This window comes from Ralstonia sp. AU12-08 (assembly GCF_000442475.1).
Taxonomy (GTDB): domain Bacteria; phylum Pseudomonadota; class Gammaproteobacteria; order Burkholderiales; family Burkholderiaceae; genus Ralstonia; species Ralstonia insidiosa.
The window spans coordinates 1-56,878 of the sequence record NZ_ASZV01000017.1; the positions used below are offsets into that span (position 1 = coordinate 1).

At 63.5% G+C, this 56,878-nt stretch carries 54 protein-coding genes; 19 read left to right on the forward strand and 35 right to left on the reverse strand.

All coding sequences use genetic code 11. The features are described 5' to 3' along the window. The 5 genes from C404_RS40540 to C404_RS40560 form a co-directional block, all read right to left on the reverse strand. On the reverse strand, positions 1–752 hold a 752-nt coding region (locus C404_RS40540), incomplete at its 3' end, for an ABC transporter ATP-binding protein (protein WP_021194498.1). Beyond that, positions 749–1,555, reverse strand: coding sequence for an ABC transporter permease (locus tag C404_RS40545; protein WP_021194499.1), 807 nt, complete (start codon positions 1,553–1,555; stop codon positions 749–751). The genes C404_RS40545 and C404_RS40540, both read right to left, overlap by 4 nt. Continuing rightward, positions 1,552–2,403: an ABC transporter permease gene (locus C404_RS40550; protein WP_049285512.1), complete on the reverse strand. Its 852-nt coding sequence runs from the start codon at positions 2,401–2,403 to the stop codon at positions 1,552–1,554. The genes C404_RS40545 and C404_RS40550 overlap by 4 nt, the downstream gene beginning before the upstream one ends. Before the next feature lie 2 nt (positions 2,404–2,405). Continuing rightward, a complete protein-coding gene (locus C404_RS40555) occupies positions 2,406–3,449 on the reverse strand; it encodes an ABC transporter substrate-binding protein (RefSeq protein WP_021194501.1) in 1,044 nt (347 codons plus the stop codon). Further along, a complete protein-coding gene (locus C404_RS40560) occupies positions 3,446–4,522 on the reverse strand; it encodes a LacI family DNA-binding transcriptional regulator (protein ID WP_021194502.1) in 1,077 nt (358 codons plus the stop codon). Before C404_RS40560 ends, C404_RS40555 begins: the two co-directional genes overlap by 4 nt. Positions 4,523–4,792: 270 nt before the next feature. Between C404_RS40560 and egtB the strand changes: the two genes are divergently transcribed. Further along, on the forward strand, positions 4,793–6,112 hold the full coding sequence (gene egtB, locus C404_RS40565) for an ergothioneine biosynthesis protein EgtB (RefSeq protein ID WP_021194503.1): 1,320 nt from the start codon (positions 4,793–4,795) through the stop codon (positions 6,110–6,112). A gap of 34 nt (positions 6,113–6,146) precedes the next feature. Here egtB and C404_RS40570 read toward each other — a convergent pair whose 3' ends face one another. The 6 genes from C404_RS40570 to mltG form a co-directional block, all read right to left on the reverse strand. Then, on the reverse strand, positions 6,147–6,962 hold the full coding sequence (locus C404_RS40570; RefSeq protein WP_021194504.1) for an ankyrin repeat domain-containing protein: 816 nt from the start codon (positions 6,960–6,962) through the stop codon (positions 6,147–6,149). Between the two features lie 25 nt (positions 6,963–6,987). Then, complete coding sequence (locus C404_RS40575) at positions 6,988–7,791, reverse strand: TatD family hydrolase (protein ID WP_021194505.1); 804 nt, start codon at positions 7,789–7,791, stop codon at positions 6,988–6,990. A gap of 52 nt (positions 7,792–7,843) precedes the next feature. Next, complete coding sequence (locus tag C404_RS40580; protein ID WP_021194506.1) at positions 7,844–8,197, reverse strand: PilZ domain-containing protein; 354 nt, start codon at positions 8,195–8,197, stop codon at positions 7,844–7,846. 87 nt (positions 8,198–8,284) lie between these two features. Beyond that, the gene (locus C404_RS40585; protein WP_021194507.1) at positions 8,285–9,295 is read right to left on the reverse strand and encodes a DNA polymerase III subunit delta'; all 1,011 of its coding nucleotides are present in this window, start codon (positions 9,293–9,295) and stop codon (positions 8,285–8,287) included. 81 nt (positions 9,296–9,376) lie between these two features. Next, complete coding sequence (gene tmk, locus C404_RS40590) at positions 9,377–9,994, reverse strand: dTMP kinase (RefSeq protein ID WP_021194508.1); 618 nt, start codon at positions 9,992–9,994, stop codon at positions 9,377–9,379. After that, positions 9,991–10,989, reverse strand: coding sequence for an endolytic transglycosylase MltG (gene mltG / locus C404_RS40595; protein ID WP_021194509.1), 999 nt, complete (start codon positions 10,987–10,989; stop codon positions 9,991–9,993). Before mltG ends, tmk begins: the two co-directional genes overlap by 4 nt. A 133-nt stretch (positions 10,990–11,122) precedes the next feature. Here mltG and ygfZ point away from each other — a divergent pair, with 133 nt between their 5' ends. From ygfZ to C404_RS40610, 3 genes are all read left to right on the forward strand, one after another. Continuing rightward, complete coding sequence (gene ygfZ / locus C404_RS40600) at positions 11,123–12,163, forward strand: CAF17-like 4Fe-4S cluster assembly/insertion protein YgfZ (RefSeq protein WP_021194510.1); 1,041 nt, start codon at positions 11,123–11,125, stop codon at positions 12,161–12,163. A 15-nt stretch (positions 12,164–12,178) separates the two neighbouring features. After that, positions 12,179–12,469 (forward strand): DUF4936 family protein, encoded by a 291-nt coding sequence (locus C404_RS40605; protein ID WP_021194511.1) that lies wholly within the window; start codon positions 12,179–12,181, stop codon positions 12,467–12,469. 118 nt (positions 12,470–12,587) lie between these two features. Further along, positions 12,588–13,403 carry an NRDE family protein gene (locus tag C404_RS40610; protein WP_021194512.1) on the forward strand — a complete coding sequence of 272 codons (816 nt, stop codon included), beginning with the start codon at positions 12,588–12,590 and terminating at the stop codon, positions 13,401–13,403. A 14-nt stretch (positions 13,404–13,417) separates the two neighbouring features. Here the strand turns inward: C404_RS40610 and C404_RS40615 are convergent, their stop codons facing one another. Continuing rightward, the gene (locus tag C404_RS40615; protein ID WP_021194513.1) at positions 13,418–14,302 is read right to left on the reverse strand and encodes a sterol desaturase family protein; all 885 of its coding nucleotides are present in this window, start codon (positions 14,300–14,302) and stop codon (positions 13,418–13,420) included. Positions 14,303–14,414: 112 nt separating this feature from the next. Here C404_RS40615 and C404_RS40620 point away from each other — a divergent pair, with 112 nt between their 5' ends. Next, on the forward strand, positions 14,415–15,320 hold the full coding sequence (locus C404_RS40620) for a LysR family transcriptional regulator (RefSeq protein WP_021194514.1): 906 nt from the start codon (positions 14,415–14,417) through the stop codon (positions 15,318–15,320). 7 nt (positions 15,321–15,327) lie between these two features. Here the strand turns inward: C404_RS40620 and C404_RS40625 are convergent, their stop codons facing one another. From C404_RS40625 to C404_RS40635, 3 genes are read right to left on the reverse strand one after another with little or no spacing between them, the layout of a single operon-like run. After that, positions 15,328–15,774, reverse strand: coding sequence for a GNAT family N-acetyltransferase (locus C404_RS40625; protein WP_021194515.1), 447 nt, complete (start codon positions 15,772–15,774; stop codon positions 15,328–15,330). Positions 15,775–15,783: 9 nt separating this feature from the next. Further along, positions 15,784–16,245, reverse strand: a complete 462-nt coding sequence (locus C404_RS40630) for an acyl-CoA thioesterase (RefSeq protein ID WP_021194516.1) — start codon at positions 16,243–16,245, stop codon at positions 15,784–15,786. Positions 16,246–16,268: 23 nt separating this feature from the next. Beyond that, positions 16,269–17,243 (reverse strand): alpha/beta hydrolase, encoded by a 975-nt coding sequence (locus C404_RS40635; RefSeq protein WP_021194517.1) that lies wholly within the window; start codon positions 17,241–17,243, stop codon positions 16,269–16,271. Positions 17,244–17,352: 109 nt separating this feature from the next. Between C404_RS40635 and C404_RS40640 the strand changes: the two genes are divergently transcribed. Continuing rightward, positions 17,353–18,501 (forward strand): iron-containing alcohol dehydrogenase, encoded by a 1,149-nt coding sequence (locus tag C404_RS40640; protein ID WP_021194518.1) that lies wholly within the window; start codon positions 17,353–17,355, stop codon positions 18,499–18,501. A gap of 13 nt (positions 18,502–18,514) precedes the next feature. On the opposite strand, the gene C404_RS40645 is transcribed toward C404_RS40640, so the two are convergent. The 12 genes from C404_RS40645 to C404_RS40700 all read right to left on the reverse strand — a co-directional run bounded on the left by C404_RS40645 (position 18,515) and on the right by C404_RS40700 (position 32,369). After that, positions 18,515–19,441, reverse strand: coding sequence for an alpha/beta fold hydrolase (locus tag C404_RS40645; RefSeq protein ID WP_021194519.1), 927 nt, complete (start codon positions 19,439–19,441; stop codon positions 18,515–18,517). Positions 19,442–19,468: 27 nt separating this feature from the next. Beyond that, on the reverse strand, positions 19,469–20,371 hold the full coding sequence (locus C404_RS40650) for an SDR family oxidoreductase (RefSeq protein WP_021194520.1): 903 nt from the start codon (positions 20,369–20,371) through the stop codon (positions 19,469–19,471). A gap of 52 nt (positions 20,372–20,423) precedes the next feature. Next, positions 20,424–21,380 carry a glutathione S-transferase family protein gene (locus C404_RS40655; RefSeq protein WP_021194521.1) on the reverse strand — a complete coding sequence of 319 codons (957 nt, stop codon included), beginning with the start codon at positions 21,378–21,380 and terminating at the stop codon, positions 20,424–20,426. 25 nt (positions 21,381–21,405) lie between these two features. Then, positions 21,406–22,254, reverse strand: a complete 849-nt coding sequence (locus C404_RS40660; protein ID WP_021194522.1) for a class II aldolase/adducin family protein — start codon at positions 22,252–22,254, stop codon at positions 21,406–21,408. Between the two features lie 102 nt (positions 22,255–22,356). After that, positions 22,357–23,367, reverse strand: coding sequence for an NADP-dependent oxidoreductase (locus tag C404_RS40665; protein ID WP_021194523.1), 1,011 nt, complete (start codon positions 23,365–23,367; stop codon positions 22,357–22,359). Between the two features lie 28 nt (positions 23,368–23,395). Further along, the gene (locus C404_RS40670) at positions 23,396–24,799 is read right to left on the reverse strand and encodes a serine hydrolase domain-containing protein (RefSeq protein WP_031329255.1); all 1,404 of its coding nucleotides are present in this window, start codon (positions 24,797–24,799) and stop codon (positions 23,396–23,398) included. Between the two features lie 85 nt (positions 24,800–24,884). Next, positions 24,885–25,331: a PaaI family thioesterase gene (locus C404_RS40675; protein ID WP_021194525.1), complete on the reverse strand. Its 447-nt coding sequence runs from the start codon at positions 25,329–25,331 to the stop codon at positions 24,885–24,887. A 32-nt stretch (positions 25,332–25,363) separates the two neighbouring features. After that, positions 25,364–26,146, reverse strand: coding sequence for an SDR family oxidoreductase (locus C404_RS40680; RefSeq protein ID WP_021194526.1), 783 nt, complete (start codon positions 26,144–26,146; stop codon positions 25,364–25,366). Positions 26,147–26,181: 35 nt separating this feature from the next. Beyond that, positions 26,182–28,050: an acyl-CoA dehydrogenase gene (locus tag C404_RS40685; RefSeq protein WP_021194527.1), complete on the reverse strand. Its 1,869-nt coding sequence runs from the start codon at positions 28,048–28,050 to the stop codon at positions 26,182–26,184. Between the two features lie 324 nt (positions 28,051–28,374). Beyond that, positions 28,375–29,553 carry an acetyl-CoA C-acyltransferase gene (locus tag C404_RS40690; RefSeq protein WP_021194528.1) on the reverse strand — a complete coding sequence of 393 codons (1,179 nt, stop codon included), beginning with the start codon at positions 29,551–29,553 and terminating at the stop codon, positions 28,375–28,377. A 59-nt stretch (positions 29,554–29,612) separates the two neighbouring features. Then, on the reverse strand, positions 29,613–30,254 hold the full coding sequence (gene pncA, locus C404_RS40695; RefSeq protein ID WP_021194529.1) for a bifunctional nicotinamidase/pyrazinamidase: 642 nt from the start codon (positions 30,252–30,254) through the stop codon (positions 29,613–29,615). Between the two features lie 33 nt (positions 30,255–30,287). Continuing rightward, positions 30,288–32,369 carry a 3-hydroxyacyl-CoA dehydrogenase NAD-binding domain-containing protein gene (locus C404_RS40700; RefSeq protein ID WP_021194530.1) on the reverse strand — a complete coding sequence of 694 codons (2,082 nt, stop codon included), beginning with the start codon at positions 32,367–32,369 and terminating at the stop codon, positions 30,288–30,290. Between the two features lie 370 nt (positions 32,370–32,739). On the opposite strand from C404_RS40700, the gene C404_RS40705 reads away from it, so the two are divergent. Next, complete coding sequence (locus tag C404_RS40705; protein ID WP_031329256.1) at positions 32,740–34,287, forward strand: amino acid permease; 1,548 nt, start codon at positions 32,740–32,742, stop codon at positions 34,285–34,287. A gap of 75 nt (positions 34,288–34,362) precedes the next feature. Then, positions 34,363–35,895 carry an amino acid permease gene (locus tag C404_RS40710; protein WP_021194532.1) on the forward strand — a complete coding sequence of 511 codons (1,533 nt, stop codon included), beginning with the start codon at positions 34,363–34,365 and terminating at the stop codon, positions 35,893–35,895. 15 nt (positions 35,896–35,910) lie between these two features. Here the strand turns inward: C404_RS40710 and C404_RS40715 are convergent, their stop codons facing one another. From C404_RS40715 to C404_RS40745, 7 genes are all read right to left on the reverse strand, one after another. After that, positions 35,911–37,188: an SGNH/GDSL hydrolase family protein gene (locus C404_RS40715; RefSeq protein ID WP_037011521.1), complete on the reverse strand. Its 1,278-nt coding sequence runs from the start codon at positions 37,186–37,188 to the stop codon at positions 35,911–35,913. A gap of 189 nt (positions 37,189–37,377) precedes the next feature. Next, positions 37,378–38,097, reverse strand: coding sequence for an ABC transporter ATP-binding protein (locus tag C404_RS40720; RefSeq protein ID WP_031329258.1), 720 nt, complete (start codon positions 38,095–38,097; stop codon positions 37,378–37,380). Beyond that, the gene (locus C404_RS40725) at positions 38,097–38,885 is read right to left on the reverse strand and encodes an ABC transporter ATP-binding protein (protein ID WP_021194535.1); all 789 of its coding nucleotides are present in this window, start codon (positions 38,883–38,885) and stop codon (positions 38,097–38,099) included. Before C404_RS40725 ends, C404_RS40720 begins: the two co-directional genes overlap by 1 nt. Continuing rightward, positions 38,882–40,216 carry a branched-chain amino acid ABC transporter permease gene (locus tag C404_RS40730; protein WP_031329259.1) on the reverse strand — a complete coding sequence of 445 codons (1,335 nt, stop codon included), beginning with the start codon at positions 40,214–40,216 and terminating at the stop codon, positions 38,882–38,884. Before C404_RS40730 ends, C404_RS40725 begins: the two co-directional genes overlap by 4 nt. Then, positions 40,217–41,164 carry a branched-chain amino acid ABC transporter permease gene (locus C404_RS40735; RefSeq protein WP_031329260.1) on the reverse strand — a complete coding sequence of 316 codons (948 nt, stop codon included), beginning with the start codon at positions 41,162–41,164 and terminating at the stop codon, positions 40,217–40,219. It lies immediately after the preceding gene. Positions 41,165–41,289: 125 nt separating this feature from the next. Beyond that, positions 41,290–42,546: a branched-chain amino acid ABC transporter substrate-binding protein gene (locus tag C404_RS40740; RefSeq protein WP_021194538.1), complete on the reverse strand. Its 1,257-nt coding sequence runs from the start codon at positions 42,544–42,546 to the stop codon at positions 41,290–41,292. Between the two features lie 229 nt (positions 42,547–42,775). Then, positions 42,776–44,404 (reverse strand): 3-(methylthio)propionyl-CoA ligase, encoded by a 1,629-nt coding sequence (locus tag C404_RS40745; RefSeq protein ID WP_021194539.1) that lies wholly within the window; start codon positions 44,402–44,404, stop codon positions 42,776–42,778. Between the two features lie 344 nt (positions 44,405–44,748). Between C404_RS40745 and C404_RS40750 the strand changes: the two genes are divergently transcribed. The 9 genes from C404_RS40750 to C404_RS40790 all read left to right on the forward strand — a co-directional run bounded on the left by C404_RS40750 (position 44,749) and on the right by C404_RS40790 (position 53,024). Then, positions 44,749–46,332, forward strand: a complete 1,584-nt coding sequence (locus C404_RS40750) for a protein adenylyltransferase SelO (RefSeq protein WP_031329261.1) — start codon at positions 44,749–44,751, stop codon at positions 46,330–46,332. Positions 46,333–46,472: 140 nt separating this feature from the next. Further along, complete coding sequence (msrB, locus tag C404_RS40755) at positions 46,473–46,859, forward strand: peptide-methionine (R)-S-oxide reductase MsrB (protein ID WP_021194541.1); 387 nt, start codon at positions 46,473–46,475, stop codon at positions 46,857–46,859. A gap of 45 nt (positions 46,860–46,904) precedes the next feature. Beyond that, the gene (locus tag C404_RS40760) at positions 46,905–47,489 is read left to right on the forward strand and encodes a septation protein A (protein WP_021194542.1); all 585 of its coding nucleotides are present in this window, start codon (positions 46,905–46,907) and stop codon (positions 47,487–47,489) included. Continuing rightward, positions 47,489–47,761, forward strand: coding sequence for a BolA family protein (locus C404_RS40765; RefSeq protein ID WP_021194543.1), 273 nt, complete (start codon positions 47,489–47,491; stop codon positions 47,759–47,761). The genes C404_RS40760 and C404_RS40765 overlap by 1 nt, the downstream gene beginning before the upstream one ends. A gap of 42 nt (positions 47,762–47,803) precedes the next feature. Continuing rightward, a complete protein-coding gene (locus tag C404_RS40770; RefSeq protein ID WP_021194544.1) occupies positions 47,804–48,601 on the forward strand; it encodes a peptidylprolyl isomerase in 798 nt (265 codons plus the stop codon). Positions 48,602–48,895: 294 nt separating this feature from the next. Then, on the forward strand, positions 48,896–49,876 hold the full coding sequence (locus tag C404_RS40775) for an ABC transporter substrate-binding protein (protein ID WP_021194545.1): 981 nt from the start codon (positions 48,896–48,898) through the stop codon (positions 49,874–49,876). Between the two features lie 174 nt (positions 49,877–50,050). Continuing rightward, positions 50,051–50,959, forward strand: coding sequence for an ABC transporter permease (locus tag C404_RS40780; protein ID WP_021194547.1), 909 nt, complete (start codon positions 50,051–50,053; stop codon positions 50,957–50,959). Position 50,960: 1 nt separating this feature from the next. Continuing rightward, complete coding sequence (locus C404_RS40785) at positions 50,961–51,755, forward strand: ABC transporter ATP-binding protein (RefSeq protein ID WP_021194548.1); 795 nt, start codon at positions 50,961–50,963, stop codon at positions 51,753–51,755. A 366-nt stretch (positions 51,756–52,121) separates the two neighbouring features. Next, positions 52,122–53,024, forward strand: a complete 903-nt coding sequence (locus C404_RS40790; protein WP_374754740.1) for a J domain-containing protein — start codon at positions 52,122–52,124, stop codon at positions 53,022–53,024. 100 nt (positions 53,025–53,124) lie between these two features. Here C404_RS40790 and C404_RS40795 read toward each other — a convergent pair whose 3' ends face one another. After that, positions 53,125–54,192 (reverse strand): porin, encoded by a 1,068-nt coding sequence (locus C404_RS40795; RefSeq protein ID WP_021194550.1) that lies wholly within the window; start codon positions 54,190–54,192, stop codon positions 53,125–53,127. Positions 54,193–54,400: 208 nt separating this feature from the next. Here C404_RS40795 and C404_RS40800 point away from each other — a divergent pair, with 208 nt between their 5' ends. Together C404_RS40800 and C404_RS40805 are read left to right on the forward strand one after the other, a co-directional pair. Next, positions 54,401–55,093, forward strand: a complete 693-nt coding sequence (locus C404_RS40800; RefSeq protein WP_021194551.1) for a response regulator — start codon at positions 54,401–54,403, stop codon at positions 55,091–55,093. Next, on the forward strand, positions 55,090–56,523 hold the full coding sequence (locus tag C404_RS40805; RefSeq protein ID WP_021194552.1) for a sensor histidine kinase: 1,434 nt from the start codon (positions 55,090–55,092) through the stop codon (positions 56,521–56,523). Before C404_RS40800 ends, C404_RS40805 begins: the two co-directional genes overlap by 4 nt. Positions 56,524–56,878: the final 355 nt, after the last annotated feature.

Genomic DNA, 56,878 nt, shown 5'->3' on the forward strand with positions numbered 1-56,878 from the left:
ATGATGCCGATGAAATCCGCCACATGCCGGTTGGCCGGCTGGAAGTAGATCTCGCGCGGCGTGCCGATCTGCGCAATGCGCCCGGCTTCCATCACGACGATGCGATCGGCCAGTGCCATCGCCTCTTCCTGGTCGTGCGTCACGTAGATGGTGGTGATGCCGAGGCTGCGCAGCAGGCGGTCCATTTCGGCGCGCACGGATTCGCGCAGCTTGGCGTCGAGCGCCGTGAGCGGTTCGTCGAGCAGCAGCACGCGCGGTTCGGGCGCCAGGGCACGCGCCAGGGCCACGCGCTGGCGCTGGCCGCCGGAGAGCTGATCGACAGCGCGATCGGCATACGGCGTGAGATGCATCATCTCCAGCAGCGTGTCTGCACGGGCGCCGATCTGTGCGTCGGACAGACCATTCTGGCGACGCTGGATGCGCAGGCCGTATTCCACGTTGCCGCGCACGCTCAGGTTGGGAAACAGCGCGTAGTTCTGGAACACCATGCCGACACGGCGGCGCTCGATGGGGCGTGCGGTGACATCCTCGTCACCAAAGCGCACGGTGCCGCCGGCATCTGGCGCCTCCAGCCCGGCGACGATGCGCAGCGTGGTGGTCTTGCCGCAGCCCGAGGGGCCGAGCAGCACGACGGTCTCGCCTGCGCCGATATCGAGGTCGAGCGGGTCCAGCACGCGCTGGCCGCCGAAGTGCTTGCCGCAGCCGCGCAACTGGATTGGCACGGGCGCGAGATTGAGGGAATCGTTGCTCATCGGGAAGTCTTTCCGTTGCGGGTGTCGCTCGTGCGCAGGCCGCCAAAGCGCTGCATCAGCACCAGCAGCGGCACGATCATGACGAAGAAGATCAGCGTGTAGGCGCTGGCAATCTCCAGTCGCATCGACGCATAGGTGTCGGCCAGGCCGACCGGCAGGGTCTTGGTTTGCGGTGTGTGCAGCATCCAGGTCAGGTTGAATTCACCCACCGACAGTGTCACCACCGTCAACGCACCGGCCAGGATGCCGGGCTGCACGTTCGGCAGCACGATGGTGCGGAAGCGCTGAGCAAACGTTGCACCCAGGCTGGCCGCGCCCTCCTCCAGCGTCTTCAGGTTCTGCCCCGCAGCCACGGCCGCCACCGAGCGCACCATGAACGGCAGCGTGAACACCACGTGCCCGACCACGATGAACCACAGGCTCTCGCGAAAGCCGCCGAAACCGCCATACGCAACAATCAGCCCCAGCGCCGTGGCCAGCCCCGGCAGCGCCACAGGCAGCGTCAGGAATTCTTCGATCAGGCGGCTCGTGCGGCTCTGGCGGCGCGCCAGCACATAGCCGGCCGGCACGCCCGCTGCCAGCACGATCACCAGCGTGCACAGCGCCACGAGCAGCGACATCCAGATCGACGCCTGGTACATGTCCCACACCTGGGCGACCCAATCGAGCGTCCAACCGCTCTTGAAACCGCGGATGTAGTTGCGTGTCAGGCCCACGGCCATCGACAGCACAACCGGCACGATCAGGAACAGGCAAAGCAGCAGCGTGATGAACCACTGCGAGAGGGAAAGCAGACGTTTCATGCTGCCGCCCCTGTCTGCCCACCACTGGCCGTGCGCGCAATCGCCAGCACCAGCCATGTCACCACGCCCAGCACGACCGACAGCGCAGCCGCCATCGCAATCCCCGCATTGAGCGTGAACTCGGTATAGATCGTCATCGGCAGCACGTCGATTTCGGTGGCGAGCGTGAAGGCGGTGCCAAACGCGCCCATCGACGTGGCAAAGCAGATCGCCCCGGAGGCGATGAGCGCTGGCGCCAGCCCCGGCACCAGCACATCGCGCGTCACCTGCCACGACGATGCGCCCAGCGAGCGCGCCGCCTCTTCCAGCGATCGGTCCAGTTTTTCCGCTGCCGCCATCACCGTCAGCACCACGCGCGGGATCGAGAAATACAGGTAACCGAGAAACAACCCGCCGATCGAATAGGCGAAGACCCATTTCTCACCGGTCAACTGGCGTGTCAGGTCGCCCAGCAGGCCCTGGCGCCCGGCCAGCAGGATCACCATGAAGCCAACCACCACACCCGGAAACGCCAGCGGAAACGTCAGCATGGCCGTGATGAGCCGTTTGCCCGGCACGTTATGGCGCACCAGGAACAGCCCTGCGATGGTCGACAGAACCAGCGTTGCCAGCGTGACTGCCGCTGACAACACCACGGTCGACACCAGGCTGCTCAGGTAGCGCGGCGTGGTCAGCGCCGCCGTGTAAGTGGCGATCAGCCCTTCGCTACCGCTCACGCGCAGCAGCGCTGCCATCGGCAGCAGCCAGAACGCGCAGAACAGCGCAACGGCTGGCGCCAGCAACGCCACCCGCCACCGTGCGGGCAGTACCGCGTCCTCGGGCAAGGTGGTTCGGGTGACGGTGCTCATGCTCAGCGGACCTCGTCCAGATAGCGCGTGCCGAACGCTTGCTGGCCGGCTGCCATCTTGTTGAAGTCGACCGTCTTCACACGGGCGTACTCGCTGGCCGGCAGAAAGCGCGATGCGGCTTCCTTGCTCATGGCGTTGGCGCGTACCGGGCGCAGGTAGGCGTTGGCCCACAGCGTCTGGCCCTCGTCCGACAGCACGAAGTCGAGCACCTTCTTGGCGTTGTCGGCATGCGGCGCGTTGGCGGTCAGGCTCATCACGTACGGCACGGCAATCGTGCCCTCCTGCGGAATCACGAACTCCACATTGGCGTGATCCTTGTACTTGGCGCGGTAGGCGTTGAAGTCGTAGTCGAGCAGGATGGGGATCTCACCGGCCACGACGCGAGCGTAGGCCGTTTGCTTCGGCACGATCGGCGCGTTCTTCTTCAGTTGCTTGAACCACTCGATGCCGGGGGTGAAGTTGTCCAGCGTGCCGCCCAGTGCCTGGTTGACTGCCACGGCGCCCACATAGCCAACGAATGCGCTGCTCGGGTCCAGGTAGCCGACCATGCCCTTGTACTCAGGCTTGAGCAGGTCTTTCCATGAGCGCGGTACGGGCTTGCCTTCCAGCGCGTCCTTGTTGACGAAGAAGCCCAGCGTGCCGGAGTGGATCGAGAAGAACGCGCCATCCGGGTCCTTCATGCTGGCCGGAATGTCTTCCCAGTGCTTGGGCTTGTAGTTGGCGACCAGGCCTTTCTCCTTGGCCTGATACGCGGACGTGATACCGAGATAGGCCACGTCCGCCACCGGGTGCGACTTCTCGGCCAGCATCTGTGCGATGGCCTGGCCGGAGTTCTTGTTGTCGAACGGCACGGTGATGCCGGTCTTGTCCTTGATGGCCTTGATCTGGCTGGCCCAGTCGGCCCATTCCGGCGGGCAGTTGTAGCAGATGGCGACCTGCTGGCCGGCCGGCTGGGCCTGCACCGGCGCCGCGAGGGCGAAGGCGCCAGCAGCGATGGTGGCACCAGCAAGGCCGCACGCGCGCAGCCATTGAACGAGACGTTTCATCGAGACGCTCCTTGCGTATCAGACGTGAGGGAAGAAGGCACAACGGAAAGCGATGCGGGCACGGCCGGCGCTCTGGCCAGCGTGCCGCCATGTAGCAGGCGATGCGGCAGCGTGATCGAGGGCACGACCTCGCCCGCGATGCGGCGGCCCAGCGCCTGGGCGGCATCCGCGCCAATCTGGCGATGCGGTTGCGCCACCGTGGCGAGCGTGGGCATGAGCCACTGCCCCATCGCTAGGCCGTCAAAGCCGATCACGCTCACGTCTTCCGGCACGCGCAGGCCCATCTCGCGCAGCGAGCGGATCGTGAGTAATGCCAGTCGGTCGTTGCTGCAGAAAACGGCGGTCGGGCGCGGTGGCGCCAGCAGACGGGCCAGTTCGGTGGGCAGCATGGCATCGGCGTTGAAGTCGATTTCCACCGGCGGTTGCGGGGCAATGCCAGCGGCTTCCAATGCCTCGCGGTAGCCGTCGTGGCGTAGCGCGGCACGGTCTGATGCCGATAGCGTGCCGGTCAGCATACGGATCTGCTTGTGGCCCTGCGCCAGCAACGCACGGATGGCATCGCGCGCGGCGGCCCGGTTGTCGACGGTGACACAGCAACGTGCGGGAATGCGCGGCTGGCCGACGGTGTCGTTGTAGACCAGCACGTACGGCACGTGCTCGGCGTCCAGCCGATCGAGATGGGGGTTGGCGGCGGCATCGGCCACCGTCAGGACCAGGCCGTCGACGCGCTGCTCCAGCAGGGTCTCGATGGCGCGGGCTTCGCGCTCGAGGTCGTAGGCGGTGGTCATCAACATGACGCGCTGGCCCGTGACGGACGCCGCGTCTTCAATGCCCTGCATGCACTCGGCAAACACCGGGTTGGCCAGCGAGGGCAGCACCACGCCCAGCAGACCGGTATGCATCGCGCGCAGCTGGCGGCCCAATGCGTTGGGGCGGTACTGCAGCGCATCCATGGCGGCCTGCACGCGGGCGAGCGTCTCAGCGCTCACACGCTCCGGCGTATTGACCGCACGCGACACAGTGGCGATGGAGATGCCAGCCCGTGTTGCCACGTCCTTGATGCTGCTTGCCACGGCGCCCTCGTTTGAATTTGTAAACGTTTACATCCTAGGCAATCGGAGTGACTGTTTCATGACAAGCGATGCTGCACTGCGGACATTCGTGCAACGCAGCATGCCGACTGTTGCACATAGCAAAGTTACAAAGCTCGCATATGCTTCTATGAAACCAAGACGTGCGCGGGTGAACGTGGCGCGCCAGCGTGCGCTCTGCAGCATGGCCCGCTTGCTGCTCTGCCGTTCTGACCGCCTGCTCTTGCCGCCAGCCTGGAGACTGAAGACGCCATGCGTGTATCACCCGCCTTCGATGTGCCCGCCAACACCCCGCCTGCCCTGCCCGACCTCATGCAGCACTACAGCGCCGTGCGGACACAGTCCCTGGCCCTGGCTGCGCCGCTGTCGGACGCCGATGCCACCGTCCAGTCGATGGACGATGCCAGCCCCGCCAAATGGCACTTGGCCCACACCACGTGGTTCTTCGAAGAGTTCATCCTCGGCCCGAATGTTGGTCACAGCGTGCCCGGCTACCGCTCGCCGGATGCGCGCTACCGCTACCTGTTCAACTCGTATTACGAGACCGTCGGCGCACGGCACCCACGCCCACGCCGAGGCATGCTTACGCGCCCCACACTCGATGAGGTACGCACCTATCGCGCGCATGTGGATGCGGCCATGCAGCGGGTGCTGGCCGAAGGCGTGTCTGCGGAGCTTGCCCGGCTGATTACGCTCGGGCTGCATCACGAGCAGCAGCATCAGGAGTTGCTGTTGACCGACCTGCTGCACCTGTTCGCGCAGAATCCTCTGTGTCCGGCCTACGCGCAGACGCGCCCCGCGCCAGTACGCGCAACCGGAGCACAGCCAGGCTGGGTCGAGTTCCAGGGCGGCGCCGCGCAGATCGGCAAGACCGATTCCAGCGCCGATTTCATGTTCGACTGCGAGGGCCCGCGCCACACCGTCTGGCTGGAGCCCTACGCACTGGCGACGCACCCCGTCACCAACCGTGAGTGGATCACCTTCATGGAGGACGGCGGCTATCGCCAGCCCACGCTGTGGCTATCCGATGGCTGGGCCTGGGTGCAGCGCGATGGCATCGACGCCCCGCTCTACTGGCGAGCCGGCGCGGATGAAGGTGAGGGTTGGCAGCAGATGTCGCTGCACGGTCTGCAGCCGGTAGATCTGGACGCGCCCGTCACGCACGTCAGCTTTTACGAGGCCGATGCCTATGCCCGCTGGGCCGGCGCCCGCCTGCCCATGGAGGCTGAATGGGAGCACGCCGCCGAGGGTACGCCAGTGCAAGGCAACTTTGTCGAGCGTGGTGCGCTCAGGCCATTGCCTGACCACGGCATCGCGCAGGCCGGTGGCTTGCGTCAACTGTTCGGGGATGTGTGGGAATGGACCGCCAGCCCGTATGGCCCCTATCCAGGCTTTCAACCGGCCGAGGGCGCCGTGGGCGAGTACAACGGCAAGTTCATGTGCAGCCAGATGGTGCTGCGCGGCGGGTCATGCGTGTCGCCCGAGGGGCATCTGCGGGCGACATATCGCAACTTCTTCTATCCGCACCAGCGGTGGCAGTTCACCGGGGTGCGGCTGGCGCGGCGGGCGTGATGCGCATCGTGCCCCGCCGTAATGCAGCCGGTGCCTAGCGGTTGCTGTCGAATAGCATGTTGGTGGGGGTGCCGATCGCGTCTTGGCTACGCGGTGCCGCCTCGGCCGGTTTGGCAGCCGGCATCGGCGTTGGTGCGTCGGGCACCACAGGCTTTGCAGGCTGCGCTGCCGCTGCGGGTGCCAGCGCAGGCGCGGGCTTGCCCGCCTGCTCTGCCAGCTTGCGTCGGCGCGACTCCAGCCCGGCCGCAATCTCGTCCTGGTGATATCGCTTGGCAAAGTCGATCACGTCCATCTTCTGCTGGTTGCGCAGGTTCATGTCCGCGCCCTCGTCCAGCAGCAGCTTGACCGTGGTGATGTGGCCGCTCATGGCCGCCATCATCAGCGGTGTCGTGGCGTTGGGGCTTTCCGCATCAATGTAGGCCGCATGGTCGAGCAGGTATTTGACGACGTCGTCGTGCCCGTTGGTGGCGGCGTAGTGCAGCGCGGTCCAGCCGGTCTTGTTGACCTCCACGTCATACGTTTCCACCATCAGCTTCACCATCGGCAGCAGGCCTTGGTAGGCCGCCATCATCAGGGCGTTCTCGCCGGCGGCATTGGTGCGCTCGAAGTCGATGTTCTTGGCGCGGATCAGCGCCTCGGCCACCTCGATGTTCCTGTCCTTGAGCGCATCCACCAGCAGCGGATTGCCTTCCCGCGTGTTCAGGTTCGGGTCCACGCCCTGCGCAACGTACTTCTGCACCAGCACCGGCCGGTTGTATTCCACCGCAGCGCGCAGGTCGTCCTGCGGCGCGGCGAATGCGGCGCTCGACAGCGCCATCGCCAAGCTGGCGGCCAGTGTGATTTTTCGCATGGTTTGCTTCAAGTGATACCGCAACTTATCGCGGTATTTTGTTGAATAGATGGAAGAAATTCTCGGTGGTCGCACTGGCGATGCGCTCCAGCGGCTCGCCACGCAGCGTGGCGAGGAATTCGCCCACGTGCCGCACGTAAGCCGGCTCATTGGTCTTGCCGCGGAACGGCACCGGCGCCAGGTAAGGCGAATCGGTCTCGATCAGCATGCGGTCCAGCGGCACCTTTTTGGCGGTTTCCTGCAGATCCACCGCGTTCTTGAACGTGACGATGCCCGAAAACGAGATATAGAACCCCAGGTCCAGCGCGGCCTTGGCCACATCCCAGCTTTCGGTAAAGCAGTGCATGACGCCGCGTGCGGCCTCGGCGCCCTCTTCACGCATGATGGCCAGCGTGTCGTCCGCCGACGAGCGCGTGTGGATCACCAGCGGCTTGCCGGTCTGCTTGGCGGCGCGGATATGCGTGCGGAAGCGATCGCGCTGCCACTCCATGTCGGCCACGGTGCGGTCGCCCAGGCGGTAGTAATCGAGCCCGGTCTCGCCGATGCCGACCACACGCGGGTGATCGGCCAGCGCCAGCAGGCGCTCCAGCGTCGGCTCTTCAATGCGTGTGCCTTCTTCAATGTCCGCTTCGGCATCCGGGTGCACACCCACGGTGGCGTACACGTTCGGCTCCTGCTCGGCGATCTCCAGCACGCTCGGGAAGTCTTCCAGCGTGACGGAAATGCACAGCGCGTGCGTGACGCGGTTTTCGCGCATGCGGGTCAGCAGCTCCGGCAGGCGCGCCCGGAGATCCGGAAAATTGATATGGCAGTGGGAATCGACAAACATCAAATAATCAGAAGGTTACGGCACCAACTTCGCGTGTTGCATCAGAAAAGTATCAGAGCGTTTGCGTGGGGCGCTGCGAGTTGATCTGCTTGCCCAGCAACTCTTCAACCACGCGGCGCAGCACGCGGCACGGCTCGTCTTCACCCAGGTGCACACCAATCCCCGGTGTCTTGTTGGGCGTGCCGACGGGCGTGATCCAGGCCACCTTGCCGGCCACTTGGTACTTCTGCGGACGGTCCAGCAGCGACAGCACGAGGAAGACTTCTTCACCGATGCGGTAAGGGCGCTGGGTCGGCACAAAGATGCCGCCGTTCTTCAGGAACGGCATGTAGGCGGCGTGCAGGCCGGCTTCATCCTTGATGGCCAGGGAGACGATGCCCGGGCGTGTCGGGGCGCCAGCAGCCATGCCGGGAGCGGCAGGAGCGCCAGGGGTGACCGGTGTGCCAGGCGTACGAAGAGGTGCAGTGCTCACAGAGGTTCCAGGGGTTCAGTGTCAGGCAGCTGGAAAGAGCTGCCGGTAATCCAGCAAAAGGCTTTCGATGACAAGGCGCGCAGCCAGCGGGTGCTGCTCGGTGCGGCGCCGCTCTGGCAAGGCGCGCGCGAAACGTTCCAGGCGGTCCAGCGGGATGGTGCTTGCGCAACGTTGCAACGCGTCGCGCTGCCCTGGGAAATACCGTGGGCGCCCCGCCAACCTCGCCGCCATCAGATCAAAGACCCATCGGTGCATGGTACTGAGAACGGCCGGAACCGACAATTTCTGTAAATGATCGGCGGTCGCCAGTGCATCGAGTTTCGCGCCCTGGCCCAGTTGTTCGAGCAGAAACTGCAACAGCGGTCGGTCTTCAGACTCGGCGGCCGCCAGCGCGGCCAGCGGTGCGTTGCCGTACTCAGCCAGCAGGTTCTGCGCGTGCGGCACACCCTGCCGCTCCAGCCACTGGCGTGCGGCCTCAGGCTGCGGGGGCTGCAGCGGAAACTGCCGACAGCGCGACAGGATGGTCGGCAGGATGCGGTCGATGCGGTCCGTCACCAGCAAGAAGACGGTGTCCTGCGGCGGCTCCTCCAGCGTCTTGAGCAGCGCGTTGGCGCCTTCGGTCTGCAGCGCATCCAGCGGATATAGCACCACTACGCGCAGCCCAGCCCGGTGCGTGCCCACGCCAATGCCTTCGATCAGGTTGCGCACCTGCTCCATGCGGATGATCTTGCTGGGCGCCTTCTTCTTTCCCTCGGCGTCCTTCTCCGTCTCGGGGGCGTCTTCCATCGCCTCGGGGCGCACGAGGTGGAAGTCCGGATGGTTGCCCTGTGCGAACCAGTTGCAGGCCGCGCAGGTACCGCATGGCTGACCGTCGGCTGCGGGCGTGTCGCACAGCAGACCCTGCGCAAAGTGCATGGCGAAATCGCGCTTGCCGGTGCCGGCCTGGCCGTTCAGCAGGATGGCGTGCGGCAGCTTGGCCCGCATGGCCTGCAGGCGCGCCCAGTCAGCGGATTGCCAGGGATAAAGCATCATGAATCAATGGGTTGCGCTAGCTTGTTGATGCGAAAACTCGCCGTGAAACCATTATTTCGGTATCGGAAATTGCGCGCAAAATCAAAGCGTTGCAAGCAATTGCTCTAAGTCTTTCTGGAGTTCACCGCGCTCGCGGTTGGCATCCAGCACGACAAAACGCTGCGGTTCTTCGGCGGCGCGGCGCAGGTATTCTGCACGCGTGCGCAGGAAGAACAGGGCGGACTCGGCTTCGAACTTGTCGGGCGTGCGGGCGTCGGCCAGACGTGCGGCGGCAATTTCAGGGGCCAGGTCGAAGAGGATGGTCTTGGTCGGCTGCAGGCCCTGCTGCACCCACTGCTCCAGGGCTTCGAGCCGGTCGATGGCCAAGCCCCTGCCCCCGCCCTGGTAAGCGAAGGTAGCGTCGGTGAAACGGTCGGAGATGACCCAGTCACCAGCGTCGAGCGCGGGCTGAATCACCTCAGCGATGTGCTCACGGCGGCTGGCGAACATCAGCAGCGCTTCGGTTTCCAGATGCATGCGCTCGTGCAGCAGCACTTCACGCAGGCGTTCGCCCAGCGGTGTGCCACCCGGCTCACGGGTGACGACCACCTTCTTGCCTTGCGGTGCGAGCTTGGCCTGCAATTGCTGAGCGAACCACGCCAGGTGCGTGCTCTTGCCTGCCCCGTCGATACCTTCGAATGTGATGAACTTGCCAGTCATGGTTGGCCGCGCACGTATTTATTGACGGCCCGGTTGTGGTCCGTCAGGTTGGTCGAAAACTGGCTGCTGCCGTCGCCGCGCGCCACGAAGTACAGCGCATCGGATGATGCCGGGTTCAACGCCGCCTGCAGCGAGGCCATGCCCGGCAGCGAGATCGGCGTGGGCGGCAGGCCGGCACGCGTGTAGGTGTTGTACGGCGTGTCGGCCTGCAGGTCGCGCTTGCGCAAATTGCCGTCAAAGCCGGCGCCGATGCCATAGATTACGGTGGGGTCTGTCTGCAGCAGCATGTTCTTGCGCAAGCGGTTGACGAACACCGCCGCAATCATCGGCCGGTCGATCTTCTGGCCGGTCTCTTTCTCGATGATGGAAGCCATGGTCAGCGCTTCGTACGGGGTCTTGTACGGCAGGTCGAGCGGCCGCTTGGCCCAGGCGTCGGCCAGGCGTTTCTGCATGGCCTGGTAGGCGTGGCGGTAGAGCTCCACGTCGCTGCTGCCCCGTGCAAAGAGATAGGTATCGGGGAAGAACAGGCCTTCCGGATTGGCTTCGGGCGCGCCAATCTTGCGCATCAAATCGGCATCGGACAGGCCCGCCGTGTCGTGCTTGAGCGCAGGCTCCGCATCCACCGCCGCGCGCATCTGGCGCATCGACCAGCCCTCAATGACGGTGACGACGTAGTGCGTCACCTCGCCGCGTGCCATCTTGTCGAGGATGGACAGCGGCGTGGCGCCCGCCTCCAGCTCGTAACCGCCCGCCTTCAGGCTCTTGGCGTTGCCGGTGGCGCGCGCCACGAGCGAGAACAACTGCGGTTGCACGCCCACGCCCGCACTGGCGAGCTGCTTGCCGACCGAGATGACGCTCGAGTTCGGCTTGATCACGACTTCCAGCGTCGGGGCCGGAAGGCTCACCGGCTGCTGGGCCCACCACACCACGCCACCTGCCGCAGCAAGCGCGATCAGGATCGCCAGAACAACCAGGCGTTTGAGAAAAGAGAACATTGCGTTGCGAATCTATGCGCGGAAACACCCGACCATGGCCTTGTCCGCACTCTTGAAATGGATTGCGAGGGCACAAACTGCCCGTCAGACAGCCTCATATAATACCGGGTCAAACTCTGGCAGCCTGCACACCATGAATGACGTTTTTCAGGATTTCGTCGATACGCTCAGCTTTCCCCCGCTCGACGTCCAATTTGATGCCGCCTCGCGCGGCAGCGTGCTGTCTGCGCCGACCAATCTCGCGCGCATTGCCGTTGAAGGCGCGGATGCGGCCGAATTCCTCCATAACCAGCTGACCAACGCCGTCACGGGCCTGGGGCCCAACCAGGCGCGCCTGGCCGGCTACTGCTCGCCCAAGGGGCGCCTGCTGGCCACGCTGCTGATGTGGCGTCAGGCCGATACGATCGTGCTGCAGGCCGACAAGCTGGTCGCCCCGGCGCTGACCAAACGCCTGTCGATGTTCGTGCTGCGCGCCAAGGCCAAGCTGCGTCCGATGGACGAGTTCATCGCCATCGGCGTGGCCGGACCGGATGCGGCTGACGCCCTGCGGGCCGCCGGCGCCGTGCTGCCGGAGTTCGACGCCATCTACGCCGTCGCACAGCAGCCGGCCACGGTGGGCCAGCAGGTTGGTGCAGTCATCCGCCTGCCCGACGCCGACGGCCGCCCGCGCTATCAATGGATGGTGCACGCCGAGCATTTCCAGCATGCATGGAAGACGCTGTCGTCACGCCTCTCGCTCGTCGGCACCGAGGTGTGGGACTGGTTGAGCTTGCAGGCCGGTGTGCCGCAAATCACCCTGCCCACGCAAGAGCAGTTCGTCCCGCAGATGGTGAACCTGGAGTTGCTGGGCGGTGTCGATTTCAAAAAGGGCTGCTACCCCGGCCAGGAAATCGTCGCGCGCAGTCAGTATCGCGGCACGCTCAAGCGGCGCATGCAGCGCGCCCACGTGAACGCCCCCACCTCCGCAGGCGCCGAGGTCTACAGCGCAGCCGATCCGAACCAGCCGTGTGGCATGGTCGTGAACGCGGCGATGGCACCAGACGGCGGCACGGACCTGCTCGTCGAGCTGAAGCTGGATGCGCTGGACACCGTCATCCACCTCGCCACGTTTGACGGCCCGGTGCTGACGCTGCAGAACCTGCCGTACACGATTCCCGTTTCAGAAAACGCCTGATACCGGACACCCATCATGGCCGACCACCTGTTCGTCTACTTCCGCATCGCTGAACGCGAGGCTGCCGCCGCCCTGCCACGCTGGCAACGCTGGCTCGACACGGTGGAAGAAGCGACCGGCGTGGCCGGCACGGTGATGCGTCGCCCCGAACTACGCGACGGGCAGGCCACGTGGATGGAGTGCTACCACGACATCCCGCCGGCCTTTACCGCCACGCTGGCCGGTCTGTGGGAGACCGGCGGCCCGCGCGAATTTGTTGCAGGCGAACGCCATGCCGAGCTTTTCGTCGATCTGGAAAACGGTTAGCCCCGCATCCATGTAATCGTCATCGCAAAAATTCGGCTGGCTGCTATGCTTGGCCGAAGCCCTCGCGACACAGGTCGTCACATTGACCACTCGCTTGGCATGTTCAAAGGAAGTGCTCATGTGTTTGATTCTCACGGCCTGGCACGCCCACCCCGCCTACGCGCTGGTGGTGGCCGCCAACCGGGACGAATTCTATGACCGCCCCGCCGCGCCGCTGGCGTGGTGGAGCGATGCGCCCAACGTGCTGGCCGGGCGTGATCTGGCCCAGGTGGTCGGCCACGCAGGCACGTGGATGGGGATGACGCGCGACGGCCGGTTTGCCGCGCTGACCAACTACCGTGCACCATCCGAACGCCGCCCGGATGCACGTTCGCGTGGTGAATTGGTCTCCAATTTTCTGATGGCCGAAGAGGCGTCGATCCCGACGTACCTCGACAGCTTGACCACCCGCGACCGCGCCTACAACGGCTACAACCTGCTGACCGCCACGCGCGACGAACTCTGGTGGACTAGCAATCGCGCAGAGGCCCCACGCAAGCTGGCACCCGGCGTGTACGGGCTGTCGAATGCGCTGCTCGATACGCCGTGGTTCAAGGTGCGCCACCGCATGGCTGCGTTTGCCGAGGCCTTGGCCGCGGATACCGGCCGGCACGGCAACGCGCTGGACGTGGCCCGCTACCTCAACCTGATGGCCGAGACGCGAGAAGCCCCCACAGGTGCCCTGCCTGAAACAGGTGTGGCACCTGAGTGGGAAAAGCTGCTCTCCGCCGCCTTCATCCGCTCACCGCGCTATGGCACGCGTGCCACGACCGTGCTGCGCATCCGCCACGATGGCTGCTTCGACGTGACCGAGCGCCGCTTCGACGCACAGGGGCAGATTGGCGAGACGCGCTACCTTGGCGCGCTTGATACGGTCACGCACGCCGATACGTAAGCGCGGCGCAGGGGCTACGCCTGCTCTTGCGCCGGCTCGACTTCCGTAAAGCCATAGCCACCCGGGCGCAGCGCCGAATGCTCACGCTTGGATTGCACCAGCGGATAGAACATCTGTGCAGTCCACCGTTCTGCGCCGTACAAGGCGTCATCCTGCAAGCCGATCTGTGCAGGGTATTTGCGCGTGATATGCGCCGTGCCGAACAGCACATCCCAGAAGAACAGCAGGTTGCCGAAATTGCCCTTGTAATGACCAATGCCGTCGGCGTTGGTGAGTGCGTGATGTGCCCAATGTGTGGCAGGCGTGGAAATGGTGCGCTCGATCACCCACATCAACGGGCGCAGCGCGCGGATGCGGTACAGCGGCGCGTCCCACGGCCAGGCGCAGTGCGCACCCAGGATGACGGCCACCTTCACCACCAGATACACCCCGTAGACGCTGCCAAAGCCCAGGTACACCGCCACTCCGCCAATCCACAGGCCGGGCATCATCAGGTAGTAGAAGAAGTTGTTGCGGTACGTGATGCGCACGCTTATGTACGACGAACTGTGGTGCGCACGGTGCAACGGCCACAGCAGCGGCGAATGCGAGGCGCGGTGCCACAGGTACTGCGTGAGGTCATCGCCGATCAGCAGCAAGCCGGTCATGGCCCACCACGGCAGATTGGCCCAGGCGTTGTGCTGCGCGGGCATGAGCCAGTTGCACAGCGCGTTGCTGCCCAGCAGCGCAATCGGCTGGGTGATGGCGACCAAGCTGACAAACATCAGCACTTCCAGCCACGCATCGTTGGCGGTGGCCTTGCCGCTGACGCGTGCCTGGTAGCGTCGGGTGACGAACTCCATGGCGCCAAAGCCCAGGATGCAGGCACTGATCAGGAGCAACTGCTGGTGCGAACTCATCGGGGTGTCTCCTCGCTTGTGTTGCGAATTTTTGTGAAGACAAGCCTAGGAGTGGTAATTCAATGCGTCCAATGCATAATGAACATCTGTTCAATGCAATGGACGCAACGCCATGGACTTGCGCCGCCTGAGTCACGTCGTTGCCCTGGCTGACACCCTGCACTTCGCCCGTGCCGCCGAATTGGTGCACTTGAGTCAGCCCGCCTTCAGCCGCAGTATCCAGGCCATTGAAGATGACCTGGGCATCCGCCTGTTCGACCGCGATGTGGGCGGCGTGCGCCCCACCGCAGCGGGTGAATTCGTGATCGCACGGGGGCGCAAACTGTTGTTCGAGGCACGGTGCCTGCAGCGTGACGTAGATCTCTACCGCGACAGCCAATTGGGCGACACCGCCTTCGGCGTGGGGCCGCTGTTGACCGCCACCCTGATGCCGCAAGCGCTGCGTGAGCTACGGCAGCAGCATCCACAAGTGGCGCTGCGCATGGAGGTCGGCAACTGGGTGCAACTGCTGGAAAGCCTGCGCACGGAGAACATCGAGTTCTTCGCGGCAGACGTGCGGGACATGCCAAGAGACGCTGCGCTGGACATTCAGCCGATTGGCGGTCAGCCGCCCCACCTCTACGTGCGGGCCGACCATCCTCTGGCGCAGCGCGAGCACACGCTGCGCGAAGTGTGGGAGTACGGCATTGCCGTGCCGAAGCTGCTGAGCCCCTCAAAAGTGGAGCTGGCTGCCTTGCTGGGCCTGCCGGCGGGCGAGGAAGCCAGCATCGCGCTCGAATGCGACAACTATGGCGTGCTCAAGACAGTGGCGCTCACCACCGACACCGTGCTGGGTGCAACGGATGCCGCGGTACGGGAGGAGCTGGAGTCCGGCGCGCTCGTCCGGCTGGCGGTGAAAGGCTGGCTGTCGCCGCCGTCCATCACGGGGATCGTGCGATTGCACGGCAGAACGTCATCGCCGGCGGCACAGGCAGCAATCGAAGCGATCGTGCGGGCCGCCAAGGCGATCAACGTATAGGTGGGCTTTACAGCACGCGGCGCATGGTCCGGTGCGGAATGCCGGCTTCTTCAAACTCAGCGCCCTCGGCAGTAAAGCCGGCACGCACATAGAACGGCATGGCGTGGGTTTGCGCGTTCAGGATCAACTCCGGGTAGCCAAGCGACCGGGCCTTGTCGATCAACACTTCCAGCACGCGTGCGCCAACACCCGTGCCGCGCGCTTCCTTGCGCACCGCCATGCGGCCGATATGGCCGTCAGGCAGCAGGCGGCCCGTGGCCACTGCACGGCCAGCCGTGTCGCGCGCGAGAGCGTGCCAGCACTGGTCGTCCCATTCATCCCATTCCAGTTCAACAGGTACGCCCTGCTCAATGACAAACACGTCGTAGCGGATGGCGCGCGCTTCTTCGCGCACAGCGTCCCAGCGGTCAACTTCAACGCCGGCAAGCGGGCGGACAGATTCAGGGGCGGTCATGCTTAGTTCTCACACTTCAGGCTTCAGGACTTCAAAATTGAGGATGCGATCGCGCAGCGTATCGGGGATCGGCGCGGAGGTCTGCGTGGCACCCTCTTTGGCTGGTCGGGCGCACACGTAGATGACCTCGCCGGTGACGAGGTGCGTATTTTCGTCACCCTCTGCGCGATACATCTCGATGATAAAACGCATGCTGGAGCGGCCCAGGCGCGCCACGCGGCAGCGCAGGTCCAACTCGTCGTCAAAGCGCGCGGACGCATGGTATTCGAGCGTGGATTTGACCACGTAGAAGTCGACACCGAACGTATCGACCACATCCACCGGATACCGCACGCCGATGCTGCGCCAGTACTCGGTGATGCAGACATCCGCATACAGCAGGTAGTGGCCGTTGAAGACGATGCTCTGCGCATCGACTTCGGCCCAGCGCACACGCAGCGGCGTGCTGTGGCGGAAATCCTCAATCGCCATGCGGGTCTCCTTGGTGTTCGGGGTTACTCAGCTTCAGTGCCGAAGGCGCGGCGCAGTGCAGTGGCGGCGTCCCGGTGCGCATCTTCAACCGCCGGCACAAAGCGGCCGATCTTGAAGAAGTCGTGGATCATGCCTTCGTACAGCTTCAGTTCGACGGGCACCTCCGCCGCGCGCAGCTTGTTGGCGTAGCCAATGCCGGCATCGCGGATCGGGTCGAAGCCCGCAACCGCAATCCACGCGGGGCACACGCCTTGCACATCGGCGCCGTGACCACCGGCATCCAGCGGGGCGAAGCGCCAGTCGTCGCGGTCGGCATCGGTGCGCAGGTATTGCGAGAAGAACCAGTGAATCATCTCCTGCGTGAGCAGGTAGCCCTCGGCGAATTCGCGGTGCGACGGCGTGTTCTCCCGCGCTGTGGTGCCGGGGTAGATCAGCAGTTGCAGCACCGGTTGAAAGCCACGATTGCGCGCTTCGATTGCGGTGACGGCCGCCAGCGTACCGCCCGCGCTGTCGCCACCGAACGCGATGCGTGCCGGGTCCGCGCCGATGGTGGCGGCTTCGTCAAACACCCACTGCAGCACGTCGAACGCGTCGTTTGCTGCGGTCGGAAATTTCCAGTCGGGCCCAAGCCGATAGTCCACCGACAGCACCATCGCGCCGGATTTGGCCGCGAGTGATCGGCAGAGTTGATCGTGCGTCTTGATGCTGCCTACCGTGAAGCCGCCGCCGTGGAAGTACACCAGCAACGGCAGAGGATCGGCCCAGCTTGCTTCGCGCGCAGCGTACGTGCGGATCTGAATGACATAACCATCACGCGCCGTGATCGTCAGGTCATGCACGGATTCCAACGGAATGGCAGGGATGTCGACAATGGGGCTGCTCTTTTCGTAGGCGATCTTGGCGTCGGCGGGGGCAAGCGCATTCAACGGCGGACGCTTGGCACGCGCAACCAGATCGAGCAACTGGGCAACGTGCGGGTCGAGAGACGGGGACGGCATGCAGGCGTGAACTGAACGATCGTTCTAATTTGGCTATCATCGGAGTATCCATTGAACCACGCCCGCACAGCAAGACGGGCGACGCAGACAAACCTTCCGGAGACAGCGCATGGCCCTCATCTTCTATCTCACCCACGTCCACCTCGGCTTTGGCACGGTCAACGAGCTGAAAAGCGAATGCGCGCGCGTCGGCATCCGCCGGCCGATGATCGTGACCGACAAGGGCGTGGCCGCCGCCGGGTTAGCCCAGCGGGCCATCGATGCCACGGGTGGGCTGCCCGTCACCGTGTTCGACGAGACGCCGTCCAACCCGACCGAGGCGATGGTGTTGAAGGCCACCGCGCAGTACAAGGACGCCGGTTGCGATGGGCTGATCGCCATTGGGGGTGGTTCGTCGATTGACCTGGCCAAGGGCATCGCCATTGCAGCGACGCACCCGGAGCCGCTGACCACCTACGCGACTATCGAAGGCGGCAGCGCGAAGATCACGGAAGCCGCGGCACCGCTGATCGCCATTCCCACCACGGCTGGCACAGGCAGCGAGGTGGCGCGCGGCGCCATCATCATCCTGGAAGACGGCCGCAAGCTTGGCTTCCACTCGTGGCACCTGCTGCCCAAATCGGCCATCTGCGATGCGGAATTGACGCTCGGCCTGCCGCCCGCGCTGACGGCGGCCACCGGCATGGATGCCATCGCGCACTGCATTGAGACCTTTCTCGCGCCCGCCTTCAACCCGCCCGCCGATGGCATCGCGCTGGATGGTTTGGAGCGCGCCTGGGCCAACATCGAGCGCGCCACGCGTGACGGTTCAGACCGCGATGCGCGGCTGAACATGATGAGCGCCTCCATGCAGGGCGCGATGGCATTCCAGAAGGGGCTGGGGTGCGTGCATTCGTTGTCGCACCCGCTGGGCGGTGTGAAGGTGAACGGCAAGACAGGGCTGCACCACGGCACGCTCAACGCGGTGGTGCTGCCGGCAGTGCTGCGGTTTAACGAGACAGCGGAAACCGTGGTGCGGGACAACCGCTACGCGCGCATGCGTCGCGTGATGAATCTGCCGGCGGACGCCGACCTCGCGCAAGCCGTGCATGACTTGACGGCGCGCCTGGGCTTGCCGACCGGCCTGCGTCAGATGGGCGTGCCGGAAGATGCGCTGGAACACGTGGTGGAAGGCGCCCTGCTCGACCACTGCCACAAGACCAACCCGCGCATCGCCACGGCGGATGATTACCGCCGCATGCTGGCGGAGTCGATGTAACGCTGAGAACGCGTTACGAAACGAACGGCCGGATCAACGCAGTGATGCGCTCCGGCTGCTCGTGCACCACCCAGTGCGTGCCATTGGGAATGCGTTCGAGCTGCATATCCGGAATGAAGCGCTCCAGCCCGTTGAGCAGGCTCTTGGGTAGCGCCATGTCCATCTCGCCCCAGATCACCAGCGTGGGCATCTTCACGACAAACGCTTCCGGCGGCATCTGATCGATGCGCAGCGGCGCCGTGCCTTCCGTGGGCGGGTGCAAAGGCGAGGCGCGGTAGTAGTTCACACCGCCTGTGAGGCCATGCGAGCCACCCTCGCCCGGCTGACGCCATGCAGCGTGATAGCGCGCCCGTACCTCCGGCGTAAACCACTCGGCCACCGGCTGTCCCATGCCATGAAAGAAGCCTTCCAGCTTCTCGAACTCGTTGGCAGCCAGCGCGTCTTCCGAGCCCGGCTGGCGTAGCCAGTTCATGTACGCAGATGAAGCCTGCTGTGCCGGATCACTCAGCAGCGCATTCGCAAACACCCACGGATGCGGCGAATTGATGATCACCAATCGCTCAACCAGTTCCGGATGTTGGATGGCGAGGTTCCAGCAGATCGCCCCGCCCCAGTCGTGCGCCACCACGATGGCGCGCTCATACCCCAGCGCCGTAATGAACTGCGCTAGATCCTGCACCAGCAGCTTCGGGCGATACGCATCCACCGCCGCTGGCTTGCTCGACAGGTTGTAGCCGCGCATATCAGGCGCCACGGCAAAGTGCGTATCACCGAATGCCGCGAGCTGTGCTTCCCACTCGTACCAGAACTCCGGAAAGCCGTGCACGAACAGCATCAGCGGCGCACCGCGCTTGCCGGCGCTGGCGTAATGCAGCCGCGTGCCGTTGGGCAGATCGGCGAACTGCGATTCAGTGATGGCGGTTGCAGTGGTGGCGGTCATGGCGGCTCCGGAGTCGTGGGGTGAGCATTAGTCGCGCAGTGCATCCACCAGACGTGCGCGCACGTCCGGCTTGCCCTCGAACGGGTCTGACGGATTACGCTGCGAAATGATGTCTTCAAAACGATGCTGCACTGGTGCCAGCGCATGCGGGTGCGAGTAGATGTAGAAGCTCGCATCGCGAATCGCATCAAACGTCATCTGGCCGACCTGCTCCGCCGTCACCTTGCCGGAGCTGACCGCCTTGTCCGACATGGCTTGCGACACAAGCTGCGATTTCGTGGGCGGCGCCGTATTGGCAAGGTCCTGCGGGCGATTGCGGTGTGACTTCGTAATGCCCGTCGGCACAAAGTACGGGCACAGCACCGAGCAATGAATCTGTTCCGTCACCAGGCTCAAATCCTGATACAGCGATTCAGACAACGCCACCACCGCGTGCTTGGACACGTTGTAGATGCCCATGGCCGGCGCATTCAGCAGCCCGGCCATCGATGCCGTATTGATGATATGGCCCTCGTACGACGGGTCTTTCTTCGCAGCTGCCAGCATCAGCGGCGTGAAGATGCGCACACCGTGGATCACGCCATGCAGGTTCACTCCGAGCACCCAATCCCAGTCGCGCTCGGTGTTCTCCCAGATCAGGCCGCCAGCGCCCACGCCTGCGTTGTTGAACAGCAGGTTGACCTTACCGAACGTCTTGATGGCGGCATCGGCCAGCGCCTGGACGTCTTCCACCTTCGACACGTCAACGCGCAGGCCGATGACTTCGACGCCCTGCGCCGCAAACTCAGCCACTGCGGCATCCAGGGCGTCCTGCTGGATATCGGCCAGCACCAGCTTCATGCCCAACCCGGCGGCGTTCTTGGCGAACTCTTTGCCGAAACCCGACGCACCACCCGTGATGACGGCCACGCCGCCTGCGAATTGCTTCATACGTGTCTCTCTCGTGTTGTTGTCATGAAGGATGATAGAAACAGCAAGCCCCTTAGCCGGCCGCTTCAACCTTGCGCACGGCGTAACCCACGCGCGGGAAATGCACCACCACCTGGCCAACGCGTGCGTCTTCACGCAGCACGCCCACCGTGTCGCGGGTGGAGACGATCAACTCGCCTTCGATCGGGTCAACGCCGTAGTCGACTGCGGCCACCGTTACGCGTGTGCCCTTGGGCAAGCCGTAGCGATCGTCGAATGGCGCGTTCGGCTCGGTCAGCGCGTGCGGTGTGGCGGCGCGGGCAACGTCCAGCGCTTCCGCCGGCGTCATCGGCTGGGCCTGTGAGTGCCCAAACGCGGCGATGCGATGCATCCACGCCACGACCTCCGGATGCGCGTCCAGAATGCCCGCCACGCCCGTCGCACGGCGGATGAACCACAGGCAGTGGTAGACGGAGAAATCCGCCACGGTCGGCTGTTCACCGAACAGGAAGATGTGCTCACCGGAGGCGAATTGCCGCTCCAGTTGCGCGAGGAAGACATGCAGCGTCGACGCGGCCTCCTGCGGCGGCGTGCGCAGGCCGGTGCCGCCCGCGCGCATGGCCTTGCGATCTTCCACGAAAGCCTTGACGAACTCCTCAGGCATGCCGCCGAACAGACTCTGAAAACCCGCAGGCTGCATGACAAAGGTGGCTGACGCCCAGAACAGCGTCGTATCCGCCCATTGCGCCACGGCAAACACCGCTGCCGCATGCTCGGACGGCACGAGCCTGGGCAGCGGATGAATCGACTCCAGTACCTGCGCGATCAACGCGGTATCGCAGTAGATATCTGCGCCGATCTGCAGGAACGGCGTGCGCCGGTAGCCGCCGGTGAGCGGCATCACGTCCGGCTTGGGCAAAATCACGGGCACCGTGACGGACTTCCACGGCTGGTCTTTGTAGCCGAGGATCAACCGCACCTTCTCTGAAAACGGCGAGGTGGCGTAGTGATGCAGGATCAAGTCCGTCATGGATGCTCCAGGTGTTGAGAACCGATCAGTCGAGCAGATCGGGTTGTTCTTTGACGATGCGCGCGTACAGCGGCTGGAACTGGAACCACCCTGCCTGCGCCGAGCCGACGATGGAATACGCCTGTCGCGCGGCGGTGTCGGAAATCGTGCGCGGTGCCTCGCCGGTGCGTGCGGCTGCAGCTTCGGCCAGCAACTGCACCTGGCAGGAGCGTTCCATGGTGATGAACCACCAGGCCGCCTCGTCGACCGTCTTGCCGACGGTCAGCAGGCCGTGGTTCTGCAGGATGGCGGCCTTGTTGTTGCCGAGTGCCTCGGCAATGCGCTGGCCTTCGTCCAGCTCAACGACCACGCCGCCGAAATCGTCATACACCGCATGGTCGCCATAGAAGGCGCACACGTCCTGTGTGAGCGGATCGAGCTTGCGGCCGAGCGTCGACCATGCGCGCCCGTACGTGCTGTGCGAGTGCGCTGCGGCGACGGCATCCGGCCGTGCACCATGCACCCGCGAGTGAATGGCAAACGCCGCTGCGTTGACCGGGTAGTCGCCCTCGACCACGTTGCCATGGTGATCGCAGCGGATCAGGTTCGACACCGTCACCTGGCTGAAATGCACGCCGAACGGGTTGACCCAGAAGCTGTCCTGGTGCTCCGGGTCGCGTGCAGTGATGTGCCCGGCCACACCTTCGTCGAAACCGAATTTGGAGAACAGGCGGAACGCCGCTGCCAGACGCTGCTTACGATGCAGGCGCTCTTCGGCAACGGTGGCGAACTGCGGCGGGCGCGGCAGGTTGCGATAACGGGCAGCGGCCTCGGGACTGAGGTTGCTGGTCATGTCTTCGGGCCGCTTAGCGTGTGCGGTGTCGGGTGCGTTCATGGTGTCTCCTTCACGCAGTCGTTGTGGGTGGAGCCATTCTGTGGTGGCCCTCACACCGCGGACTGTCAAGCGATTGACAGTCCGCACATCGACGTTAAAACGTCAGACCAGCTTCACGAGTTGCTTGCCGAAGTTCTTGCCCTTGAGCAGGCCAATGAAGGCTTCCGGCGCACTTGCCAGACCGTCTGCCACGCTCTCGCGGAACTTCAGCTTGCCTTGCGCCACGAAGCCGCCAAGCTCGCGCAGTGCTTCCGGCCACACGTCCATATGCTCGGAGACGATGAAACCTTCGATGGTCAGGCGCGACACCAGGATCAGTTGCGGGTTCTGCAGCGGCAACGGCTGGCCGTCGTAGCCGGCGATCATGCCGCACATGGCAATGCGGCCGAACGCGTTCATGCGCGACAGCACCGCATCCAAAATCGGGCCTCCAACGTTCTCGAAGTACGAGTCGATACCGTCCGGCGTGGCAGCCTTGAGCATCTGGTACAGCTCCTTCGGGTCCTTGGCGGCCTTGTAGTCGATGCAGGCATCAAAGCCCAGCTCGTTGACCACGTAGTCGCACTTGTCCTTGCCGCCGGCAAAGCCCACGGCGCGGCAGCCCTTGAGCTTCGCAAGCTGGCCGACCACGCTGCCCACGGCGCCCGATGCGGCGCTCACCGCCACGGTCTGGCCGGGCTTGGGCAGCATGATCTTGTTCAGGCCGTACCACGCCGTCACGCCCGGCATGCCCACTGAACCCAGATACGCCGACAGCGGAATATGGCGCGTATCCACCTTCTGAATGCCACGCCCGTCGGACACCCCCACTTCCTGCCAGCCGAACATGCCGACCACGTTGTCGCCCACGGCAAACGACGGGTTCTTCGAGGCTTCCACCACGCCCACCGTCCCACCGATCATCACTTCATCCAGCGGCTGCGGCTGCGCATACGACTTGCTGTCGTTCATGCGGCCGCGCATGTACGGATCGAGCGACAGGAAATGGTTGCGCACCAGCACCTGGCCGTCCTGCAGTTCGGGGATGTCGGCCGTCTCTAGGCGGAAGTTGTCCGGCGTCACGGCACCTTGCGGACGGGACGCCAGAACGATGCGCTGATAAGTCTTCGACATGAAAAACACTCCTAGGTATGCGAATGGGTCACTTCTGATGCATGAGGAAATCCGCCAGCGCAGCAAAGGCCGGCAGCGTGATCGGATCGTTGGCGCCATTGGCGGCGATGGGGTGCGAGGCATAGCGCACGACCGTCATCTGGGCCTCCGGATCAATATAGATCGCCTGACCATGGATGCCGCGCGCCTCAAAAGCGTGGTGGGCATTGTTCGAGATCCACCACATATTGCGGTACGACCAGCCCGGCAGTGTGGCGTAGCCGGCCTTGGCAAACTTGGCAGGGTCGCCACCACGGCGGATGTCGTCGATCACGCTCTTGGGCAGGATCTGGCGGCCGTTGAAGCGGCCGTCGTTGCGGATCATCTCGCCAAAACGGGCCAGATCACGCAGCGTGGTGTTCAGGCCACCGCCACCGGATTCGGTGCCGATACTGTCCACCCCAAAGTACGCATCGTTCTCTGCCCCCATCGGTTGCCAGATACGCTCAGACAGCAGCGCGGCCAATGATTTGTTGGATGCGCGACGGACAATCCAGGCCAGGACTTCTGCGTTGACGGTCTTGTACGAAAACGCTGCGTCATGCTCGCCTTCCTTCTTCAGTGTGACGAGATAGTCGTAGAAGTTATCCGGTCCTTTGTAGCCCGCCGGGCGCGGCAGCATGCCGCCGGCACGGGCGTAGGCCCAGACATCGGCGTTCGGGTCGGCGTAGTTTTCGGAATAGCGCACGCCGATGGTCATGTCCATGACCTGGCGCACGGTGGCGTCGCTATACGCACTGTCTTTGAGTTCCGGCACGTATTGCGTGACGGGCGCGGCGGGATCGAGCTTGCCGTCGGCCACCAGCATGGCGGCCAGCGTGCCGACAAACGATTTCGTGACCGACATGGCAATGTGCTGGGTGTGTGCATCGAGCGCGCCAAAGTAGCGCTCATACACCACCTTACCCTTGTGCATGACGAGAATGCCGTCGGTGTATGTCAGCTTCAGGGCTTCGGCAAAAGTGCGGCGCACGCCCTCAGGGTCGGTGAACAGCACGCCGTTGATATCGCGTTCAGCGCGCGGCAGCTTGCTGACCGGGCCATCGCCGTGCCAGACCGCGCGTGTCGGTACGAACTCACGCACATGGCTGAAGCCATAGCGCGTGCGCGGGAACATGTTGCCCGCCAGGTCAAAGCGGATGATGCGATCGGGCGGCGGCGGGAAGCCCTGCATCCAGCCCATCTTGTTCGGGTCGGACTCGTCCGCGGTGAGCGGCTTCTGCATGGGGGGCTTCGGTGCGGGCGGTGCCTGTACGGTGGTTTGGGCGTCAGCAGCGGGCGCAGCGGCCGGCGCAGAATTCGAGGCGCATCCTTCCAGGGTCATGATCAATCCGGTGCAGCAAAGCAGAGTGATGGCAAGGGCAGACGCCGTTCGCCGTGCGGGTTGTTGCATGGTTGTCTCCGTGATTGCTTTTCTTGTTGTCCAGGCCCCCGGGCCTGGGGTGTGCAACTGGGTACTGCAACTGCAACCTCTGTGATCAGCCGTCCGCGCCTGCTGATGTGTCCAATTCGGGCGTACGCGGCGGCGGCATGCGCTTGACGAACTTGAACGTGCCCGAGCCGCGGGCGACCAGCTTGCCGGTATCGTCCCTCACCTCGCCTTCGCAGAACGCCATAGTGGTGGACTGATGCACGCAGCGCGCACTGGCCTTGAGCGTGCCGCGCCCGGGCTGCATGAACGCTGTCTTCATCTCAATCGTCACCACGCCGCGACCGTGCACGTCAGCCGAGCGGCCGGCCATCGCCATTGCCACATCGAGCATCGTCATGGTCACGCCGCCGTGGGCCATCTCCCAGCTGTTCATGTGGCGATCTTCCAGCGTCAGCTCGACGATGCCCTCACCATCCGCCGCCTTCAGGCAGCGCATGTCGATGAGTTTCAGGAAAGGAATGTCGATCGGAAAACCGTTGTTGTCTGCGCTCATGCTGCGTTCAAAAGAGTGGAAAGCAGCCGAAATTAGACCACGCTCACGCCGCCGTCGACGGCCAGGATCTGTCCGGTGATGTGCTTGGACGCATCCGATGCGAACAGCGCGGCCACGCCCTTCAGGTCTTCGTCATCGCCAATGCGATGCAGCGGCGACTTCTCGGTCAGCTTGTCGACGCCCAGCTTTTCCAGCGAACCGCGCGTCATCTTCGACGGGAAGAAGCCCGGGGCGATGGCGTTGACGGTGATGCCGTGCTCGCCCCATTCGCCGGCCAATGCGCGCGTGAAGTTGACCACCGCGCCCTTGCTGGTGTTGTAGGCAATCGTGTCGAGCGAACCCGGAGGGTTGCCCTTCAGGCCGGCAATCGATGCCACGTTGACGATCTTCCCGTACTTGCGCGGGATCATCGAACGCTTGCCGATCTGCTGCGTGAGCAGGAACAAGCCACGGATGTTCAGGTTCATCACCTTGTCCCACGCCTCAACCGGATGATCTTCGGCCGGAGCGCCCCACGTCGCACCCGCGTTGTTGACGAGAATGTCGATGTGGCCCAGTTTGGCCAGCGCCTCGTCAGCCAGGCGCTGGATGTCGGCTTCGACCGCGCCGTCGGCGGCAATCCAGTCGGCTTCGATACCGAGCGACTTCAGATGCGCCTGCGCATCTTTCAGCTCGTCGGCCTTGCGCGCCGACAGCACGATGCGCGCGCCCTGCTCACCCAGTGCTTCGGCAATCTGCAGGCCAAGCCCGCGCGAACCGCCAGTAATCAGCGCCGTCTTGCCGGAAAGATCGAACAGATGCTTGAGCGTACCCATGGTGTCTCCTATGTCGTTTTCGTTGTGACGTGTCGTTAGAACCAAGCGTCCTGCATGTCCAGCGTGGTCGTGTCGAGCGAGCCCAGCAGCGCGATCTGCGGGTCGATCTTCGGCAACTCCCACTGGAAGAAGTAGCGTGCGGCTTGCAGCTTGCCGCGGTAGAAATCGGCGTCCTCGCCCTGGGCGTTCGGCAATGCCTTGGCCGCGGTCAGCGCCTGTTCCAGCCAGAGCCATGCCACCACGACGTGGCCGAAGGCTTCCAGATAGACCGACGCATTGGCCAGCGTCACACGCGGGTCGCCAGCGGCCCACAGCGTCTGCGTGACCTTGGCCAGCTTTTGCATGGCCATGCCGAGCGCGCGGCCGTAGCTGATCAACGTTTCATCGCCGGTCTCCAGCGCACGACCGACCGTGGCCTGTACGCGCTCGCCGAGTGCGGTGAAGGCGGCGCCGTCCTGCATTACAACCTTGCGGCCAAGCAGGTCCAGACCCTGAATGCCGTGCGTGCCTTCGTGGATCGGGTTCAGGCGGTTGTCGCGGTAGAACTGTTCGACGTTGTACTCGCGCGTGTAGCCGTAGCCGCCGTGTACCTGGATCGCCAGGCTGTTGGCCTCCAGGCACCACTGCGACGGCCAGCTCTTGGCGATGGGCGTGAGGATGTCGAGCAGCAGCCCGAGCTTGGCGCGCTTGGCGGCATCCGTTTCACCGCGCTCTTCATCGACGAGCTTGGCGCAATACAGATTCAGGCCGAGCGCGCCTTCCACGTACGCTTTCTGGGCCAGCAGCATGCGGCGCACGTCAGCATGATCGACGATGCAGATTTGCGGGGACGCCGCATCCTTGCCTGACGGACCAATCGGGCGACCCTGCGGGCGATTACGCGCGTAATCCACCGCATGCAGGTAGCCGGTGTAGCCCAACATCGTCGCGCCCATGCCGACGCCGATGCGCGCCTCGTTCATCATGTGGAACATGCAGGCGAGGCCCTTGTGCGGCTCGCCGACGAGGTAGCCGATGGCGCCGGCGCGCGGCTGGCCATCTGCCCCTTTCGGGCGGAATTGCGTGCCTTCGCCAAAGTTGAGCAAGCAGTTGGTTGTGCCGCGATAGCCCATCTTGTGGTTCAGGCCGGCCAGCACCACGTCGTTGCGCTCACCCAGTGAGCCATCTGCATTGACGAGGAACTTGGGCACGATGAAGAGCGAGATACCCTTCACGCCCGGAATCAGCTTGCCGTCCGGGCCGGGGATCTTCGCCAGCACGAGGTGGACGATGTTGTCCGACAGTTCGTGCTCGCCGGCGGAGATCCACATCTTGTTGCCGGTCAGTCGATATTGCTGGCCCAGCGGCGATTCGCCTTCGTACTCAGCGCGCGTGACGATGTCCGACAGCGACGAACCCGCCTGCGGCTCCGACAGGCACATCGTGCCGTAGAAGCGGCCTTCCATCTCAGGCTGCACGAACGTTTCGATCTGCGCGGGCGTACCGTGGGCGAGCAGCAGGTTCGCGTTGCCGATGGTGAGGAATGGGTATGAGCTGGTGCCGACGTTGGCAGCCTTGAAGAAGCCGAAGCCGGCCTTCTCCACCACGGTCGGCAGTTGCATGCCGCCACGCTCGAAGTCTTGCCCGGCGGCCATCAGGCCGGCCTTGTTGAAGGCGTCCAGCGCGATCTTCACTTCGGGAATGATGTGGACCGAGGTGCCGTCGAAATGCGGCTCCTGCTGGTCGTTTTTCTTGTTGTGCGGGGCGAAGAGGTCCGTTGCGATGCGCTCGCAGGTATCGAGCGCGGCGTCGAAGGTTTCGCGGGAGTGGTCGGCGTAACGGGGAATGCTTGTGAGTGACTCGACGTTGAGCCATTCGTAGAGCAGGAAGTTCAGGTCGCGGCGCGACAGCAGCAGAGAAGACATGATGTTTTGTGGTCCATCCCTTGTTTCATCCCCTGCCGGGGCTGACTCACTTTCTTTGGTCTTGCCCAAAGAAAGTAAGCAAAGAAATGCGCGCCCGAGATGGCGAAAGATTTCTTGAATTTCCGTAACCGGGCGGAGACGGGAAAAACTCGCTTCGCTCAGACAGTTTCCCGTCTTGTTTCCGCCCGTTTACGGAAATTCAAGGCGCCATCAAGGGCAGGAACGTCAACGGCCAAACCATTGGAATGCGTGGGTTGGAGCCTAGTGGGGACGTTCCCGTCCAAAGAAAACAGGCTCCCGTTTTTGGTGGGAGCCTGTGTCTCTTTAGAGTACCTCGAACAGCCCGGCAGCGCCTTGGCCGCCGCCGATGCACATGGTCACGACCACGTACTTGACGCCGCGGCGCTTGCCTTCGATCAGCGCGTGGCCGACCAGGCGTGCGCCCGACACGCCGTACGGGTGGCCCACGGCGATGGCGCCGCCGTTGACGTTCAGACGGTCCATGGGGATGCCGAGCTTGTCAGCGCAGTACAGCACTTGCACGGCAAACGCTTCGTTCAGTTCCCACAGGCCGATGTCTTCGACCTTCAGGCCGGCCTTCTTGAGCAGCTTGGGCACGGCAAACACCGGGCCGATGCCCATTTCATCCGGCTCGCAACCGGCCACAGCAAAGCCACGGAACACGCCCAGCGGCTGCAGGCCCTTGGCAGCGGCCACCTTGCCGTTCATCACCACGGCTGCCGATGCGCCGTCGGAGAACTGGCTGGCGTTGCCGGCCGTGATCACGCCACCCGGCATGGCGGTGCGGATTTTCGACACGCCTTCCAGCGTCGTATCGGCACGGATACCTTCGTCAGCCGAGATCGTGACTTCACGCGTCATGAGCTGGCCTGTCTTGGCATCGGCCACGCCCATCACCGTCGTCATCGGCACGATTTCGTCGTTGAACTTGCCGGCGGCGGCGGCAGCGGCAGCGCGCTGCTGGCTCTGCACGCCGTATTCGTCCATGCGCTCCTTGGCGATGTTGTAGCGCTTGGCGACGTTCTCGGCGGTCTGGAGCATGCTCCAGTAGATCTCGGGCTTGTGCTTGCGCAGCCAGCCTTCTTGCAGCATGTGGTGGTTCATCTCTTGCTGCACGCACGAGATGGACTCCACACCGCCGGCCACGAAGATATCGCCTTCATCGGCAATCACGCGCTGCGCGGCCATGGCGATGGTCTGCAGGCCCGACGAGCAGAAGCGGTTGACGGTCGCGCCCGGCACGGTCACGGGGCAGCCGGCACGCAGGGCGATCTGACGGGCGATGTTGGCGCCGGTCGCGCCTTCCGGGTTCGCGCAGCCCATCAGGATGTCTTCGACTTCACCCGGCTCGATCTTGGCGCGCTCGATGGCGTGCTGGACTGCATGGCCGCCCAGCGTGGCGCCATGCGTCATGTTGAAGGCGCCCTTCCAGCTCTTGGCCAGGCCCGTACGTGCGGTGGAAACGATGACTGCTTCGGTCATGGTGTTGCTCCTCGTATCTGGTGGAGGCGCGCTGCATCGGCAGGCGCCCGGTATCTCTGTTATCCGTTCAGAATCTCGTGCGACTGCAACCGTGCGATGCCCGCATCCGTCATGCGCTGCCACGCCTGCGCAAGCGACCCATTCAGGTCAATCGCGCGGCAAGCATCCTCGATGACAGCCACGTCCAGCCCCGCCGCCCGCGCATCCAGCGCTGACCACGCCACACAAAAGTCCGTGGCCAGCCCGACGCAGAACACGCGCTTAATCCCAAGCTCGCGCAGGTAGCCCAGCAGACCCGTCGGCGTCTTGCGATCCGCTTCAAAAAACGCGGAGTAGCTGTCGATGTGCGGGTGATAGCCCTTGCGGACGATCAACTGCGCATACGGCACGTCCAGCCGATCGGCCAGCGCGGCACCGGTGCCGTGTTGCACGCAGTGCACCGGCCACAGTACCTGCTGGCCGTACGGCAAATCGATGGTGCCGAACGGCTGCTTACCGGGGTGATTGACTGCGAACGACACATGCTCGCGCGGGTGCCAGTCCTGCGTCAGCACGGTTCGCGCAAGCGGCCCGAATGCCTTGGCGAGCCGGTTGACGGCCGGGATGACCTGGTCGCCGTCCGGCACCGCCAGCGCACCGCCGGGCAGAAAATCGTTCTGCACGTCGATGATCAGCAGGCAGTCGGTGGGCGTGAGTTGCATGGCGGCTCAGTCGCTTGGTTGATTAGCCGCGCATTAACCGTTAAAGCCCTTGCCTTCATCGGCCAGCTTCTGCAGCAGCGGCGCGACCTTCCACGCTTCACCGTGGTAGCCCTTGCTGTAGCGGTGCATGGTCTGCGCGACGTTGTACAGGCCGACGGTGTCTGCGTAGAGCATCGGGCCACCGCGGAACAGCGGGAAGCCGTAGCCGGTCAGGTAGACCATGTCGATGTCCGACGCCTTGGAGGCAATGCCCTCTTCCAGGATCTTTGCGCCTTCGTTCACCAGCGCGAACACCAGGCGCTCGACGATCTCTTCATCCGAGATCTTGCGGCGCGTGATGCCCAGGTCCTTCGAGTGCTGGACGATCATGTCGTTGACTTGCTGGTTCGGGTACGGCTTGCGGTCGCCCGGCTTGTAGTCGTACCAGCCGCCGCCCGTCTTCTGGCCGAAGCGGCCCATTTCGCACAGCAGGTCGGCCGTCTTGGAGTAGGCGATGTCTGGCTTGTCCACGGCGCGGCGCTTGCGGATGGCCCAGCCGATGTCGTTGCCGGCCAGGTCGCCCATGCGGAACGGGCCCATGGCAAAGCCGAACTTCTCGATAGCCTTGTCGACTTGTTCCGGCAGCGCGCCTTCGTCCAGCAGGTAGCCGGCCTGGCGGCTGTATTGCTCGATCATGCGGTTGCCGATGAAGCCATCGCACACGCCGGAAACGACCGCCGTCTTCTTGATGGCCTTGGCGAGCTTCATGACGGTCGCCAGCACGTCCTTGGCGGTGTCCTTGCCGCGCACCACTTCCAGCAGCTTCATCACGTTGGCCGGGCTGAAGAAGTGCATGCCGACCACGTCTTGCGGGCGCTTGGTAAAGCTGGCGATCTTGTCCACGTCCAGCGTGGACGTGTTCGACGCCAGAATTGCACCTTGCTTGACGACTTCGTCCAGCTTCTTGAACACGACTTCCTTGACGCCCATTTCTTCAAACACGGCCTCGATGACGAGGTCGGCGTCCTTGATGTCGTCGTACGAGAGCGTCGGGGTCAGGAGCGCCATGCGTTGCTCGACCTTCTCCTGCGTCAGCTTGCCCTTCTTGGCGCTGTTCTCGTAGTTCTTGCGGATGGTGGCGACGCCGCGGTCCAGCGCTTCCTGCTTGGTTTCCAGCATCGTGACCGGAATGCCCGCGTTCAGGAAGTTCATGGAGATACCGCCGCCCATGGTGCCGGCGCCGATCACGGCCACCTTTTCCACCTTGCGCACCGGCGTGTCTTCCGGCACGTCGGGAATCTTGCTGGCAGCACGCTCGCCGAAGAAGGCGTGACGCAGGGCGCGCGATTCGCTGGTATTCACCAGTTCGATGAACAGGTCACGCTCGAACTTGATGCCGTCGTCAAAGCGCTTCTCAACGGCAGCTTGCACTGCGTCAACGCACTTGCCCGGTGCCGGGAAGTTCTTGGCGACTGCCGCAACGGTGTTGCGGGCGAATTGCAGGAAACCTTGGGGATTGTCGTGCTCGATCTTGCGATCACGCACCTTCGGCAGCTTGCCCTCGGCAGCGGCCTTGAGCGCAAAGTCGATGGCGCCGGCCATCAGGTCGCCTTCGACCATCTGGTCGAACAAGCCGCTCTTGGCCAGCTTTTCCGACGGAATGGCGGTGCCCGAAACGATCATGTTCAGAGCGGGCTCCAGGCCGATCGCACGCGGCAGGCGCTGCGTACCGCCGGCGCCCGGCAGAATGCCCAGCTTCACTTCCGGCAGCGCGATCTGCGCGCCCGGCGCAGCCACACGGTAGTGGCAGCCCAATGCCAGTTCCAGCCCGCCGCCCATCGCCACCGAGTGGATGGCCGCGACGACCGGCTTGCCGCTCGATTCAACCGCCTTGATGACAGCGTGCAGCGTCGGCTCTTGCGTGGCCTTGGGCGTGTTGAATTCGCGGATATCGGCGCCGCCCGAGAAGGCCTTGCCTGCGCCGGTGATCACAATGGCCTTGACGCTGGGGTCATCACCAGCCTTGACCATGCCCTCAACGATGCCCAGGCGCGTGGAATGGCCAAGGCCGTTGACCGGCGGGTTGCTGAGCGTAATGACGGCAACGCCGTCTTGGACCTTGTACTCCGCAGTCATGCTGGTTCCTTTGGTGATGCGAGGGCCGGCTCGATTGACGCCAAAGCAGCGCACCGTGCCTCGCGGTTGAACTGTCTCTCAAGTATCGTTTTTTTAACGCGCGGTAAGGCCGCGACTCGACACAGAATACACAAAATAGCACGGTCGTTCAATTTTTATTTTTGCGCTGCACGGCGCCATCCAGCGGGCCATGAAGCGGGCTGCGGCGGGTTCAAACGCGTGTGCTGCAGCATCGATTTTTTGCCCGGCACATGACGGTTTTGATAGAGTCGCGCATTTCGTCCGCTGGGTGCCCATCAGGCGCGGGGACGTCTCGTCACATTTCGTCGATTCCATTCGCGATCCGAGTGGAGTCGTCCACTCTGTATCCATGTCAGAACACGCTACCCCGTCCACAGAGACGCCGGGCTTGCGCCGCACATTGCGCGCGCGCCATCTCACCATGATCGCCATTGGCGGATCGATCGGTACCGGGCTGTTCGTGGCCTCGGGCGCGACGGTCTCGCAAGCGGGCCCCGGTGGCGCACTCGCCGCCTACATCCTGATCGGGGTCATGGTCTACTTCCTGATGACCAGCCTGGGCGAGCTTGCCGCCTACATGCCAGTCTCGGGCTCGTTTGCCACCTACGGCGCGCTGTATGTCGATGAAGGCTTCGGCTTCGCGCTGGGCTGGAACTATTGGTACAACTGGGCGGTGACCATTGCGGTGGAACTGGCGGCCGCGCAGCTCGTCATGCACTACTGGTTCCCGGATGTGCCGGGGGTGCTGTGGAGTGCGGTGTTCCTCCTCATCATGTTCCTGCTCAACGCCATCTCCGTACGGGGCTTTGGCGAGGCGGAATACTGGTTCGCGCTCATCAAGGTCGTCACCGTCATCTTCTTCATCGGTATTGGCCTGGCGATGATCTTCGGGATCATGAAGGGCGGTCCGCAATCGGGCCTTCAGAACCTGACGCTGGGCGATGCGCCGTTCGTGGGCGGGCTGCCGGCGATGATCGGCGTGGCGATGATCGCGGGGTTCTCGTTCCAAGGGACGGAGCTGATCGGCGTGGCAGCAGGCGAATCGGCTGACCCGGCGCGCACGATTCCGCGGGCAGTCAAGCAAGTGTTCTGGCGCATCCTGCTGTTCTATGTGCTGGCCATCTTCATCATTGGTGTACTGGTGCCGTACACCGATCCGAATCTGCTCTCGACAGAAGTCACCAACATTGGCGTGAGCCCGTTCACGCTGGTGTTCAAGCATGCCGGTCTGGCGTTTGCGGCCGGGCTGATGAACGCGGTGATCCTGACCGCCGTGCTGTCGGCGGGCAATTCGGGCATGTATGCATCCACGCGCATGCTCTACAACCTGGCCACCGAAGGCCGCGCGCCGCGCATCTTTGCGCAACTCACGAAGAACGGTGTGCCGCGCAATGCGCTGCTGGCAACGACCGCTGTGGGCGCGCTGTGTTTCCTCAGCTCGCTGTATGGCGACAAAACCGTTTATCTGTGGCTGCTGAATACCTCGGGCATGACTGGCTTCGTGGCGTGGCTGGGCATTGCCATCAGCCACTATCGCTTCCGCAAGGGGCTGGTGGCGCAGGGGCATGATCCGGCGCAGTTGCCGTATCGCTCGAAGTTCTTCCCGTATGGCCCGCTGTTCGCGTTCGGGCTGTGCCTGGTCATTACGCTCGGCCAGAACTACCAAGCATTCACCAGCGGCACGATCGACTGGCCCGCGGTGATTGCCACGTACATCGGCATTCCAATCTTCTTCCTGATCTGGATTGGCTACCGGCTGGTGCGCGGTGGCGGCATTGTCCGCTACCAGGACATGCACTTCCCGCGCCCGCCCGTGACGCGCGATCCGCTGGCAGGCCAGGACCCTGGCCCCGAACTGCCGACCATCGCCACCCGCGTGTCCGGCACGCAGCAATAACATTTGCCTCGCCTGCCGTTTGCATCGCACTCGGCAGGCGTTTTCATTTGCGCGCCCCACCCCGGCGCATCCCCTATGCACACACCGATTACCCCGACCGGCCTCGAAGCCCAATCCGAACTGCGCCGACGCCTGCGCTCGCGGCACATCATGATGATCGCCCTGAGCGGCGCCATCGGCACGGGCCTGTTCGTGGCATCCGGCGCGTCGATTGCAACGGCCGGCCCCGGCGGCGCCCTGCTGACCTACACGCTGATCGGCGTGATGGTGTATTGCCTCATGACGAGCCTGGGTGAGCTGGCCGTGCATCTGCCAGTGTCGGGCTCGTTCGTGACCTATAGCCGCCTGTATGTGGAAGAAGGCTTCGGCTTTGCGCTCGGCTGGAACTACTGGTTCTCGTTGGCCGTGACGGTGGCCGTCGAGCTGGCCGCCGCGCAACTGGTGATGAAGTATTGGTTTCCGGGCGTGTCGGGCATGGTGTGGAGCGCGGCGTTCCTGCTGCTGATGTTCGGCCTCAACGCGATCTCCGTGCGTGGTTTTGGCGAGGCGGAATACTGGTTCTCGATGATCAAGGTGGTGACGATTGTCGTATTCCTGCTGATCGGCCTGGCGATGATCTTCGGCATCATGCAAGGTGGCCCGCAGTCAGGCTGGCAAAACTTCACCGTGGGCGATGCGCCGTTCGTGGGCGGCCCCGCTGCAATGATTGGCGTAGCCATGATCGCGGGGTTTTCGTTCCAGGGCGTCGAGACCGTGGGTGTGGCCGCTGGTGAAGCGGAGAACCCCTCTCGTACGATCCCACGCGCCATTCGCCAGACGTTCTGGCGCATTCTGCTGTTCTATGTGCTGGCGATCCTGATCATCGGTGTGTTGCTGCCCTATACCGATCCCAACCTGCTGCGCAATGAGGCAACCGATGTGGGTGTGAGCCCGTTCACGCTGGTGTTCCAGCATGCCGGCCTGGCATTTGCCGCCGGGATGATGAATGCGGTGGTGCTAACCGCACTGCTGTCGTCGGGCACGTCGAGCCTGTATGTATCGACGCGGATCCTCTATGACCTGTCGCTCGAAGGCCAGGCGCCGCGCTGGTTTGCCAAGGTGTCGGGCGATGGCGTGCCACTCCGGGCACTGATGGCCACGTCCGCCGTGGGGGCGCTCTGCTTCTTCAGTTCGCTGTTTGGCGATCAGGTGGTCTACCTGTGGCTGCTGAACACGTCAGCGGTGACGTGCTTCATCGCATGGTTTGGCATTGCCGTGGCGCACTACCGGTTCCGCAAGGGGTTCACGAGCCAGGGGCATTCGCTGGATCAGTTGGCGTATCGGTCGCCGTTCTTCCCGTTCGGGCCGATCATGGTGGCGATCCTGTGTGTGGTGATCATCCTTGGGCAGAACACCAAAGCGCTGTTTGCACCGATCGACAATTTTGGCCCCTTCGTTGCGACGTACTGCGGGGTGTTTCTGTTTGTGGCGATCTGGCTGGGATACCGCTGGAAGTTCAAGACGCGGTTTGTGAAGTATTCGGAGATGCAATTTAGCGGGGCGCATCTCCAGCAGGCCAAGGCGGCCTCGGAAGCCGCCTCGCCTGCTGCTGGCGTCGTCACTCACTAAGCGACGCCCGGGGGTTCACGGCCCAACGGATCGCAGCGTCGAGAGATTGACCGCATTGGCCATTGCCGCGTAGCCCGCGTCATTCGGGTGCAGGTGATCTCCGCTGTCGAATACCGGCAGCAGGTTTTGTGGACTGGCCGGATCGCGCACCACCGCATCGAAATCGACAACGGCGTCGAACGCGCCGCTAGTGCGGATCCAGCGGTTCACGGCCTGGCGCGTCGCCTCTTTCTGGGCCGACCAGTAATTCGGATACGGCACCTCCGAGCCCTTGAACGGCGTCAGGGTGCCGCCCATGATCTTGATGCCGTGTTGCCGGCTGCGCACGATGATCTGCCGGTACCCGTTGATGATGTCTTCCGCCGCAACGAGCGGGCTGGCGGGGGCCAACGATGTACCGGGGTAGCCAATGTCGTTGATGCCCTCCAGCAGGACCACCCACTGCACGCCCGGCAGGCTCAGGACATCCCGGTCATATCGGGCCAGCGCGCTGACGCCCGCCAGGTCTGCGAGAACGCGGTTGCCGGCAATCCCCTGGTTGAGCACGGCATACGCGCCCCATGGGCCATTGCTGTTCAGGCGCCGCGACAGCACATCGGGCCAGCGCTTGTTGGCATCGGTCGTGGAATTCTGGCCATCCGTAATCGAGTCCCCAAATGCAACAACGGTGCGCGGCTGGTTCTGTGCCTCGACCAGCAGGCCGGACACATAGAAGCGGCTCGTGTACGAGGTTGGCGATGGCTGATCCGGTGCGGCTGTGTTGTCGCCGCTCGAGACATAGGCCGTCTGTGCCGCGTAGTTGTGGATCGTCCCCAGCGTCGTGGCGTTGGGCAGGAACAGCGTGATGGCAACGTCTGACAACGGCGCAATGGGAAGGTCGATCGGGTCACTGATCAACGGCGCGCCGGCATAGAGCGTGGTGGTGGTTTTCCCGCCAAACGTAACGGTTCGGTCAGAGTTGGGGCGGATCTTCGCACCGCCGGCAGACAAGGCAACATGCACCGGACCAACGACCACCGGTGCTGTCCCGAACTCATTGCTTAACCGCAGGCGCAGCTGATTGCCTCCAATGCTGGCATGGACGATCTGGCGAATGGTTGTTGCTGCGGGAAAGTTCTTGGGGGCAGTCGGATAGATGTTGCGATCGGGGCTGACCGTCCAGGTTGCGACCCACCGGCCGTTGAATCCGTTGGCCCGGTAGTCCTCGTCCGCATGTGGCACTGAAGAGGCCAATGAGATAAGGGCAATCACTGCTGCACGGTAAAAGCGCTGCCGAAAACTACTTCTGCGCATGGTGTCTCCATTGAGTGTTATCGAGTGAACCAGGCCGTGCCGAACGCACGGCCCATTCGATGTCGTAATGACCGGTGCCCCCGACTTCAAGGAGAAATTTGTCAACTGTTGGCTACCGATCGACAAAAGAAAAAGCCCGCACGGGCATCCATGCGGGCCATCTATCGATCGTGATGCTGGGAGCCGTGTTTAAACCTCCAGCCACTCCTGGCGGACCTTCGCATCTGCCTTCAACTGTTGCGGCGTTCCCTCAAACACGATCTGCCCATGCCCCATCACATACACGCGCTGTGAGATGTCCAGGGCAATAGCCAGCTTCTGCTCCACCAGCAGCACCGAGATCCCCCGCTCCTTGAGCGTCTTCAGATACTCGCCTACCAGCGTTACGATCAGTGGCGCGAGCCCTTCGGTCGGCTCATCGATGATGATGAAATCCGGATCGCCCATCAGCGTGCGGCACAGCGTGAGCATCTGCTGTTCGCCGCCGGAGAGCACACCTGCCGGGGTGTTCTCCCGCTCCTGCAGCCGGGGGAACATGCGATACATGTCTTCCAACTGCCAGCGCGGCTTCGGCTGACTCGGGTTGCGCTTCTCGCCCAGCAGCAGGTTCTGTCGTACCGTCAGCGTTGGGAAGATGTCGCGGTTCTCCGGCACGTAACCGATGCCTTGATGCGCCACCTCGAAGGTGCGCATGCCGCTCACGTTCTTGCCACGCAGCAGGATCTCGCCTTCGTGCTTGACCATCCCCATGATGGACTTGGCCAAGGTCGAGCGCCCCACCCCATTGCGCCCAAGCAGGGCGACGATCTCGCCCTCGCCCACGTGCATGTCGACGCCGTGCAGGATGTGGCTCTTGCCGTAGTACGCGTGCAGGTTGCGCACCTCCAGCATTGGAGTATTCGTTGCCATCAATGCGCTCCTGCAGGTTCATCCAGCGTGGTGCCGAGGTAGGCCTCCTTCACGCGGCGGTTGTTGCGAATGGCCTCGGGCGTGTCGGTGGCAATCACCTCGCCGTAGACCAGCACCGAGATGCGATCGGCCAAGCCAAATACCACGCTCATGTCGTGCTCGACCATCACCAGCGTCTTGCCGACAGTCACCTTGCGGATCAAGTCGACCGCGTGGTCGGATTCGGAGCGGCTCATACCGGCAGTCGGCTCGTCCAGCAGGATCACGTCGGCACCGCCCGCGATGGTGATGCCAATCTCCAGCGCACGCTGTTCGGCATACGTCAGCATGCCTGCGGCGGCATCGCGCCGATGCGTCATGCCGATCTGCTCCAGCACTTCCTCCGCACGTTCACGTGCATCGCGCAGTTCGGCCAGCTTGTGCCAGAACGAATACTTGTAGCCCAGCGACCAGAGCACCGCGCAACGCAGGTTCTCGAACACCGTCAGCCGATGAAAGATGTTGGTGATCTGGAAGCTGCGCGACAGGCCCTTGCGGTTGATCTCGAACGGCGCCAGGCCGCTGATCTCTTCGCCATTGAGCTGCACGCTGCCCGACGTGGCTGGGAAGCGGCCCGAGATCAGGTTGAACGTGGTCGACTTGCCTGCGCCATTCGGGCCGATGAGCGCGTGGCGCTCGCCCTTGCCGATGGTAAGGTTCACGCCCCGGATGATCTCGGTCTGACCGAAACGCTTGCGGACATCGCGCAGTTCCAGCGCGGCGGTGGGACCCAATGCGGGTTGACTCATGGTTGCGGCTCCTGCAAGGCGTTGTCCCAGGCGGTGCGCAGCTTGCCCGCTGCGGCACGCAAGCCGAAGGCGCCCACCAGCCACAGCACGGCGGTCACGGCCCACGGCATCCAGGTGGTCGGTGCGACGGACATGCCGAACAGCGTGGCCACGCCGCCCGAGCCCTCGTCCTGCACGGCGTAGATCATCTCTACGGTGGAGATCAGCGCCACCAGCAGGATGGCGGCGGGCACGAATGCCACGCCGTAGGCCGGCAGCAGTGTCTTCAACTTGCCGCGCCGTGCAATCGGCAGATGCATCACCAGCAGGCTAGCGATGCCGCCCGGCGCATACATGACCATCAGCACGAAGAACAAGCCCAGATACAGCAGCCACGCTTTGGTGATACCCGACAGCGCCACGGTAAAGAACACCGTGAGCACCGCGCCGATGATCGGGCCAAAGAAGCTGCCCATACCGCCAATGAACGCCGCCAGCAGCACCGCCCCCGACCGCACGGCCGAGACGTTCTCTGCCGTCACGATCTCGAAGTTGATGCACGACAGCGCACCGGCAATACCTGCAAAAAACGCTGACAGGATCACCACCAGAAAACGCACGCGCTGCGTGTTGTAGCCGATGAATTCCACGCGCTCGGGGTTGTCACGCACGGCGTTGGCGATACGGCCCAGCGGCGTTTGCGTCCACGCATACATCAGCGCCATCGAGATCAGGCACCATGCGGCGATCAGGTAATACACCTGGCGCGCCGGGCCGAAGCTGACGCCGGCAAGCGCGTCGCCGATGCTGCGGTTGGTCGACACACCGCCTTCACCACCGAAGAAGTCCGGAAACATGAGCGCACTGGCGAAGACCATCTCGCCGATACCCATCGTGATCATCGCGAACGTCGTACCAGCCTTCTTGGTCGTGACGTAGCCGAAGATCACGCCGAACAGCGCGCCGCCCAGGCCGCCTACGATGGGCAGCAACGCCACCGCCAGCGGCCCGGCAACACCCAGCGACTGCATGGCGCCGATCTTGTTGAGCACGTGCACGGCCATGAAGGCACCCAGGCCGGCGTACACCGCGTGCCCAAACGACAGCATGCCGGACTGCCCCAGCAGCATGTTGTACGACAGCGCGAAGATGATCATGATGCCCATCTGCGAGAGCAGCGTGATGGCAAAACCCTGCGGCCAGATGAGCGGCAGGACGATCATCACCAGCGCCGTGATGCTCCAGATCAGCCAGCGGGCGAGGTTGACCGGCCTGAACTTCATTGTTCGCGCGCGATCATTGGCCGGCAATGCCCCGTGTTGTTGCGCTTGTTGGTGCATAGTGCGTTCCATTTAGCTCTCCCGCGTACCCATGAGCCCACGCGGGCGGAAGATCAGCATCAGCACCAGCAGCAGGTACGGCAGCACCGGCGCGACTTGCGCAATCGTCAGGTTCCAGACCGAGATGAGCGGCACGTCCGGATGGAGCGTGACACCGATCGTCTGCAGCACGCTCGTCACCGAGATATCCAGCGTGACGGCAAACGTCTGAATGCAGCCGATCAGCAGCGATGCGATAAACGCGCCCACCAGCGACCCCATGCCGCCCACCACCGCCACCACGAAGACGATGGAGCCGACTGCCGCCGCCATGGACGGCTCTGTCACGAAGGCATTGCCGCCAATCACGCCAGCCAACCCTGCTAGCGCACAACCGCCGCCAAACACCAGCATGAACACGCGCGGCACGTTGTGGCCGAGCGCTTCCACCATGTCCGGATGCGTGAGCGCTGCCTGAATGACCAGGCCGATGCGTGTACGCGTGAGCAGCAGGAAGATGCCCACCAGCATCAGCAGCGACACCAGCATCATGAACGCGCGGTACTTGGGGAACGACGACGTGAACAGTGTGAACAGCGGGCCGTCCAGCACTTCTGGCACGCGGTACGGTACGGCGGGCAGGCCCCACACCAGCTTCACGCCTTCTTCAATGAGGTAAGCCAGGCCGAAGGTGAACAGCAGCTCGGCGACGTGGCCGTAGCGATGCACGGTACGCAGGCCAAAGCGCTCGACCACCGCGCCCAACGCACCCACCAGCAGCGGCGCAACGATCAGCGCGGTCCAGAAGCCCAGGTACCCGCTGACAACGTAGGCGAAGTACGCCCCCAGCATGTAGAAGCTGGCATGCGCAAAGTTGAGAACGCCCATCATGCTGAAGATCAGCGTCAGGCCCGAAGACAGCATGAACAGCAGCAACCCGTAGCTGATGCCGTTCAAGAGATTGATGACTAGAAATTCCACGCTGCAGCCCTCTCGGCAAGGCATGGACCGTCCCGCGAAAATGCGGTGCTGGTCCATGCCTTTCCCCGTTTAAAACATCGCCGCACGATAGCATCGGGCGGCCCTTCGGCACACCACTCGCCGTGTTATTGCGGGCGTTTCATCTGGCAGGAAGTCGGCTGCGACGCAATGTATTGATCGAGCACAGCATCGGTCTTCCAGCCGTAGCCCGTGTTTTCCTGGTCGTACTTGACGTTCTTGCCGTTGGTCTTTTCCCAGGTGGCGATGTAGAGCGGCTGCTGACCCTGGTGGTCGGATGCGCGCATCTCGAAGGTGCCGTTCAGGCTGTCGACCTTCATGCCTTCGAAGGCCTTGGCAACCTTGGCGGGCTCGGCCGACTTGGTCTGCTTGATGGCTTTGGCCAGCATGGCGATGCCGGTGTAAGAGGCCATCAGGTAGAAGTCGTCGTTGTACTTTTTCTTGAAGCCGTCGACGATATCGGCACCCTTGTAGCCGTCATTGTTGGTGTTCCAGTAGCCCACGTATTTCACGTGATCGGCGCCCGCGGCGCCCATGGCCGTCGGCACGCCGGTGGTGGAACCGTAGTACGTATAGAAGTTGGCGTTCAGGCCCGCATCTTTGCCTGCCTTGATCAGCAGAGCCAGATCGCTACCCCAGTTGCCGGTGATGACGGTATCCGCACCCGACGACTTGATCTTCGAGACATACGGCGAGAAATCCTTCACCTGTGCCAGCGGGTGCAGGTCTTCCCCCACGATCTCGATGTCCGGACGCTTGCGCTTGAGGTATTCCTTGGCCGCACGCGCCACCTGGTGACCAAACGAATAGTTCTGGTTGATCAGATAGACCTTCTTGACCTTCGGGTCCTTGGCCAGGTAGCTGGTCAGGGCCTCCATCTTCATGTCGGAATTGGCGTCCAGACGGAAGTGCCAGTAGTTGCACTTGCTGTTGGTCATGTCCGGGTCGACCGCCGCGTAGTTCAGGTAGACGATTTCCTTGCCCGGATTGCGCTCGTTGTACTTGGCCACGGCGTCTTCCAGCGCCATGCCGACGCTCGAGCCGTTGCCTTGCACGATGTAATGGATGCCCTGGTCGGCCACCTGCTTGAGCACAGTCAGGCTTTCCTGCGGCGAGAGCTTGTTGTCGAACCCCACCACCTCGAACTTGGTGCCGTCGCCGGCCCAGTTCTTCTGCGTGGCCATGTCGGCGATGTACTGCCAGCTGCGCAACTGGTTCTGCCCCAGCGCACCCATCAGGCCCGACAGCGGGTCGATCCAGGCGATCTTGACGGTTTCGGCGGCAGACGCAGCAGCGCTCCCCAGCGCCCCACCGATTGCCACGACACTTGCAACAGCCACAATCAACGGACGGAACTTCGTCATGCGTGTCTCCTTCAGGTGGTGGAGTCGCCGGCGAGTCACTCTCCCGCGTGCCACGGATGGGCACGTCGGCTGCTTGCGTCTCCAGGTTGCAACGCGCCCGGGCTTCATTCCGCCGCGACCCGATTGCTGGTGGGTGTGCGGTGGCTGGCCCTGATCCGGTTGTCTTGCGTCCGCCGTCCTCACGCTCGGCTTGTTGCCGATGCGCGGGCGGCGGTTTCTGTTCTGACTGCTAGGCCTGTGCGGCCGGGAACTGGTAATCCTTGAACTGCTCGCGCAGCTTGAGCTTCTGCATCTTGCCGGTGGCCGTGAGCGGTATCTCGGTGACGAACACCACGTCATCCGGAATCCACCACTTGGCAACCTTGCCTTCGAAGAACTTGAGCATCTCCTCACGCGTGAGTTCGGCGCCCGGCTTCTTCATCACCACCAGCAGCGGGCGCTCGTCCCACTTCGGGTGGCGGCAAGCAATGCACGCAGCCATATGCACAGCGGGGTGCGCAGCGGCCACGTTCTCCACGTCGATGGAGGAGATCCACTCACCGCCGGACTTGATCACGTCCTTGCTGCGATCGGTGATCTGCATGTACCCGTCGGCGTCGATATTGGCCACGTCACCCGTCGGGAACCAGCCGTCCACCAACGGTGAATGGTCGCCGCGGAAATAGCTGTCGATGATCCACGGCCCACGCACATACAGGTCGCCGAAGGCCTTGCCGTCCCACGGCAGTTCGTGGCCCTCTGCATCGACGATCTTCATGTCGACGCCGTAGATGGCGCGGCCCTGGCGTTCGAGCACGTGCTGCTTGGCTTCTTCGGGCAAATCGGTGTGCTTGCCCATCAGCTTGCAGGTCGTCCCCAACGGCGACATTTCCGTCATGCCCCAGGCGTGGATGACTTCCACGTCGAGCGATTTCAGCGCGCGAATCATGGCCGGCGGCGCGGCCGAACCACCAATGACGGTGCGACGGAACGTCGAGAACTTGAGGTTGTTCGCCTGCACGTGCTGCAGCAAGCCCAGCCACACAGTCGGCACGCCGGCGGAGAAGGTCACCTTCTCCTGCTCGAACAACTCGTAGACGGAGGCACCATCCAGCTTCGGCCCCGGGAAGACCAGCTTGGCGCCCACCAGCGGCACCGAATACGGCAGGCCCCACGCGTTGACATGGAACATCGGCACCACCGGCAGGATCACGTCCTGCGCCGAGCACCCCAGCGCATCCGGCAATGCCGATGCGTACGAGTGCAGCACGGTAGAACGATGCGAATACAGCGCACCCTTCGGGTTGCCCGTCGTGCCCGACGTGTAGCAGAGGCTGGAAGCGGTGTTCTCGTCGAACTGCGGCCAGGTGTATTCGGCACTCTGCGCGTCGAGCAGCTCTTCATAACAGAGCATCGGCACGCTGGAGTTGGGCATGTGCGCCCGGTCAGTCATCGCCACCCAGCCCTTCACGTTCGGGCAATGCGCGGCGATGCCCTCGACGAGCGGCACGAACGTCAGGTCGAAGAAGACGTACTGATCGTCAGCGTGATTGACGATATAGGCGATCTGGTCTGGAAACAGCCGCGGGTTGATGGTGTGGCACACCGAACCCGAGCCAGACACGCCGTAATAGATTTCAAGATGGCGATAGCCGTTCCAAGCCAGCGTGCCGACGCGCTCGCCGGGCTGCACGCCCAATGCGGCCAGCGCATTTGCCAGTTGCTTGGAACGATCCCGCACTTGCCGATACGTGGTGCGATGGATATCGCCCTCGACACGGCGTGACACGACTTCAGTCGAACCGGAATTGCGCGCTGCATGTTCGATGATGGTCGAGATGAGCAAAGGGTTGCTCATCATTTGTCCCATCAGGGCCATGGTGTCTCCTAGAAAAACTGAACAACCGTTCTATTTTTTGGCCGATTGTTCCCGTGATCGTCTAGCACGTCAACGGGTTGTTGTTGTGCGCTGCGGCATGTCACACAATCGCGGCCCCCATGTTTACCCGGCCATCTAAAAAACCCTGCGAACCGTTGTGGTGCAAGGGTTCGCAGGCTGCAGCTTTTTTTACTGCCAAGTACAATACGCGATAGCGTTGCTGCGTCTCAACATGGCGTTTTCCCCTACACAGAGCGCATTTTTCTGCACTGCGGAATTCACAACTGTTGACGATTTGGCACTGTTTTTGCGCCATTTCCCGTGCTAATCGAGCGCCCCGATCCATGCCGACTTCCCCTGCCGCCTTGCCTGACGATTCCCTTATCAGCACCTTCGACTGGGCCGGCCGCCCTGCCGCTGCCCCCGGATTCTCCACACTCGGCGAGCGGTTTCTGACCCGGTTGTCGCCTATGCCGATGCCCACGGCGGGCACACCGTATCTCGTGGGCTTCTCACCCGATGCGGCCGCCCCGCTGGGCATTGCCCGCGCAGAACTCGATACACCTGCCGGCCTGGATGTGTTCACGGGCAACACGATTGCCGCATGGAGCGACCCGCTCGCCACGGTCTACTCCGGTCACCAATTCGGCGTGTGGGCCGGTCAGCTGGGCGACGGCCGCGCGTTGCTGCTGACTGAACTGCAAACCGCCGATGGCCCCTGCGAAATCCAGCTCAAGGGTGCGGGCCGCACGCCGTATTCGCGCATGGGCGACGGGCGCGCCGTACTGCGTTCGTCCATTCGCGAATTCCTGTGCTCGGAGGCGATGGCCGGCCTCGGCATCCCCACCACGCGCGCGCTGTGCGTGACCGGCTCCGATGCCCCGGTGCGCCGCGAAGAGATCGAAACCGCCGCCGTCGTCACGCGCCTGGCGCCATCGTTCGTGCGCTTCGGTCACTTCGAACACTTTGCCGCCAACGAGAAGCTGCCCGAATTGCGCGCGCTGGCTGACTACGTCATCGACCGCTTCTACCCGGACTGCCGCACCGCACCACAGCCCTACCTGGCGATGCTGCGTGAAGTCGCCCGCCGCACCGCCGAGTTGATGGCGCAATGGCAAGCCGTCGGCTTCTGCCACGGCGTGATGAACACCGACAACATGTCGATCCTCGGCCTCACGCTCGACTACGGCCCGTTCGGTTTCCTGGATGGCTTCAACGCCAACCACATCTGCAACCACTCCGACACCGGCGGCCGCTACGCCTACGCCCAGCAGCCGCAGATCGGCTATTGGAACCTGTTCTGCCTCGCGCAGGCCCTACTGCCGCTGTTCGGCGAAGATCCCGACGTTTTCGTCGACATAAGCGACGAAGCACAAGCCCAGCCTGCCATCGACGCCGCGCAAGATACGCTGCTCACCTACCGCGACGTCTACGGCGCAGCCTTCCACGCCCGCTATCGCGCCAAGCTGGGCCTGTCGACCGCGCAGGATGCCGATGAGACCCTCTTCGGCGACCTGTTCAAGTTGCTGCATACCCAACGTACGGACTACACGCTCTTCTTCCGCCACCTCGCCGATGTGCGTCGTGACGACACACCCGCCGCGGCAGAAGCGCGCACCGTGCGCGACTTCTTCTTCGACCGCGCTGCCGCAGACGTGTGGCTGAACGCGTATCGCCAACGGTTGCAGGCCGAACCGCAATCCGACGATGAGCGCGCGACCGCCATGCGCCGCGTCAACCCGAAGTACGTGTTGCGCAACCACCTGGCCGAAGTCGCCATCCGCCGCGCCAAAGAAAAGGATTTCTCCGAAGTCGAGAACCTGCGCGCCGTGCTGGCCCGCCCATTCGACGATCACCCTGGCTTCGAGCACTACGCGCAGCCAGCACCCGATTGGGCGTCGTCGCTGGAAGTGAGCTGCTCGTCGTGATCCGATATGCGGCACAAGTGATGCGCCGGAACTGACGCCGTGCTCTAATCCGCGCCTGTCAGGATCGCCGCCGCAACACGACAAAACAACGTTGGCTGCCCACGAAGCCGCCAACGACACCAACAAGGAGTCTCATCACCATGACCGTCCAGAAAACCAACGCCGAATGGCGTGACCAGCTCTCCGACATCGAATACCGCGTCACCCGCGAAGCCGCCACCGAACGCCCTTTCACCGGCGAGTATTGGGACCACTGGGAGCGCGGCGTCTACAACTGCGTGTGCTGCGGCACCCCGCTCTTTGAATCGTCGACCAAGTTCGATGCCGGTTGCGGCTGGCCCAGCTATTTCCAGCCCATCAACGGCGAGGTAATCGCCGAGAAAACCGACCGCTCGCACGGCATGTTGCGCATCGAGGTGCAATGCAAGAACTGCGGCGCGCACCTGGGCCACGTATTCGAAGACGGCCCCGCCCCGACCGGCCTGCGGTATTGCATCAACTCGGCTGCGCTAAAATTCGGCGATTGATCTTTCGCATAGGCCCGCACAAGCGCCCTACACGCACATTCACGCATGAAATTCCTGTTCGATCTGTTCCCGGTCATCCTGTTCTTTGCTGCCTTCAAGGTGGCCGGTATTTATGTGGCGACCACCGTCGCGATGGTCGCCACCGTGCTGCAGATCGCCTGGGTGTGGTTCAAGCACCGCAAGGTGGACGCCATGCAGTGGCTGTCGCTGCTCATCATCGGCGTGTTTGGCGGCGCGACGCTCATCTTCCACAACGACACCTTCATCAAGTGGAAACCAACGGTGCTGTACTGGCTGTTTGGCGTCGTGCTGCTGGGCAGCGTGGTGTTTGTTCGCAAGAACCTGATTCGCGCCATGATGGAGCATCAGGTGTCGCTGCCGGAGTCGATGTGGGGCCGCCTGAATCTGGTGTGGGCGATTTTCTTCCTGGCGATGGGTGGTCTGAATCTGTATGTGGCCTACCACTACGACACCGACGTCTGGGTCAACTTCAAGCTGTTTGGCTCGATGGGCCTGATGGTGGTGTTCATCCTGGCGCAGAGCGTCTGGCTGGCGCGCCACATGCAGGAGCGCCCCGCCGATGCTGCCAATGACCCCAGCGCCAAGGACAACTCGAAGGAACAGATCTGATGGCCGCCGATCCACGCGAGATTGAGCGCCTGTTGCGCGACGCCTTCCAGCCTGCCCACCTCGTCGTTGAAGACGACAGCGCCAAGCATGCCGGCCACGCCGGCGCGGCCTCCGGCGGTGGGCATTACAACGTCGAAATCGTCAGCTCAGCCTTTGCCGGCAAGAGCCGCGTTGCGCGTCATCGCATGGTGTATGATGCGCTGCACACGCTGTGGCCGGCGGCGATTCATGCCCTGGCGATCCGCGCGGTCACTCCCGAAGAAAACACGTAAGCGCATTCCACGCTCACTCGTCCTTCCCTCGAACGCAATCCCATGAAGATTTCCAGCCTCACTGCCAGCCTGCTGGCTGTTGCCCTTGCTGCGACCGTTGCTCCGGCCATGGCCCAGAATGCCGCCGTCGTCAACGGCAAAGCCATCCCGAGCGCCAAGGTGGACGCGCTGATCAAGAAGTCGGGCCAGCCCGAATCGCCGGAGCTGCGCAGCAAAGCCCGCGACATGCTGATCGACCGCGAACTGATCGAGCAGGACGCCGCCAAGCGTGGTCTGCTGGAGCGCGATGACGTGCAGGAACAACTCGCCGCATCCCGCCTGAACGTGCTGGTGGCTGCGGAGTTTGAAGACTACGTCAAGAACAGCCCCGCCACCGAAGACGAACTGCACAAGCAGTACGACAAGATCAAGGCGCAGTTTGGCAACGGCAAGGAATACCACGCCCACCACATCCTGGTGGACAAGGAAGCCGACGCGAAGGCGATCATCGCCAAGCTGAAGGCTGGCGGCAACTTTGAAGCCATCGCCAAGGCTCAATCGAAGGACAAGGGATCGGGCGCCAACGGCGGCGATCTGGACTGGGCCAACCCGGGCACTTATGTGCCGGAGTTCTCGGCAGCGCTGACGGGCCTGAAGAAGGGTGAGATCACCCAGACGCCGGTCAAGACGCAATTCGGCTGGCACGTGATCCGCCTGGACGACACGCGCGATGCGAAGATCCCGTCGTATGAAGAGGTCAAGCCGCAACTGCTCGAAATGATGATGGGCGACCAGAACTGGCAACGCAGCAAGTTCCAGGCAATGCTGAAGGATCTGCGCGAAAAGGCGAAGATCCAGTAATAAACGCCCCGTAGGGGCTGTAAAAAAGGGGCCTCGTGCCCCTTTTTGATTTTTGGGCTCCGGATGAATCGTGCGCAACCCGAGTCCCTTGCCTGATCAATCAGGTGAGCTCCAAAACGCTTCTGAAGTGTTTGCTGAAAAGCGCTGAGATTTGTCTCATAATGTGCGCCCACGTGCGCCGGCTTTGCACCGCTTCGGTGCGCTCAAGAACGTCTGAAAACCAACCACGCCAGCACGGGCTCATCCCGCCCGTCGCCAGAGCGAAACCACCCAAAAGGGAAACAGGAGATCCGTATGTCCAGCTTCAAACACGCCTTCCGCCTCGCAGCGCTTGCCGCCATTCCGATGGCGCTTCTGCAAGCCACCCCGGCGCTGGCCCAGGCCACCAAGTCGGTCGAAGTGCTGGCCATCGTTGAACACCCGGCACTCGATGCCATTCGCGACGGCGCCAAGGAAGCACTCAAGGCCGAGGGCTTCGACGCCGGCAAGAACCTGAAGTGGGAATACCAGAGCGCGCAAGGCAGCCCTGCCACGGCCGCGCAGATCGCCCGCAAGTTCATCGGCGACAAGCCGGATGCCATCGTCGCCATCGCTACGCCGTCGGCACAGGCTGTCGTGGCTGCCACGAAGACCATCCCGGTGGTGTATTCCGGCGTGACCGACCCGGTTGCCGCACAACTGGTCAAGAACTGGGAGCCGACCGGCACCAACGTGACCGGCGTGTCCGACAAGCTGCCGCTGGACAAGCAGATCGCCCTGATCAAGCGCGTGGTGCCGAATGCCAAGCGCGTGGGCATGGTCTACAACCCGGGTGAAGCCAACTCGGTCGTGGTCGTCAACGAGCTGAAGAAGCTGCTGACGGCCCAGGGCATGACGCTGGTGGAATCGGCTGCACCGCGCACCGTGGACATCGCTCCGTCGGCCAAGAACCTGATCGGCAAGGTTGACGTGATCTACACGAACACCGACAACAACGTGGTGTCGGCGTATGAGTCGCTGGTGAAGGTGGCCAACGAAGCGAAGATCCCGCTGGTGGCCGGTGATACCGACAGCGTGAAGCGTGGCGCCATTGCCGCGCTGGGCATCAACTACTACGACCTGGGCAAGCAGACCGGTGCCGTTGTTGCCCGCATCCTGAAGGGCGAGAAGCCGGGCGCAATCGCCTCGGCCGGCAGCTCCAACCTGGAACTGTTCGTGAACGAAGGCGCTGCCAAGAAGCAAGGTGTGACCCTGTCGGCAGACCTGCTGAAGGACGCCAAGGAAGTCATCAAGTAAGCCGCAAGGCGCCGGCCAACTCCATCCAACGGAGATGGCCGGCGCGGGTCATGGCAGCCCGGTTCCAAAACGCGGTGATCCGCCGCATCATGGCCGGGCGCTCGCGCTCCACCCACAAGCGTCCCCGTTCATTGCCTTCTGGCGCGGTGCCCAACCGCCGTGCCCTACTCTGTCATGTCACTTTTTTCATTGCTCGGCGCCCTGGAGATCGGTCTGATCTTCAGTCTCGTGGCGCTCGGGGTGCTGATCTCTTTCCGCATCCTCAACTTCCCTGACCTCACTGTCGACGGCAGCTTCCCCATGGGCGGCGCTGTGGCGGCCACGCTCATCGCCGGCGGACACGATCCGTTCATGTCGACCTTCTGCGGCATGCTGGCTGGTGCCGCTGCGGGCTTCATCACGGGCTGGCTCAACGTGCGCCTGAAAATCATGGATCTGCTCGCCAGTATCCTGATGATGATCGCGCTGTATTCGGTCAACCTGCGCATCATGGGCAAGCCGAACGTGCCGCTCATCTCCGAGCCGACGGTGTTCTCGCTGCTGCAGCCGGAATGGATGCCCGACTACGTCTTCCGCCCTGTACTGCTGGGTGTGGTGGTCGTGATCGTCAAGCTGCTGGTGGACTGGTTCTTCTCGACGCAAGTCGGTCTGTCGCTGCGCGCCACCGGCGCCAACCCGCGCATGGCACGCGCCCAGGGCGTTGCTACCGGTGCCGCTACGCTGGCCGGTATGGCGCTGTCCAACGCGCTGGTCGCCCTTGCTGGTGCGCTCTACGCGCAAACGCAAGGCGGAGCGGATGTGTCGATGGGTATCGGCACCATCGTGATCGGCCTGGCCGCCGTCATCATCGGCGAGACCGTGCTGCCCGCACGCCGCCTGGTGCTGACCACGCTGGCCGTGGTGATTGGCGCAATCCTGTATCGCTTCTTCATCGCCCTGGCGCTCAACAGCGATTTCATCGGCCTGCAGGCGCAGGATCTGAACATGGTGACCGCCGCGCTGGTGGTGATCGCCCTCGTGCTGCCGGGTGTGCGCCGCAAGGTGTTCGGCAAGTTCGCCAAGACCGCTACCAAGGGGAACTGACATGCTGAGCGCACAAGGACTCACCCTCACCTTCAACCCGGGCACGCCCATCGAGACGCGCGCGCTGCGTGGCCTGTCGCTGGAGATCCCCACGGGCCAGTTCGTGGCCGTGATCGGCTCGAACGGCGCCGGCAAGTCGACGTTCCTGAACTCCATCAGCGGCGACCAACTGGTCGATTCGGGCAGCATCACCATCAACGGTGAAGACGTCACCCGCAAGACCGCATGGCAACGCGCCGACAAGGTCGCCCGCGTGTTCCAGGACCCGATGGCCGGCACCTGCGAGAACCTGACCATCGAAGAGAACATGTCGCTGGCCATGTGCCGCGGCCAGCGTCGTGGTTTCAAGTTCGCGACCAATCGCAAGTGGCGCGAGATCTTCCGCGAGCAACTGCGTCGATTGGACCTCGGCCTCGAGAGCCGTCTGACGGATCGCATTGGTCTGTTGTCGGGGGGCCAGCGTCAGGCTGTGAGCCTGCTGATGGCATCCCTGCAACCGTCGCGCATTCTGCTGCTGGATGAGCACACCGCTGCGCTGGACCCGAAAACGGCCGCCTTCGTGCTGGAGCTGACCGCCAAGATCGTCTCGGAGTCCAAGCTGACGACGATGATGGTCACGCACTCCATGCGCCAGGCGCTTGACTACGGCGACCGCACGGTGATGCTGCACCAGGGCAACGTGATCCTCGACGTGCAAGGCGAGGAGCGCAAAGGCCTGGACGTGCCGCACCTGCTGCAGAAGTTCGAAGAAACGCGCGGCGCCAAGGTGGACGACGACGCGCTGCTACTGGGCTGAGACCAACGCAGCGTTCCAACGCACCATGAAGAACGGGCACCTTCGGGTGCCCGTTTTTTTACGCGAATGGAGTCGCCACAAGGTTGGCATGATGCCGCCTGCCTACAATGCACAGTCAACCGTGATGTCTTTCGCATTCTTGAACACCCTGCCATGACCAAGGCACGCCGTCCGGCCATCAGCATTGCGCCCGATCAGAACCAACAAGACGCGCCAACGCTGTCGAAAGGGCAGAAATCATTCAACGCACTGATCAAGCAGATCGAGAATCGGCGCAAGCGGCTGGCTGACTGGGAAGCCGCCACAACGCAGTTTCAGGCGCGCTATGCGGGCGAGTTCCTACCGCTGCAGCGGACCAGCACCGACTTGAAGATCCGCATGGTGCATTCCCTGGACCAGGCCTATGAGCACGACGGACTGACCAAGCCTGAGCGCCGCAAGATATCCGCCCTCATCGTCGATCTGGCCGGCAACTTGATCAATGAAGATGCCAGCCTCAAGGCCATCTACAACAAGTACAGCGGAACGGACTTCGATCGTGAAACTGCAGCGCAAGCCGCGGAAATGAAGTCGCGGCTGGAGGCAATGCTCGGTGTCGATCTGGGGGATGACGCGGATGCGCATTCGCAGGACGCCGTACTGCAACGCGCCCGGGCGCACATCCAGCAACAGGCAGAGAAAAAGGCTGCCCTCGCAAGCAAGCGTGAAGCACGCCGGGCTGCCCGGGAAAAATCCCCCAAACAGCTCGCGGCGGAAGCCCGCGAGCAAGAGGAACAGGCGCAGATCAGCCTGTCCATTCGCGAGGTCTATCGCAAGCTCGCCAGCGCCTTGCACCCCGACCGCGAGACCGATCCACAGGAACGCGATCGGAAGACCCGGCTCATGCAGCGTGTCAACGAGGCCTATGACAAGGGCAACCTGTTGCACCTGCTGGAGTTGCAGCTTGAGCTCGACCACATCGACCAGCGCTCAATCAACCACCTGAGCGAAGCGCGGCTGACGCACTACAACGAGATCCTGAAGGATCAGGTGCGCGAACTCGACCGACAAATCCACCGCGTCGAGACGACGTTCCGGCACACCTACGGTTACCACCGGGCCGGGGCGCTGTCTCCGGATGCACCGCTGCAGAATCTCGCCACCAACATCGGTGCCCTGCACCACACGATTCGCAACCTTGAGCAGGACCTTGCCGCGTTCGACGACATCAAGGACCTGAGGCGCATGCTGAAACGCGCGCAATCGACCAGCGATTCGATGCCCTTTTGAAAGGGAATCGGTTCAATCCAACAAAACGGGCGCCCGAAGGTGCCCGTTTTGTTGGGTAGCTAAGTGGCCGTACAACGGCCTGCAAAGCCGTGTACGCCAGTTAGAAGCGGTGCTGCAGACCCGCCGTCACACCGACCTGATTGTTGCCGTAGCCGACCACATCACGCGACAGGCTCACGTTCTGGCCGTTCTGGGCCTTGGCGTAGGCCGCTGACAGATAGGCCGTGGTGCGCTTGGACAGCGCGTACTGGCCGCGCAGCGAGAACAGGATCGGATCCGCCGAGTTGTTCACGCCCTTGATGTTCTGCTTGTACACCGCGCCGTACAGCGTGAATGCCGGCGTGAAGTCGTAGCTGGCACCGGCCCAATACATGTCGCTGCGCTGGGTGGCAGCAGTCGTGGTGAACGCGCGCTTGTAGTTGCGGTAGCCCGCGAACAGCTTCAGTGCACCAAAGTCGTAGCTGGCACCGGCGTGGATGCCCTGGATGTAGTCCGTCGTGTCGGCCGGCGTCACGCTCGTGCCTGCGCCGTTCTGGCGGTCCCACGTGGCAGCAGCCGAGAAGCCGCCCACGCTGTAGCCGATGCCCAGGTCGTACTTGGACGAGCGCTTGAAGTTGCCTGCGGCCTCGCCAAAGCCAACGGTAGCGCCCAGCTTCAGGCCGCCGAAGGTGCCGTCATAGCGGATGGCATCCGACGAACGCGAGAACAGACCGTCCTTGCGGCCGCCCGTTGCCGTGGACGACGTGGCCCACGAGTAGTTCGGCGCGTAGCCCATCGGGTCGTACGGCAGCATGAAGTCGTACGTGGTCGTGAAGGTACGACCCGCCACCACCTGGCCGAAGCCACCTGCCAGGCCCACCACGGCGCGGCGGTCGAACAGTACGTTGTCGGTGTCGAGCTTGCCGGTGTCGACGGCGATGCCGCTTTCCAGGTTGAAGACCGCCTTCAGGCCGCCGCCCAGGTCTTCCGTGCCGCGCATGCCCCAGCGCGAGGTGTTCTTGCCACCCGACACCAGTCGGGTGACGCTGCCGCCGTTCGGGCCGGCGTGGTTCACGTACTCGATGCCCGAGTCGACGATCCCGTACAGGGTCACGTTGGACGATTGTGCGGCTGCAGAGCCGGCGGTGGCCAACGCAACTGCCGCCAGCGCCATCGAAGTCTTCTTCATCAGGTCTCCCTTTATCGTTGTTCAGCCGCAAGGGCCGCTACAACCGGGCTCTTGGGGCGGCACGGATCGTATGAGGGACGCACTTTCAGTTCACTTTCGATTGCCGGGAAATTGGGAGGGTGTGGGGGCCTGTTCCTGGGGGTTTCCCTAGCTTCAAAACACAGGGGGATGCCTGTATTTCTCTGCGCCTTATTGAGAAAAATCCGATATGCGCATCCTGTTGGTCGAAGACAACCTGAAGCTGGCCAGTACGCTGGAAGACGCCCTGAGCCAGGCCGGCTTTACGGTTGACTGCGTGCACGACGGCCACGCGGCCGATCTGCTGCTGACCACGCAGGACTACGCCCTGGCCATTCTCGACCTCGGCCTGCCGCGCCTGGACGGGCTGGAAGTGCTGCGCCGCCTGCGTGCCCGCAAGAATCCGCTGCCGGTGATGATCCTGACTGCGCATGGCGCCGTGGAAGAACGCGTGCGCGGCCTGAACCTCGGGGCTGACGATTACCTTGCGAAACCGTTCGACCTGACCGAGGTGGAAGCGCGTGCCCGCGCATTGATCCGCCGCAGCCACGGCCACGAAAGCACGCAGTTGCAATGCGGCCCGCTGCACTACGACGGCATCAGCGGCGCCTTCACGCTCCATGGCGAACTGCTCGCCCTCACCGGCCGCGAGCGCGCTGTGCTGGAGGTGTTGATGCTGCGCGACGGCCGTGCCGTCAACAAAGCCGCCATCTCGGAAAAGATCTTCAGCATCAACGAATCCGTCAACGCCGATGCCATCGAGATCTATGTGCACCGCCTGCGCAAGAAGCTCGACGGCAGTGGCGTGGCTATCGTCATGCTGCGCGGACTCGGTTATCTGCTGGAAGCCACACCGGGCGCGCCAGTAGACGCGGCCCCATGAGCCCGCCGAGCCTACGCCGGCAGCTCTCACTCTGGCTGCTGTTGCCGCTGTTGGGGCTGCTTGCGTTGGATGCCTGGCTGACCTACGCGCGCGCCATGAACGCCGCGCACGCCGCGTTTGACCGCACGCTGGGTGCATCGCTCAAGGCCATGCATGAAGGCGTGCGCCTGCGCGAAGGGCGCTTCGCCATCGACCTGCCTTATCTGGCGCTGGAAATTCTGGAGTCGGAAACCGGCAGCAGCATCTTCTATCGGATTGCCGACACCGCTGGCAACACGCTCACCGGCTACAACGAACTGCCTCTGCCCGGTGGGCGGCAACCTACGCCGTATCGCACCGCCTTCTACGACACGACGTTCCGCAACATGCAGGTGCGCGTGGCGGCCCAGGCGGTACCCGTGCGCGATGCGCAGTCCTCGCAGATTCAGCTGGTGTGGCTACTGGTGGGCGAAACGCTGGAGCCGCGTGAAGCATTGGCCCACGAGATCCTGGCGGGCTCGCTGCAGCAGGAGGTGCTGCTGGTGGTGCTGGCCGTCGGCATCGTCTGGCTGGGCGTACGGCGCGGGCTGCGGCCGCTACGGCAGTTGAGTGAAAGCATGGCCAGCCGCGGCACCGATGAACTGGCGCCCCTGCACCAGCACGGCTTGCCTGCGGAAGTCGCACCGCTGGTCGAGGCCATCAACCAGTACGTGGCGCGGCTGCTGCGCATGGTGCAGGCCCGCAAACGCTTCTTTGCCGATGCGGCACATCAATTGAAGACGCCACTCGCCGTCATCCAGGCGCAATCGGAACTCGCCCTGCGCGAGCCCGACGGCGATCGCATCCGCCGTCATCTCGAACCGCTGCACGGCACCGTGCGCCAGGCGGCCAAGGGCGTGCAGCAATTGCTGTCGCTCTCGCGGCTGGAGTCCGACAGTGGCTACGCCCCGCAATTGCAGCCGTTGTGCCTCGACACGCTGGCCGGTGATGTGGCGCTCGAACTCGCCCCGGTGGCGCGCAAGGCCGGCATCGACCTCGGCTTTGAAGGCGACCCCGTCACCGTGGCCGGCGAGCCGCAATGGCTGCAGGAACTGATCGGCAACCTGCTCGATAACGCCATCCGCTACGCAGGCCATGGCGCCCGCGTCACGCTGCGCGTCAAACGCCAGACGATGGCCATGCTGGGCGACCAGGCTGTGTTGCAGGTGGAAGATGATGGCCCTGGCATTGCCGTGCCCGAGCGCGATGCGGTGTTTGGCCGCTTCTATCGCGGTGCCGCCGCAGCCGCAGCACAGGATCAGGACGGCAGCGGCCTGGGCCTGGCCATCGTGCGTGAGATCGCCCGCGTGCATGGCGGCACGGTGGTGCTGTCTGAAACACCCGGGGGCGGGCTGACCGTGAGCGTGTGCCTGGCACTCGCCCCGACTGACGCACCCACAGTCTCAGCCTGATCGCGCCTTGCACGGCCGGTTGCTGCAGGACAACATAGACGTGCCGTCATCGCGTGCTGCGTCAACTGCCGTGCACCGCTTCCGTGACGACGCGGCGCACCATTTCCAGGCGTGCGAGCAACCTGTCTCAGCACTCGAATTGGTTCCATCCGATCCCTCGCGACCATCGCCGCACCTGCCCTGGCAGCGACCTACACTCAAACGGTTGCTCCATCCCTCCGAAACCACCGCCGTGCTTGCCTCGGCAAGGCCTTGGGGCTTTTCCCTATTGTGGTGCCGGAGGGCCTTTCGCCCGCTTGCGGTGCAAGTTGAGTCGCCTAAATTGGCTCTATCAAATAACCAGGATTGGGTCCAC

Excerpts from the sequence above, each read along its gene's own strand:
- C404_RS40720 (WP_031329258.1), bottom strand. The coding sequence starts at position 38,097 with ATGGCAACGAATACTCCAATGCTGGAGGTGCGCAACCTGCACGCGTAC.
- C404_RS40670 (WP_031329255.1), bottom strand. The coding sequence starts at position 24,799 with ATGCAACAACCCGCACGGCGAACGGCGTCTGCCCTTGCCATCACTCTG.
- C404_RS40555 (WP_021194501.1), bottom strand. The coding sequence starts at position 3,449 with ATGAAACGTCTCGTTCAATGGCTGCGCGCGTGCGGCCTTGCTGGTGCC.
- C404_RS40795 (WP_021194550.1), bottom strand. The coding sequence starts at position 54,192 with ATGAAGAAGACTTCGATGGCGCTGGCGGCAGTTGCGTTGGCCACCGCC.
- C404_RS40770 (WP_021194544.1), top strand. The coding sequence starts at position 47,804 with ATGAAGATTTCCAGCCTCACTGCCAGCCTGCTGGCTGTTGCCCTTGCT.
- C404_RS40800 (WP_021194551.1), top strand. The coding sequence starts at position 54,401 with ATGCGCATCCTGTTGGTCGAAGACAACCTGAAGCTGGCCAGTACGCTG.
- C404_RS40635 (WP_021194517.1), bottom strand. The coding sequence starts at position 17,243 with ATGCCGTCCCCGTCTCTCGACCCGCACGTTGCCCAGTTGCTCGATCTG.
- C404_RS40550 (WP_049285512.1), bottom strand. The coding sequence starts at position 2,403 with ATGAGCACCGTCACCCGAACCACCTTGCCCGAGGACGCGGTACTGCCC.
- C404_RS40605 (WP_021194511.1), top strand. The coding sequence starts at position 12,179 with ATGGCCGACCACCTGTTCGTCTACTTCCGCATCGCTGAACGCGAGGCT.
- C404_RS40580 (WP_021194506.1), bottom strand. The coding sequence starts at position 8,197 with ATGGCTGCTGGCGCCCCGACACGCCCGGGCATCGTCTCCCTGGCCATC.
- C404_RS40610 (WP_021194512.1), top strand. The coding sequence starts at position 12,588 with ATGTGTTTGATTCTCACGGCCTGGCACGCCCACCCCGCCTACGCGCTG.
- C404_RS40705 (WP_031329256.1), top strand. The coding sequence starts at position 32,740 with ATGTCAGAACACGCTACCCCGTCCACAGAGACGCCGGGCTTGCGCCGC.
- C404_RS40780 (WP_021194547.1), top strand. The coding sequence starts at position 50,051 with ATGTCACTTTTTTCATTGCTCGGCGCCCTGGAGATCGGTCTGATCTTC.
- C404_RS40620 (WP_021194514.1), top strand. The coding sequence starts at position 14,415 with ATGGACTTGCGCCGCCTGAGTCACGTCGTTGCCCTGGCTGACACCCTG.
- C404_RS40575 (WP_021194505.1), bottom strand. The coding sequence starts at position 7,791 with ATGTTTGTCGATTCCCACTGCCATATCAATTTTCCGGATCTCCGGGCG.
- msrB (WP_021194541.1), top strand. The coding sequence starts at position 46,473 with ATGACCGTCCAGAAAACCAACGCCGAATGGCGTGACCAGCTCTCCGAC.
- C404_RS40655 (WP_021194521.1), bottom strand. The coding sequence starts at position 21,380 with ATGACGGACTTGATCCTGCATCACTACGCCACCTCGCCGTTTTCAGAG.
- C404_RS40715 (WP_037011521.1), bottom strand. The coding sequence starts at position 37,188 with ATGCGCAGAAGTAGTTTTCGGCAGCGCTTTTACCGTGCAGCAGTGATT.
- C404_RS40710 (WP_021194532.1), top strand. The coding sequence starts at position 34,363 with ATGCACACACCGATTACCCCGACCGGCCTCGAAGCCCAATCCGAACTG.
- tmk (WP_021194508.1), bottom strand. The coding sequence starts at position 9,994 with ATGACTGGCAAGTTCATCACATTCGAAGGTATCGACGGGGCAGGCAAG.
- C404_RS40645 (WP_021194519.1), bottom strand. The coding sequence starts at position 19,441 with ATGACCGCCACCACTGCAACCGCCATCACTGAATCGCAGTTCGCCGAT.
- C404_RS40675 (WP_021194525.1), bottom strand. The coding sequence starts at position 25,331 with ATGAGCGCAGACAACAACGGTTTTCCGATCGACATTCCTTTCCTGAAA.
- pncA (WP_021194529.1), bottom strand. The coding sequence starts at position 30,254 with ATGCAACTCACGCCCACCGACTGCCTGCTGATCATCGACGTGCAGAAC.
- C404_RS40680 (WP_021194526.1), bottom strand. The coding sequence starts at position 26,146 with ATGGGTACGCTCAAGCATCTGTTCGATCTTTCCGGCAAGACGGCGCTG.
- C404_RS40690 (WP_021194528.1), bottom strand. The coding sequence starts at position 29,553 with ATGACCGAAGCAGTCATCGTTTCCACCGCACGTACGGGCCTGGCCAAG.
- C404_RS40750 (WP_031329261.1), top strand. The coding sequence starts at position 44,749 with ATGCCGACTTCCCCTGCCGCCTTGCCTGACGATTCCCTTATCAGCACC.
- C404_RS40545 (WP_021194499.1), bottom strand. The coding sequence starts at position 1,555 with ATGAAACGTCTGCTTTCCCTCTCGCAGTGGTTCATCACGCTGCTGCTT.
- C404_RS40615 (WP_021194513.1), bottom strand. The coding sequence starts at position 14,302 with ATGAGTTCGCACCAGCAGTTGCTCCTGATCAGTGCCTGCATCCTGGGC.
- C404_RS40730 (WP_031329259.1), bottom strand. The coding sequence starts at position 40,216 with ATGGAACGCACTATGCACCAACAAGCGCAACAACACGGGGCATTGCCG.
- C404_RS40775 (WP_021194545.1), top strand. The coding sequence starts at position 48,896 with ATGTCCAGCTTCAAACACGCCTTCCGCCTCGCAGCGCTTGCCGCCATT.
- C404_RS40665 (WP_021194523.1), bottom strand. The coding sequence starts at position 23,367 with ATGTCGAAGACTTATCAGCGCATCGTTCTGGCGTCCCGTCCGCAAGGT.
- mltG (WP_021194509.1), bottom strand. The coding sequence starts at position 10,989 with ATGTTCTCTTTTCTCAAACGCCTGGTTGTTCTGGCGATCCTGATCGCG.
- C404_RS40765 (WP_021194543.1), top strand. The coding sequence starts at position 47,489 with ATGGCCGCCGATCCACGCGAGATTGAGCGCCTGTTGCGCGACGCCTTC.
- C404_RS40725 (WP_021194535.1), bottom strand. The coding sequence starts at position 38,885 with ATGAGTCAACCCGCATTGGGTCCCACCGCCGCGCTGGAACTGCGCGAT.
- C404_RS40585 (WP_021194507.1), bottom strand. The coding sequence starts at position 9,295 with ATGATGCTTTATCCCTGGCAATCCGCTGACTGGGCGCGCCTGCAGGCC.
- C404_RS40805 (WP_021194552.1), top strand. The coding sequence starts at position 55,090 with ATGAGCCCGCCGAGCCTACGCCGGCAGCTCTCACTCTGGCTGCTGTTG.
- C404_RS40700 (WP_021194530.1), bottom strand. The coding sequence starts at position 32,369 with ATGACTGCGGAGTACAAGGTCCAAGACGGCGTTGCCGTCATTACGCTC.
- C404_RS40630 (WP_021194516.1), bottom strand. The coding sequence starts at position 16,245 with ATGGCGATTGAGGATTTCCGCCACAGCACGCCGCTGCGTGTGCGCTGG.
- C404_RS40625 (WP_021194515.1), bottom strand. The coding sequence starts at position 15,774 with ATGACCGCCCCTGAATCTGTCCGCCCGCTTGCCGGCGTTGAAGTTGAC.
- C404_RS40785 (WP_021194548.1), top strand. The coding sequence starts at position 50,961 with ATGCTGAGCGCACAAGGACTCACCCTCACCTTCAACCCGGGCACGCCC.
- C404_RS40685 (WP_021194527.1), bottom strand. The coding sequence starts at position 28,050 with ATGTCTTCTCTGCTGCTGTCGCGCCGCGACCTGAACTTCCTGCTCTAC.
- ygfZ (WP_021194510.1), top strand. The coding sequence starts at position 11,123 with ATGAATGACGTTTTTCAGGATTTCGTCGATACGCTCAGCTTTCCCCCG.
- C404_RS40570 (WP_021194504.1), bottom strand. The coding sequence starts at position 6,962 with ATGCGAAAAATCACACTGGCCGCCAGCTTGGCGATGGCGCTGTCGAGC.
- C404_RS40640 (WP_021194518.1), top strand. The coding sequence starts at position 17,353 with ATGGCCCTCATCTTCTATCTCACCCACGTCCACCTCGGCTTTGGCACG.
- egtB (WP_021194503.1), top strand. The coding sequence starts at position 4,793 with ATGCGTGTATCACCCGCCTTCGATGTGCCCGCCAACACCCCGCCTGCC.
- C404_RS40650 (WP_021194520.1), bottom strand. The coding sequence starts at position 20,371 with ATGAAGCAATTCGCAGGCGGCGTGGCCGTCATCACGGGTGGTGCGTCG.
- C404_RS40760 (WP_021194542.1), top strand. The coding sequence starts at position 46,905 with ATGAAATTCCTGTTCGATCTGTTCCCGGTCATCCTGTTCTTTGCTGCC.
- C404_RS40745 (WP_021194539.1), bottom strand. The coding sequence starts at position 44,404 with ATGGCCCTGATGGGACAAATGATGAGCAACCCTTTGCTCATCTCGACC.
- C404_RS40740 (WP_021194538.1), bottom strand. The coding sequence starts at position 42,546 with ATGACGAAGTTCCGTCCGTTGATTGTGGCTGTTGCAAGTGTCGTGGCA.
- C404_RS40660 (WP_021194522.1), bottom strand. The coding sequence starts at position 22,254 with ATGAACGCACCCGACACCGCACACGCTAAGCGGCCCGAAGACATGACC.